Here is a 57487-nt window from a genome sequence, read left to right as displayed (position 1 = left end):
GATCAATGCGGGCGAGCCCCTGTTTGTCGAGGGCCTGGGACTGGACTCCATCGATGCGCTGGAGCTGGGCCTGGCGCTGCAAAAGCGTTTCGGCGTGAGCCTGTCCGGGGACTCGGAACAGACGCGTCAGCATTTCCGCAGCGTCCAGGCGCTTGCTGCCTTCGTGGCAGCCCAGCGCACGCACTGAGTGCGGCCCTCCGCGCAGACCGCAGAAGACATTTTCATGAACAAAGAAACCATCTACGAACGCATCGTCGAAATCCTGACGGAAACCTTCGATATCGAGGCGGAGCGCATCACGCCCGAAGCCCGGCTCCATGACGACTTGGACATCGACAGCATTGATGCCGTGGATCTGATCGTCCAACTGAAGCCTCTGGTCGGCAGGCGGCTCAATGCCGAGGCCTTCAAGTCGGTGCGCACCATCCAGGACGTGGTGGATGCGCTGCATCAGCTGATGCAAGAAGATAGCGCCGTCGCCTGAGGAACACGCCTGCCATGCGCAAAACCGCGACAGGCCTTGTGCTGCTGGCCACGGTGCTCTATCCGCTGGCCGTCTATGCCGCGTTGGGGCGTGTGGCTGCGCACTGGATTGCCGCCGCATTGGTGGTGCTGGCGCTGGCGCGTGCCTGCAGCAGCCGCGAAGGATTTTGGTGGGTGGTCGCTGCGGGGGCGGCGGCGCTGTCTGCCGTCTCGTGGTGGCAGGGCAATGGCCTGGCGCTCAAGTTCTATCCGGTGCTGGTCAATGCCGTGCTGCTGGCCGGCTTTGGTTGGAGCCTGTGGTTTCCGCCGTCGGTGGTGGAGCGCCTGGCCCGGCTGCGGCAGCCTGATCTGCCTGCGCCGGCCGTGCGCTACACCGCCCGGGTGACGGCCGTTTGGTGCGTCTTCTTTGTCTGCAATGGCGCGGTGGCGGCAGGTACGGCCCTGTATGGTAGCGACGAGGCCTGGGCCTTGTACAACGGTTTGATCGCCTATGGGGCCATGGGGCTGCTGATGGCGGTGGAGTGGCTGGTGCGCCAGCGTGTGCGCAGGCGCCATGGACATGTGTGAGGCAAGGATGACGGCCACAAAGAGCGAACAAGGTCTGGCACTGGCATGGGTGGCATTGGCGCAGGTGGCACTGCCGCAGTCCAGGGACGCAGGGCATGTGGTGGCAAGGCCGCAGGATGCGGCGGTCACGCACGCGCAATGGGTCGATGCTGTCCGGGCGTGGTGCGCGGCCTTCCAGCGTGTGCAAGGGGCGGAAGTGGCCTTGTACTGCGGCAATCCGCTGACCTTTGCCGCTGCGCTATGGGGTGCATGGCACGCGGGCAAGACGCCGGTGCTGGCCAGTGACCTGCATGCGCACACGCTGTCGGCGCTGCTGCCCCAGGTGGCGGCCTGCGCGGGCGAGTTGCCCCAGGCCCTGGTTCCTGATGCCGCTGGCGCGGACGGCGTGGTACTGCAGCCCCTGGACATGCACAAGGCGCGCGTCGTGCTGTTCACATCCGGCTCCACGGGTGTGCCCGAGCGCATTGAAAAGCGGCTGTCGCAGCTGGATGCCGAAGTGCAGGCCCTGCAGGCCGTGTTCGGTGTCGGCATGGCGCAGGGGCCGCACGTGCAGGTGCTCTCCACCGTGGCGCACCATCACATCTACGGCCTGCTGTTCCGCATTCTGTGGCCGCTGGCGGCTGGCCGCGCCATGGGCACGCATCTGGCGCACTATCCCGAGGATCTGGTGCAGCCACTGCAGCAGGCGCCGCGCAGCCTGCTGGTATCGAGCCCCGCCATGCTCGGCCGCTTGCCGGCGCACCTGGACTGGTCGCAGGCGATGGAGCGACTGGGCGGCGTGTTTTCCTCCGGCGGCCCACTGGCCGAGAGCGCCTCGCAGCACACGCTGCAACTGCTGGGCCATTCGCCCACAGAAGTCTTCGGCAGCTCTGAAACGGGCGGTATCGCCTGGCGCCGCCGCGCAGAACACGGCGAATCCTGGCAGGCCCTGCCTGGTGTGGAGCTGCGCCTGTCGGACAGCGGGCTTCTTGCCGTGCGCTCGCGCCATCTGCCTGATGCGCAGCTTTGGTGGGAGACGGCCGACCGTGCCTTGCCCGGCATCGACGGCCTGGGCTTCGTGCTGCAGGGGCGTGCAGACCGCATTGTGAAGATTGCCGAAAAAAGGGTGTCTCTGACCGCCATGGAGCGTGTTCTGGAAACCCATGGTGGAGTCCGGCAGGCCAGGGCCGTGGTGCTGGAGCAGCCGTCCGGCGCCAGCGGCATCGCTGGCGGTGCGCCGCAGCGCGTGGGCATGGTGGTGGAGCTGTGCGAAGCGGGCTGGCAGGCGTTGCAGCAGCAGGGCCGTCGCGGCATGGGTCAGGCGCTGCGCTCGCTGCTGCAACCCTGCGTGGACCGCGTGGCCTTGCCGCGCCACTGGCGTTATGTGGAGCGCATGCCCATGAATGCGCAGGGAAAGACTACGCATCACAGCCTGCTGACCTTGTTCAATCCCGTGATTCCCTTGCCGGCATGGCAGGAGCGCAGCGCGCAGCGCGCCACGGCGCAACTGCTGGTGCAGCCCCGGCTGCGCGTGCTGGAGGGGCATTTTCCCGAGGCATCCCTGGTGCCCGGCGTGGCGCAACTTCATTGGGTGGTGAGCCTGGCGACCCAGGCCTTCGGCCTGGAGCACGGATTTGCCGACGCGCAACTGCTCAAATTCCAGCAGCCCATCCTGCCCGGCGATACGGTGCAGATGCAGCTGCAGTGGCAGCCCGAGAAAGGCTGCCTGCAGTTCGAATTGAGTTCCGCGCGGGGCGTGCATGCCAGTGGCCGCCTGCTGGAGCGCAGGCCATGAGGGCGCCGGACTTTCGTCCCACGGCCCTGATCCCCGTCTACAACCACCCCGACACGGTGGGCGTGATGGTCCAGGGCTGCCTGCACGCCGGCCTGCCGTGCCTGCTGGTGGACGATGGCTCGGAGCCGCGCTGCGCCGCCGTGCTGGATGCGCTGGCAGCGCAGCACGCAGGGCAGGTCCAGGTACTGCGCCTGGCAAGCAACCAGGGCAAGGGTGCCGCCGTGATGGCCGGCCTGCGCGCCGCGCTGGCCCAGGGCTGCACGCATGCGCTGCAGATCGATGCCGATGGCCAGCACGCCGTCAGTGACATTCCCGCCTTCCTGGCGCTGGCCCGTGCCCACCCGGGGAGCATGGTCTGCGGGGCACCCGCCTATGACACCAGCGTGCCCAAGGCGCGTCTTTATGGCCGGTACCTCACCCATGTGTGGGTGTGGATCAACACCTTGTCGTTGGACATTCGCGATTCCATGTGCGGCTACCGCGTGTATCCGCTGAAGACCACGGTGGCGGTGCTGGACCGCACCCGCATGGGCCGGCGCATGGAATTCGACACCGAAGTGCTGGTGCACCTGCACTGGCGCGGCGTGGCCTTCGTGACCTTGCCCACGCCCGTGACCTATCCCGCCGATGGGCTGTCGCACTTCAGGGTCTGGAGCGACAACCTTCGGATCTCCGGCATGCACGCGCGCCTGTTCGGCGGCATGCTGCTGCGCAGCCCGCAACTGTTGGCGCGCCGACTGCGAACGCGGGGGGCGTCATGAGCGGGCCTTCCACACGCAGCCCGCACCACTGGGCGCAGATCGGTGAAAGCACCTGCGTGGGCGGCATGTGGCTGCTCTACCAGCTTCACCGATGGCTGGGCCGCTGGCCCTTTTTGCTGTGCCTGTATCCAGTCGTCGGCTACTACTGGCTCACGCGCCCGGTGGCGCGGCGCGCTTCCCTGCAGTACCTGCAGCGCCTGCAACAGGCGCACAGCCTGTGGCCGCGCGGGCCGGGCTGGGTGCACGGCCTGCGGCACTTTGGTGTCTTTGCCCAGGTGATCCTTGACAAGCTGCTTGCCGTAACGAACAGCTACCGCACCGAGCACGTGCGTTTGGAGGGGCAACAGCCCTTGCTGGACCTGATGGCCCGCGGGCAGGGGGCCGTGCTGGTGACCGCGCACATGGGCTGCGTCGAGCTGTGCCAGACCCTGGCCCGGCAATGCCCTGGCCTGCAACTGACCATCCTGGTGCATACCCGGCATGCCGAGCGCTTCAACCGCCTGCTGCGCCGCATGGCGCCGGACAGCGGGGTGCAGTTGCTGCAGGTCTTGGACTTCAACATGGCCACCGCCCTGGCACTGGCCGACCGCGTGGCGCGCGGGGAGTTCATCGCCATTGCTGGTGACCGCGTTCCTGTGCATGAGAGCAAGACCACGCAGGCCCTGTTTCTGGGCCATGAAGCCGCCTTCCCCTGCGGGCCCTACATCCTGTCTGGCCTGCTCAAGTGCCCGCTGTATTTCATGGGCTGCGTGCATGAGGGGCGGGGCTATGCCGTCGAGTTCGTGCCGCTTGCCGCCCAGGTTGAACTGCCGCGTGCGCGGCGCGCGCAGGCGCTGGCCGGCTATGCCCGGCTTTACGCCCAGCAGCTTGAACGCCTGCTGTGCAAGGCGCCTTATGACTGGTTCAACTTCTTCCCGTTCTGGGAGCAGGGCATGCCTGCACCTGCACCCACGCATCCTCTCAACCATGGGTAATTTGCCCTTCACGCGGAGCCTTCATGGCCACTGACCAGGAAATCGCCTCGCGCGAGCGGCTGAGCTACGAGATCGAAGTCACGCCGGCGTTCTACGACATCGACGTGATGGAGATCGTCTACCACGGCCACTACGTGCGCTATCTCGAACTGGCTCGCAGCGCCTTGCTGGCCCACTTCGACTACGACTATCCCCGCATGCGCGACTCCGGCTACGGCTGGCCCGTGGTGGACATGCGTCTCAAATACGTGCGCCCGGCGCTGTTCGGACAAAAGCTCCGGATCAAGGCCACCATCACCGAGTGGGAAAACCGCCTGCGCATCGACTACCTGATCAGCGATGCCGCCACGGGCGAGAAAGTGAACACGGCCCACACCACCCAGGTGGCCGTGGACATGCGCACGCGCGAGATGTGCTTTGTCTGCCCTCCCGTGCTGTGGGAACGGCTGGGGGTGCAGCCATGACTGCCCGAGGGACGCGCCTGGCTGCATGGGGCATGGCCTGCGCCCTGGCTTGCACCTTGTCTCTTCCGGCTGCCTTGCAGGCCGCGCCTACTGCCGGTGTTTCCGGCGTTGGCGACGGTTCCCAGACCCCCCCGGCCTCCCAAGTGTCACAGCAGGCTCTGCTGGCCCAGGTGCGTGAGCGCGTGCAGAGCGCGCCTGTGGTGCGTGGTCAGTTCACGCAGCTCAAGACTGTGCAGGGCTTCAGGCAGCCTCTCAAATCCTCGGGCGACTTCGTCGTGGCACGTGGCAAGGGCATCGCCTGGCAGGTGCGCCAGCCCTTTGCCTCGACGCTGATCGTCAGGCCCGACAGTCTCCTGTCGCGCGGCGCCGATGGCAGCACGGCCGTGCAGATGCGCGCGCAGGACGAGCCCGTGCTGCGCACCATCAATGCCATGCTGTTTGCCGTGGTGTCGGCGGACCTGGCGCAGCTCACCCACTACTTCGATGTCAGCGGCCAGGTGCAGGGTGCCGGCTGGAGGCTCCACCTGGTGCCGCGCGACCCCGTGCTGGCCCTGTGGCTGCAGGCGGTGGACCTGAGCGGCCAGCAGTTTGTGCAGTCCGTGCAATTGCAGGAGGCGCGCGGCGACCGCAGCCAGATCCAGATGGCGAACCCCGTTGCCGAGCAGGCGCTGCGTGCGCAGGATGCCGCACTGTTTGACTGAGCCCGCGCCATGAGCACCTGTCCATCCCCCGCGCACGATACCGGCAGCCAGGACCGTCCCGGCCTTCTGTGGCGTGCAGCCGCATTGGCCTGGCTGCTGGCCGTGCTGGTGGTGGCCGTGCACCAATGGCATTTCTGGCATGGCCAGCGCATGGACACCGATGTGCTGGCACTGCTGCCGGTCAATGAACAGGCGCCCGAGGTGACGCGCGCCACGCAGCAGCTGGCCGACCAGTTGTCGCGCCAGGTCACCGTGCTGCTGGGTACGCCCGACTGGGCCGGCAGCCGACAGGCCGCACAGCAGTTCCGGCAAAGCCTTTCACGTCAGGCGGCCGTGCCGCTGCGCGAGCAGGCGCTGGCGCAGCAGGTTTCCATGCAGGCGGCCCTGGATTTCTACCAGCCCTGGCACCAGTCCCTGCTCACGCCGCAGCAGCGCGACCGGCTGCAGCACACGCCGGGCGAGGTCCTGGTGCAGCAGGTCCTGCAGGACCTGTACCAGCCCGGCCTGCAGGCGCGGTTGACCGACTGGATTCGTGATCCCCTGGGCCTGTGGACCCCCTGGTGGACGGCGCGCGCTGCGCAAAGCCATGCGCGGCCGCGCGACGGTGAGCTGTGGGTGTCCGGGCAGGGGCAGCAATGGGTGCTGCTGCAGTACGCGCTGTCGGGTTCGGCGTTTCGCCTGTCGGGCGAACCCGTGCTGCAGGACGCGCTGCAGCAGGCCCTGGCCGATGTGCGCCGGCAGTGGCCCGATGCGCAACTGCTGATGGCCGGCGTACCGCTGCATGCCGAGGCAGCGGCCACGCAGGCGCATGGCGAGATCAACACCATCGGCTGGGGCTCCCTTGCCGCTGTCCTGCTGCTGGCGTGGCTGGCATTTCGCGCCGTGCGCCCGATGGCCCTGGTGGGCCTGTCCCTGCTGATCGGCACGGCGGTGGCGCTGAGCGTGACGGCGGCCCTTTTCGGCCAGGTGCATTTGCTGACCCTGGTGTTCGGCGCCAGCCTGGTGGGTGTGGCCGAGGACTATGGCATTCACTACTTTGCTGCCCGGCAGGGCGCCCCACGGCGCACGCCGCATGCGCTGATGCGTTCCCTGCTGCCGGCACTGTGGCTGGCGCTGGGCACCAGCGTGATTGCCTACCTGGCATTGGGCGTCGCGGCTTTTCCGGGACTGCGGCAGATGGCCGTTTTCTCCGTGGTGGGACTGGCCGCCGCCATGTTGACCGTGGTCTGCTGGTTCCCCTGGCTGGACCGGGGCCACATGCCCGCCAGCCCCGCTGCACGGCGCATAGGCCTGAGCCTGATGGCCTGGCCGCGATGGCGCGCAGCGCTGCCGGGTTCGGTGGTGCTGGGCGCCGCCATGGCGGCCTGGCTGGCGTGGGGCGGGCGCCTGAACATCCAGGACGATGTGCGCCAGCTGCAAAACGGCGCGCCTGCCCTGGTTGCCCAGCAGCGCCAGGTGGGTGACATGCTGGGCCTGCCCAGCCCGGCCCAGTTCTACCTGCTCGACGGGGCCAGCGACCAGGAGCTGCTGCAGCGCGAGGAGCTGCTCAAGCAGCGGCTTGATGGGCTGGTGCAGCATGGTCAGCTTGCCGGTTACACGGCTGTGTCCGACTGGGTGCCTTCCGCCCGGCGCCAGAGCGAGGATCTGGCCCTGGTGCGCCGTGTCGAGGACCAAGTGCTGCAAGGGATCAATGCCCAATTGGGCGAGTCTTTCAGTGCGCCTGCCGCCGCACCGGTGCAGCTCCTGACAGTGCAGGCCTGGCTGGAGCAGTCCATCTCCGCGGCGGCCGGCCCCCTGTGGCTGGGCGAGCGCGATGGCCGTTGGCGCAGCATGCTCATGCTGCGCGGCGTGGCCGGTCAGGCCGCACTGCCGGGGCTGGCGCAGGCAGCGCAGGGGCTGGAGGGCGTGGTCTGGGTGGACAAGCCCGCCGAGATCTCCGGCCTGCTGCAGCGCTACCGCCTGTCGATGACGCAACTGCTGGTGCTGGGCCACGGCCTCGTGCTGGCCGCTCTGTGGCTGCGCTTTGGCCGCAAGGCCTGGCGAGCCTGGCTGCCCACCGTGCTGGCCAGCCTGGCGGTGGCGGTGGTTCTGTCCGTCTGGGGCCAGCCCTGGCAGCTTTTCAACGTGCTGGCGCTGATGCTGTTGCTGGGCGTGGGCATCGACTACGGCATCTTCCTGCAGGAGCACGAGGACGATCCCCACGCCTGGCTGGCCGTGGTGATCGGCGCGGCCAGCACCTGGCTGTCGTTCGGCCTGCTGGGCCTGTCCCAGACGCCGGCCTTGCGGGCCTTTGGCGTCACGCTGATGCTGGGCCTGCCGCTGGTGCTGGTGCTGGCGCCGCTGTTTCGCGCGCCGCCGCAGGCGCCTGCCGGCACCCCTCTCTGAAAAAGACACCGTACATGCAACGTACCGAACAGACTGAAATCCTGATCATCGGCGCCGGTCCTTCCGGCGCCGTGGCGGCGGGCCTGCTGCGCCGGCAGGGGCGCCGGGTGCTCATCCTGGAGAAGGAAGAGTTCCCGCGCTTTTCCATTGGCGAGAGCCTGCTGCCGCAAAGCATGGCCTACATCGAGCAGGCCGGCATGCTGCAGGACGTGGTGGAGGCGGGCTTCCAGCACAAGAACGGCGCAGCCTTCGCCCGGGGCGATCTGCGCACGGCCTTCGACTTCCGTGACAAGTTCTCTTGCGGATGGGGCACGACGTACCAGGTGCAGCGCGCCCATTTCGACAAGGTGCTTGCCGATGCTGCCCAGAAGGCGGGCGCCGAGATCCGCTATCGCCATACGGTGACCGGCGTGGACGTGGCAGGCGCCCAGCCGCAGGTCACGGCCCGCACGCCGCAAGGCGAGGAATATGTGGTGCAGGCCCGCCATCTGCTGGATGCCAGCGGCTTTGCGCGCATCTTGCCGCGCATGCTGGGGCTGGAGCGGCCCTCCGGTTTTCCCGTGCGCGCGGCCCTGTTCACGCATGTCGAGGATCGCATCGCGGCACAGGACATGGACCGCGACAAGATCCTGATTTCCGTGCATCCCGAGCACCGGCATGTATGGTTCTGGACCATTCCGTTTTCCAATGGCCGCAGCTCGCAGGGCGTTGTCGCCACGCCCGAATTCCTGGAGCGCTATGCGGGCTCCGAGGTCGAGCGCCTGCGCGCCATCATTGCCGAGACGCCCAGCCTCGCGCAGGTGCTGCGCAATGCCCAGTGGGACACGCCGGGTCGTTCGCTCACGGGCTACTCGGCCAATGTGACGGCGCTGTGGGGCCCGGGCTATGCCTTGCTGGGCAATGCGGGCGAGTTTCTGGACCCGGTGTTCTCCAGCGGCGTGACCATTGCCCTGAAGTCGGCCAGTCTGGCCGCCGACTGCATCGCCCGCAACTGGCAGGGCGAGGCGGTGGACTGGCAACAGGACTATGCCCAGCCGCTGCAGGCAGGTGTCGATACCTTTCGTGCGTTCGTGCAGGGCTGGTACGACGGCAGCTTCCAGGATGTGATCTTCCACCCGTCACATGCGCCGGACATCCGCCGCATGATCTCGTCCATCCTCGCCGGCTACGCCTGGGATGGACGCAACCCCTATGTGGCCGAGCCAGAGCGCCGCCTGAACGTGCTGAGCCAGCTTTGCCAGCCTGCGCAGGGGGTGCTGGCATGAGGCGACTGCGTCTTTTCCCGGCCTTTGCGCGCCAGCGTGCGCCAGCCTTGTTCGCGGCGTGCGCTGCCATCATCACGGCCAGCACGCTGGCAGGCTGCTCCACCGCACCAGAGGCGCGTGCACCGCAGGGCGATGCCACGCCGCCGCGGCTGGCATTGCCGCCGGCTGCGCTGGGCTGCGAGCTGGCGCTGCAGCAGCATCTGGTGGTACAGGCGCCTGGCCAGCCCGCGCAGGAACTGGACGCGCTGCTGGAGGTCGATACGCAGACGGTGCGCCTGGCGCTGGTCCACCTGGGGCAGCGCGTGGGCGTGATCGTCTGGGATGGGCAGCAACTGCAGACCGAGCTGTCACGCTGGTGGCCGGCGCAACTGGCGCCGGCGCAGGTGCTCGGCGACATGCAGCTGGCGCTGTGGCCGGTGGACGCCATTGCGCGGGACTTGCCTGCGTCCTGGATGCTGCAAGAGGTCGGAACACCCAGCGGATCGGCCAGACGCCTGTCTCACCAAGGGCAGACGCGCGTCGAGATCCGGCCTGCCGGCAGCGACGGGTTCGAGATCGTGTATGCCGCAGGCGCCTGGCAACTGCGCGTTGCCTCGCCCGGCGGCATGCGTCCCTGTGCCAATGCAGGGGAGGGCGCATGACCGCGATCACCCCGACGGCACAGGCCGTGTTTGTGCAAACCCTTTCAGCCACCAGCTCCCTGGGCGCCGATGCGGCCAGCCTGCGCGCCGCATTGTTCGCCACCCAGGCCCCCGACAGCCTGCAGTGCAGCGACCGCTACAGCCCGGGCCGGCACCTGCCGCTGGGCTGCCTGCCGCCCCACGTGGTGCTTCCCACGCTGGACTGGGCACCGCCGCCGCAGCGATCGCGCAACAACGCCCTGGCATGGCACACCGCCCAGGGCGTGCGCGGCTCGGTGGAGCAGGCCCTGTCGCGCTGGGGCCCGGCGCGTGTGGGCGTGGTGGTGGGCACCAGCACGGCCGGCGTGCAGGAGGGTGAAGCCGCTGCCGCCCATTGGCAGGCACAGGGCCGGTTCCCGCAGGACTTTGACTACGCCTTGCAGGAGATGGGCAATGTGTCGGAGTTCCTGGCCCAGCACCTGGGCATCCAGGGGCCGGCGCACACCCTCTCCACCGCCTGCTCCTCCGGGGCCAAGGCGTTGGCATCGGCCGCGCGCTGGCTGCAGGCCGGCCTGGTCGATGCCGTGCTGGCCGGCGGGGTGGATGCGCTGTGCGCCTTCACCGTGGCCGGCTTCAGCGCGCTGCAGGCCGTGTCGGACAAACGCTGCAACCCGCTGTCTGCCCGGCGCAGCGGCATCAACCTGGGCGAGGGTGCGGCGTTCTTCCTGCTGACGCGTGAGCCGGGTCCCGTGCGCCTGGCCGGTTGGGGCGAGACGCAGGATGCCCACCACATGTCGGCCCCCGACCCATCCGGCCAGGGCGCCATCCAGGCCATGGAGCAGGCGCTGCGGCGTGCGGCCATGCGGCCCGGTGACGTGGACTACATCAACCTGCACGGCACGGCCACGGTGCACAACGACGCCATGGAAAGCCTGGCCATACACAGCGTGTTTGGCGAAGCAACGCCCGTGAGCTCCACCAAGCCGCTGACCGGCCACACCCTGGCGGCGGCCGGGGCGCTGGAAGCGGCCATGGCCTGGCACCTGTTGCACGACAACCCGCAGGGCCGGCTTCCTGCGCACTGGTGGGATGGCGAGCAGGCGCCCGAACTGCCCGCCCTGGCCGTGGTCCGCCCGGGTATGGCGCTGGGGCGTGCGCCCCGGGCCGTGCTCAGCAATTCCTTTGCCTTTGGCGGCAGCAACTGCGCCCTGCTGCTGGCCGCTGCCTGAGGAGCCATCGAGATGAACGCATTTCTACCGATTGAAAACTACGTGCCCCATCGCGGCGTGATGCTGCTGCTGGACTGCCTGCTCGATGCATCTGCCGATAGCGCCCATGCGCAGGTCACCGTGCCGCGTGATGGCCTGTTTCTGCAGGACGCCGGCATGCCCGCCTGGGTGGGGCTGGAGTACATGGCCCAGACCGTGGCTGCCTGGGCTGGCTGGCAGGCGGTGCAGGCCGGGCGGCCCGTCAAGCTGGGCTTTTTGCTGGGCACGCGCAAGTTCCAGGCGGCCTGCACACATTTTTCCCCGGGCAGCGTGCTGCGCGTGAGCGTGCACTGCGAACTGGTGGGCACCAATGGCCTGGGCATGTTCGATTGCCGCATCCAGCCCCAGGGCGAGGACAGCGTGCTCGCCCAGGCCCGCATATCCGTTTACGAACCAGACAATGGCAGCGCATTCATACAGGCGCTGGAGCAAGAAGGAGTTGGACAAGCATGAGTGCAATCGCCCAGCCAGCCACGGTGCTGGTGACAGGGTCGAGCCGGGGCATAGGCCGGGCCATCGCCCTGCGCCTGGCGCGCAATGGTTTCGACATCGTGGTCCATTGCCGCAGCGGCCGCGAGCAGGCCCTGCAGACGGTGGCCGACATTGCCGCGCTGGGCCGCCAGGCCCGCGTGCTGCAGTTCGATGTGGCAGACCGCTCTGCCTGCGCTCAGGCGCTTGAGGCCGACATGGAACAGCACGGCGCCTACTACGGCGTGGTCTGCAATGCCGGCATCGCCCGGGACAACGCCTTCCCTGCCATGACGGGCGAGGAGTGGGATGCCGTGGTGCATACCAACCTGGATGCGTTCTACAACGTGCTGCACCCGGTGGTCATGCCCATGGTGCGCCGCCGCAAGCCGGGACGCATCGTGACGCTTGCCTCGGTCTCCGCCCTGATGGGCAACCGGGGGCAGACCAACTACAGCGCGGCCAAGGCCGGGGTGATCGCTGCGACCAAGTCCCTGGCCGTAGAGCTGGCCAAGCGCGAGATCACGGTCAATTGCGTGGCGCCCGGCCTGATCGACACGGAAATGGTCAGCGAGGAAGTGCTCGAACATGCCTTGGCGCTGATTCCCATGCGCCGCATGGGCACGGTGGACGAGGTGGCGGGTGCGGTCGCCTTCCTCATGGGCGGCGAGGCCTCGTACATCACGCGCCAGGTCATCTCCGTCAATGGAGGGATGGTGGGATGAGCGCAGCAAGCAAACGGCGTGTGGTCGTCACGGGCGTGGGCGCCTTGAGTCCCCTGGGCCACGACTGGTCTGCGGTGCGGAAGCGACTGCGCACCGGGCGAACGGCCATCCGGGTGATGGAGGAATGGGCTGCCTATGAGGGCCTGAGCACCCGGCTGGGCAGCACCGTGCCATCCTTCGATCTGCCGGCGCACTACAACCGCAAGACCATGCGCAGCATGGGCCGCGTTGCCCTGATGGCCACGCGCGCCAGCGAGCTGGCGCTGGCCGATGCCGGCCTGCTGGGCAATGCCTTCGTAAAAAGCGGGCACATGGGCGTGTCCTATGGGTCTTCTGCGGGGACGCCCTCGGCCATCGGCGACTTCGGCCGCATGATGGCCGACAAGAGCACCGAGGGCATCAACGCCAACACCTACATCAAGATGATGTCGCACACGGCGGCGGTGAACATCGGCGTGTTCTTCGGAACCACGGGCCGCGTCATCACGACGTCCAGCGCCTGCACCTCGGGCAGCCAGGGCCTGGGCTATGCCTTCGAGGCCATTCAGAGCGGCAAGCAGCTTGCCATGCTGGCCGGAGGGGCCGAGGAGCTGGATGCCACGCAGGCGGCGGTGTTCGACACCCTGTTTGCGACCAGCGTCAAGAACGACAGCCCCGAGTGCACTCCCCGTCCATTCGACGCCCGGCGCGACGGCCTGGTGCTGGGCGAAGGCGCCTGCACCTTCGTGCTCGAAGAGCTGGAGCATGCACTGGCCCGGGGCGCATGCATCCGGGCCGAGTTGATCGGCTTTGCCAGCAACTCCGATGGCACCCATGTGACGCAGCCCAACGCCGCCACCATGGCCCAGGCCATGCGCATGGCGCTCGAAGACGCGGGGATCGAACCCTGGGAGGTCGGCTACGTCAACGCCCACGGCACGGCCACGGACCAGGGGGACATTGCCGAATCGCAGGCCACCCACGAAGTGCTCGGCAGCCAGGTGCCCATCAGCAGCCTCAAGGGCTACATGGGCCACACGCTGGGCGCCTGCGGCGCGCTGGAAGCCTGGATGAGCATCGAGATGATGCGTGAAGGCTGGTTTGCAGCCAACGCCAATCTGCAGCAACCCGATCCGCGCTGCGCCGATCTGGACTACGTCATGGGCGAGCCGCGTGCCTTGCACACCGATATCGTCATGAGCAACAACTTCGCCTTTGGCGGCATCAACACCTCATTGATTTTTCGACGTTGGAAGCAACAGGAGCCAGTGAAATGAAACAGACGAGAACCGCCGCCATTGTCCTGGTCCTTGCCCTGGCCGCAGGCAGCGCGGTGGCACGAAGCACAGACATCTATGAACCCCCAGCGGTCATGTGGACCGCCTCGCCCGAGACCACGACGCAGCAGTTGCACGATCGCATCGTGGTGGCGGCAAAGTCGCTGGGCTGGATGGTGGTCGGCGACGAGCCGGGCCGCCTGGAGCTGCACTACGACAAGCAAGGCAAGCACCAGGTCAACATCGCGGTGCACTACAACACAGATACCTACCGGATCAGCTATCTGCACAGCGTGAATCTGAATTACTCGGAAGGCGATGGCAAGCGGGAGATCCATCCCAACTACAACCGCTGGGTCCGGAATCTGATGAAGAAAATCAGTACCCCGTAGTCCATCGCTGTCCCTGTTCCAGGCTTTTTTACAGAGAGGGAGTTTCCATGAGAAAGATGATCTTGGCAGCCATGGCGCTGGTGGCCGCAACGGCGGTACATGCCCGCAACGAAGCAGTGATGCTGCCGCTGGCCGACGTGGTGAAGCTCGGCCTGGAGCAGGGCAAGCTCGACGGCAGCGTGAGCTTTCACCTGTCCGGTGCCAGCACGCCTGCCATCTCCGAAAGGCTGGGCGATGACGTGTCCAACAAGAAAACCAACGGCGTGGGCAAGGACGATGCCACGGCCTGCAACTGGGCAGCGCTGTCTGCCCTGATCGCCTTCGAGGCCAAGGCCAAGCAAAAGGGCGCCAACGCCGTGGTGGACCTGCACAGCTTCAACAAGAAGCAATCCACCCGGGATCCAGTCAATTTCGAATGCCGTGCAGGCAATGTGATGGCCGGCGTCACCTTCAAGGGCACCTATGCCCGCGTAGGCCGGTGATTTGAGCGCGCCGGCCGCCTGCGCCTTGCTGGTGGGTGCGCAGGCGCCTTTGTGGGCAAATGCGCAGTCGCTGGCAGCGGGCTGGCTGACGGACTCGGAGCGGGAGCGCCATGCCGGCATGCGCGAGGCGCGCCAGCGCGAATTCATCGCCTGCCGCTATGCCATGCGCCTGCTGCTGGCCGGCGGGCACGATGCCGCATCGACCTGGCGGCTGGCAGCGCCCCGCAATGCTGCACCCCACGTGGAGCAAGGCGGGGAGGGTGGCATTTTTGGAGCGCAGTCCCGTTTGAGCCTCTCGCACAGCGCCGGCTGGCTGGCCTGCGCCGCCGCACAAGGCCCGGTGGGCGTGGACATTGAGCGGCGGGCAGAGCGCCGCCAGCGCGACGTGCATGCCATGGCCGAGATGGTGTGCTCCCCGCCCGAACGCGCATGGCTTCAGGCGCAGGACGGAGCCCGTCTGCAGCACAGCCTGGTGCAGCTGTGGAGCCTGAAGGAGGCCTATTTCAAGAGCCTGGGCCAGGGCCTGGACTTTGTCCGGATGCGGCAGCTTGCGTGGGCACCGGCCTCCGCTGCGCTCGACACGGCCCGGCAGCCCCTGGCCCGCGGCCGCCTGTGGCAAGGCAGGGATTGCGATGCACAGGCCGTGTGCCTGGCGCTTTGCATGCCTGGGCCCCTGCCCGAGGTGGCTATGCACGTGCAGGGCGAGGTGGCCTGGCACGCTGTTTCGGATTGGCGGCTCGTTGAGCTTGCCTGACCTCTGACGGGCAACTGCCGGTGATCTCGCTGGCCTGTGATCTCCGGGTTGATACTTAATGTCTGAACATGTATAGACAACTACAGTCAGCCCTATCAAGGAGATGCATATGGACCGAGGCAGGCTGTTCCGGGGTTGGTACATCGTGGGCGCCGTCCATGTGCTGCTGGCGTTGATTTTTGGTGCCGCCTACTCGTTCGGGGCATTTTTTTTCAGCATCCAGGCACAGTTCGGCGCCAGCAGCTTTTCCACGGCTTCCATCTTTTCATTGACGGCACTGATCTACTACGCCGTCGGCGTGTTCTCGGGCGCCTGGAGCGACAGGACCTCGGTGCGCACCGTCACCTCGGCCGGCATTGTGCTGCTGTCGCTGGGCTTTGCGGCCAGCAGCCTCCTGACATCATCGCTGGCGGCTTTCCTGGGTGCCTTCTGTGCGCTGGTCGGGCTGGGAGTTGGTCTGGTCTATGTGCCTGCTGTCTCCACCATTCAGCGCTGGTTCGTGCTGCGGCGCAGTTCGGCTTCAGGTATCGCGCTTGCCGGCACCGGACTTGGAACCCTGCTCGGGCCCGTGGTGGCCGGCGCACTCATGGAGCATCTGTCCTGGCAACTGACCATGCAGGTCTATGCCGCAGCCATCGCACTGGCCGGCCTGGCTGCCGCAGCCGCCCTGCGAAGCAGGCCCGAGGAACTGGGCCTGCATCCCGATGGCATCCCTCCCGGCCGCGCCAAGTCTGCGGGGCAGACGGGCCACGGCCTGGACGTGGGCCTGGGGCAAGCGGCCCGGCAGGCGCGCTTTTGGTGGTATTTCGCCGCCATCTTCTTCGGCTCCATCGGCCTGTTCCTGGCGCTGATCCACATCAATCCGCTGGCGCGTCAGCAGGGGCTGCCTGCCGCGCAGGCCAATTTGCTGATCGGGCTGATCGGCGTCGGCAGTGTGCTCGGGCGTCTGGTGCTGGGGCGGCTGGGCGACAGGATGGGGCCGCTGCGCTTTCTGTTGGTGCTGACCGCGAGTCTGGCCCTGCTGTGCGGGCTGTGGTCCATGGCGCAAGGCTTCACGGCCCTGGCGGGATTCGCGTTGGCATTCGGTGCGGTCAATGGCGGCTGCATCGCGCTGTACCCGGCCGTGGCTGCCACCTGGTTTGGCACGCGGAGCCAGGGCGCCATCCTGGGTGCGCTCTACGTGTCGGTCGGTATTGCTGCCGTGGCAGGGGGCAGCCTGGCGGGGCTGCTGTTCGATCTGTCGGGCAGCTACACATCGTCCATCCTGCTGGCGGGCGGCAGCGCCGTACTGTCGGCCCTCGCGGTGCGGATGGCGGCGCGCGCAGGAGGCGCGAAGCCACAAGCATGACCCAACGAAAAAGCCCCTGGCTCTTGCGAACCAGGGGCTTCTTGTTTGGTGCCGGAGAAAGGAATCGAACCCTCGACCTTCTCATTACGAATGAGCTGCTCTACCAACTGAGCTACACCGGCGACAGACAAAAATTATAACGGCAAATTTATGCCTCGGAATGGTACTGCGTCACTTTTTCGACTTCGTTCTTGGAGCCGAGGATGACGCTCACACGTTCGTGCAGCTGGGTGGGCTGGATGTCGAGGATGCGCTGCTTGCCGTTGGTGGCGGCGCCGCCGGCCTGTTCGACCAGCCAAGCCATGGGGTTGGCTTCGTACATCAGGCGCAGCTTGCCGGGCTTGTTGGGTTCGCGGCGGTCCCAGGGGTACATGAAGATGCCGCCGCGGGTCATGATGCGGTGCACGTCGGCCACCATGGAGGCGATCCAGCGCATGTTGAAGTCCTTGCCGCGCGGGCCTTCCACGCCGGCCAGGCATTCGTCCACGTAGCGCTTGACGGGCGTATCCCAGTGGCGCATGTTGGACATGTTGATGGCGAATTCCTTGGTGTCCTCGGGGATGCGGATGTTTTCCTGCACCAGCACGAAGGAGCCTTGCTCGCGGTCCAGCGTGAACATGGACACGCCGTCGCCCACGGTCAGCACCAGGGTGGTCTGCGGGCCGTAGATGCAGTAGCCGGCCGCGACCTGCTGGGTGCCGGGCTGCATGAAGTCCTGCTCGGTCACGCCGGGGTGGCCTTCGGGCTTCTTGAGCACGCTGAAGATGGTGCCGATGGAGACGTTGACGTCGATGTTGGACGAGCCGTCCAGCGGGTCGAACATCAGCAGGTATTCGCCGTGCGGGTAGCGGTTGGGCACCAGGTAGATGCCTTCCATTTCCTCGGAGGCCATGGCTGCCAGGTGGCCGCCCCATTCGTTGGCCTCGATCAGCACCTCGTTGGCGATGATGTCCAGCTTCTTCTGGACTTCGCCCTGCACGTTCTCGCTGCCGGCCGTGCCCAGCACGTCGCCGATGGCGCCCTTGTTGACGGATTGGCTGATGCGCTTGCAGGCACGGGCCACGACTTCCAGCAGCAGGCGCAGCTGGCCGGGGATGAGGCCGTCCACGCGTTGCTGCTCGACCAGGTAGCGGGTCAGGCTGACGTTTTTCTTCATGGGTTCAACTCCTAAAAATCCGGGAGGCGCGGCCTGGGCCGCGCCTTGGGTCAATCCGCGAGGGCGCGGGTGACGACTTCACGCACGTCGTTGCTCAGTTCAGCGCGGGCCGCCACGCGGGCGATGGCCTCGCGTGCGGCCGTGCGGTAGGGCTCGGCCAGCTTGCTCCAGCGGTCCAGGGCGCGCGCCAGGCGGGCGGCGACCTGGGGGTTGATGGCGTCCAGCTCGATGACGCGCTCGCTCCAGAACACATAGCCCGCCGCGTCGGCGCGGTGGAAGGCGCCTGGGTTGGCGCTGCAGTAGCTGAAGATCAGGCTGCGCGCGCGGTTGGGGTTCTTGATCTGGAAGTCGGGGTGCTTCATCAGCTGCTTGACGGCCGGCAGCACGTTGCCGCCACGGTCGCAGGCGCCAGCCTGCAGCGCGAACCACTTGTCCAGGACCAGTGCATCGTGCTGGAACAGCTTGTGGAAACGCGCCAGGGCCTGGGCGGCCAGCGGGTGGCCGCTTTGCACAAGTGCCGTCAGGGCGCTCATGCGGTCGGTCATGTTGCCGGCGTCCTTGAAGCGCTGCAGCGCCTTGCCGGGCCAGACGCTGTCGCCCGAGGCGCGTGCGGCCAGGCACAGCATGGACAGTGCCAGGCCTGCCAGCGCACGGCGGCCGGAGCTGACGGGGTCGGGGCGGTAGGCGCCGGTGTCGCTGTGCTCTTGCCATGCCTGCTGCCAGTCGGCCTGCAGCTCGGTCGCCAGTTGCTGGCGCATGGCTTCACGCACGGCGTGCACGCGCTGCGGATCGACCACGGCCAGTTGCTCGGCGATGTAGCTTTCGCCGGGCAGGGCCAGCATCAGCTCCTTGAAGGCCGCATCCAGCTGGGGATGGCGCAGCACGCCGCGCATGGCCTCGATGAAGGAGGCCGGCAGCAGGGCGGCCGTGATCTGGCCGCTGGCATCTGCCGTGATGGAGGTGTCGCCAATGGCCTGCAGCGCGATGCGCAGGCCCAGGCGCTGGCCGGCTTCCCAGCGGTTGAAGGCGTCGCTGTCATGGGCCAGCAGGGTCAGCAAGGCGGCATCGCTGTCGCTGTGCTGCAGCACCACGGGGGCGCTGAAGCCGCGCAGCAGCGAGGGCACGGGCTCCTGGTCCACGTCGGTGAAGACGAAGCTGTGGCTGGGCTCGGACAGCACCAGCAGGCGGCTGTCGCCCGCTGCCGCCTGGTCCTCGCCCTGCAGGCGCAGGGTCAGCGCGCGGCCGTCCTGGCCCAGCAGGCCCATCTGCACGGGGATGACGAAGGGCAGCTTCTCTGCCTGGCCCGGCGTGGGCGCGCAGCTTTGGCTCAGTGTCAGCGTGTAGGTGCGTGCGGCGGCGTCATAGCTGCCTTCGGCGTGCAGCTGGGGCGTGCCGGCCTGGCTGTACCAGCGCTTGAACTGGTCCAGGCGCCGGGCCAGCTCGCTGCCGGGGTTGGCGTCGGCCATGGCCTGGGCGAAGTCGTCGCAGGTGACGGCGTGGCCGTCATGGCGCTCGAAATACAGCTTCATGCCCTTGGCAAAGCCTTCGCGGCCCACCAGGTTGTGCTGCATGCGCACGACCTCGGCACCCTTTTCGTAGATGGTGACGGTGTAGAAGTTGTTGATCTCGATGTAGCTGTCGGGCCGCACCGGGTGGGCCATGGGGCCCGCATCTTCGGGGAACTGGGCGGTGCGCAGCACGCGCACGTCCTCGATGCGCTTGACGGCGCGTGCCGAGGGGCTGCCCGCCATGTCCATGCTGAATTCCTGGTCGCGGAAGACGGTCAGGCCTTCCTTGAGCGACAGCTGGAACCAGTCGCGGCAGGTGACGCGGTTGCCGGTCCAGTTGTGGAAGTACTCGTGGCCGACGACGGACTCGATGTTGGCGTAGTCGGTGTCGGTGGCCGTGGACTGGCTGGCCAGAACGTACTTGGTATTGAAGACGTTCAGGCCCTTGTTCTCCATGGCGCCCATGTTGAAGTCGCTGGTGGCGACGATCATGAAGCGGTCCAGGTCCAGGGACAGGCCGAAGCGGGCCTCGTCCCAGGCCACGCTGGCCATGAGGGAGTTCATGGCGTGCTCGGTCTTCTCCAGGTCGCCGGGGCGCACGAAGACCTGCAGCAGGTGGTCGCGGCCTGCGCGGCTCTTGATCTTTTGCTCGCGCGCAACCAGATTGCCGGCCACCAGGGCGAACAGGTAGCTGGGCTTTCTGTGCGGATCGGCCCACTTGGCGAAGTGGCGGCCGTCTTCCAGCGCGCCTTGCTCGACCAGGTTGCCGTTGGACAGCAGCACCGGGTACGCGGTCTTGTCGGCGCGCAGCGTCACGGTATACATGGCCATCACATCGGGACGGTCCAGGAAATAGGTGATGCGGCGGAAACCCTCGGCCTCGCACTGGGTGAAGAACGTGCCCTGGCTCACATACAGGCCCATGAGCTTGGTGTTCTTGGCGGGCGCGCAGGTGGTGAAGATTTCCAGATCGACGGGGTCGCCGCCCTCGGGCAGGTTCTCCAGCACGAGCTGGTCGCCGTCCATCTTGAACGAGGTGCCGCCGCCGTTGACCAGAACGCGCGCAAGGTTCAGTTCATCGCCGTCCAGGCGCAGCGGCTGCGCCGGCACCTCGGTGTTGCGGCGCACGCGCATCTTGTTGAGCACGCGGGTCTTGGCCGGATCGAGATCGAAGGTCAGGTCCACGGTGTCGATCCACCAAGCAGGAGCCTGGTAGTCGGCGCGGTGGATGGCGGTGGCAGGGGCCTGCCCGTCACGCAGTTGCAGCATACAGATTCCTTCCTATGCCAATATCAGGGGACAGAGTTCAAGCCCCTGTGCGGCCGGTGCCGCCCAGGGGCTTGAAATCAGAGGCCTTGCTTGAGCGAGGCTTCGATGAAAGCGTCGAGGTCGCCGTCCAGCACCTTCTGGGTGGCCGAGATTTCGACGTTGGTGCGCAAATCCTTGATGCGGCTGTTGTCCAGCACGTACGAGCGGATCTGGTGGCCCCAGCCCACATCGGTCTTGGTGTCCTCCAGCTTTTGCTGCTCCACCATGCGCTTTTGCATCTCGTGCTCGTAGAGCTTGGAGCGCAGGCGCTGCCAGGCCACGTCGCGGTTGCTGTGCTGGCTGCGGCCGTCCTGGCATTGCACGACGATGCCGGTGGGCATGTGCGTCAGGCGCACGGCCGAGTCGGTCTTGTTGATGTGCTGGCCGCCGGCGCCCGATGCGCGGTAGGTGTCGGTGCGCACGTCCGAGGGGTTGATCTCGATCTGGATCGAGTCGTCGATCTCGGGGTAGACGAACAGCGAGGCAAAGCTGGTGTGGCGGCCGCCCGAGCTGTCGAAGGGCGACTTGCGCACCAGGCGGTGCACGCCGGTTTCGGTGCGAAGCAGGCCGTAGGCGTACTCGCCCTCGATGTGGATGGTCGCGCTCTTGATGCCGGCGATGTCGCCCGGCGTTTCTTCCTCGACCGTGGCCTTGAAGCCCTTGCGCTCGGCGTACTTCAGGTACTGGCGCAGCAGCATGCCGGCCCAGTCGCAGGCTTCGGTGCCGCCGGCGCCGGCCTGGATGTCCACGAAGCAGTTCAGCGGATCGGCTTCCTTGCCGAACATGCGGCGGAACTCCAGCTCCTCGATCAGCGGCTGCAGCTTGGCGGTCTCGCCCTCGATGGTGAGCAGGCCGGTCTCATCGCCTTCTTCCTTGCTCATCTCGAACAGCTCGGCGTTGTCGGCCAGCTCGGTGGTCAGCTTTTGCAGCGTAAGCACGACGCCGTCGAGCAGCTTCTTTTCCTTGCCCAGTTCCTGGGCCTTCTTGGGGTCGTTCCAGACGCTGGGATCTTCCAGCGAGGCATTTACCGTGCGCAGTCGTTCGTACTTTGCATCGTAGTCAAAGATACCTCCGTAGATCTGCCGCACGCTGCGACAGATCTTCGAGGGTGTTGCCGATGAGGTTGATGCGTTCTGCTTCCATGATGTGTTCCGTTCTTCTGATGAATGTGTTCTTGGCCGAATCGCCGATTTTCTCATGCTGGGGCATCGTGCCGGGGCAAGCGCCCGCCGCGCGGGTCTGGAGGCGCGCTGCCGTGTGACGATGGCTTTCAAAACAAGGGCTTGCAGCGGCCGATCATGGCAGATTTGAAGGGCTTGGCCATGGCAATGCGCAGGTTGCAGCGTGGACCCTGGCGTGATCTGGCTGCAGACCTCCCGGAAAAAAGGCCCGGCCAGCTGGAGCTGGTCGGGCCTTGGCAGGCATGTCCGCCCCTGGCGGGGCGGGCGAAAACCTGGTTCAGAAGGTTTCCCAATCGTCGTCGGAAGCCGTGCTGGCCGCCTTGGCCTTGGCTTTGGCCGATGCCGTCACGGCGGGCCGGGCCGGCTGTGCTGGCTGGGCCGGGCGCGCGGCGCCAGCCGGAGCAGGGGTTGCACCGGCCGCACCGGTCGCACCGGTTGCAGAAGGCAGGGCGGCCGAGGCACGTGCGGGCACCGCGCGTTTGGGAGCGGAAGGCGCCAGATGCGGACGGGGCGCCGTCGGTGCTTGGCGGGGCGCTGCCACGGCAGCGGCGTGGTTGACGCCACGGCTGTTGCCCAGCATGCCGGTGGACGGCGAGAGCTTGAACACGCTGACCACTTCGGCCAGCGCCTTGGCCTGGGCCTGCAGTGCGCCGGTGGCCGCCGCCGATTCCTCGACCAGTGCGGCGTTCTGCTGGGTCATCTGGTCCATCTGCGTGACGGCCTGGTTGACCTGCTCGATACCGGCCGTCTGCTCATGGCTGGCGGCCGAGATCTCGCCCATGATGTCGGTCACGCGGCGCACGCTGGCCACGATCTCCTCCATGGTCTTGCCGGCCGAGTCGACCTGGGCGCTGCCTTCCTCGACCTTGCCCACCGAGTCGTCGATGAGCTGCTTGATCTCCTTGGCGGCGGCGGCCGATCGCTGGGCCAGGGTGCGCACTTCCGAGGCGACGACGGCAAAGCCGCGTCCCTGGTCACCGGCGCGGGCCGCTTCCACGGCCGCATTCAGCGCCAGGATGTTGGTCTGGAAGGCGATGGAGTCGATGACGCCGATGATGTCCACGATCTTGCGCGAGGCATCGTTGATGGCGGACATCGTCTGCACCACCTGGGCGACGGCCGAGCCGCCGCGCACGGCGACCTGGGAGGCGGCGGCGGCCAGCTGGTTGGCCTGCTGGGCGTTGGCGCCGTTTTGCTTGACGGTGGAGGTCAGCTCCTCCATGGAGGCGGCGGTCTGCTCCAGCGAGCTGGCCTGTTCCTCGGTGCGGGCCGACAGGTCCTGGTTGCCCGAGGCGATCTGGCCGCTGGCCGTGGCGATGGAGTCCGTGCCCTGGCGCACCTGGCCGACGATGCGCTGCAGGCTCTCGTTCATGTGCTGCAGGGCCTGCAGCAGCTGGCCGGTCTCGTCCTTGCCATGCACCTCGATGCGGCTGCCCAGATCGCCGGCGGCCACGGCCTGTGCAAGGCTCACGGCCTGCTGCAGGGGGCGTGCCACGCTGCGGGCGATCAGCAGCGCCATGCCCAGGCCGAAGAGGACGGCCCCCGCCAGCAGGGCGATCACCCACCAGCGCGCGGCGGTGAAGATGTCGTCGCCTGCCTGGTTGGCATCCTCGATGCCCTGGGCGTTGATCTTGAGCAGTTCGTCCAGCTTGGTGTTGATGGCACGGCTGGTCTTGACCGAATCGCCGCGCAGCACCTCGGAGGCTTCCTCGGTGCGCAGGGCGTGGGACAGGTCCACGATCTTTGCCGTGTGCTGCGCGTACTGGCCCAGGTCGTCCTTGATGCCGGCCATCAGCTCGCGCTCACGCGCGGTGTTGGCATAGCGCTCGAAGGCCTGATGGTTCTTGAGCAGCTCGGACCACAACGCCGGCATGCTCTTGTCGTAGATGGCCATTTCATCCATCGAGGTGGCCAGCACATGCTGCATGGTCTGCGAGCGGTAGCGCTGCAGCTGGTAGCGCATCTCCATGATCACGCGCTCGGCGGGCATCCAGTGGTGCGCCAGGTCGGTGGCCGTGCGGTTGACACGGTCCAGCTGGACCACGGAGAACAGGCCCAGGCCGGCGGTCAGCAGCAGCAGGGCGATGAAAGAGGCCAGCAGCTTGTGGGCCAGCTTCAGATTGCGGAAAAACATCATGGTGGGGAGTGCCGTACGGCGAGAAGCGAAAGCGGGTGAGCGGCGGTGGCTGCGAATCGAGGGGATGCGGTGGCGATCGGTGGCGATCAGCGGGACCGACACTCGGCCCCGCCATGCCGCAGTTATCGGTCACTTGCCGGCGAGGCTTAGGGAAAAATAGGTCCAGTCCGAATATTTATTGCGGATTGTTACTTTTTCCGGCCAAGGTCTCCGCGCGCACGGCTTGGTCCGTTCACATGCCCGCTCACATGCCCGTTCACACGTCCGCTCACACGTCCGTCGCCACGCCGGCTTGCAGGCTCGATGCCTGCAGCCACCGCTCCAGATCCGCTGCCGGCAGTGGGCGCGAGAACAGATAGCCCTGCGCGACCGGATAGCCCTGTTCGCGCAGAATGGTGTTCTGCGCCGCCGTCTCCACTCCCTCGGCCACCACGGTCAGGTGCAGGCTGCGGCCTATGCCCAGGATGGCGTTGCTCAGGGCCTGGGCGGCTTCGTCGTTTTCCAGGTCGGCCACGAAGCTGCGGTCCAGCTTGAGCTCGCTGACCGGCAGGCGGCGCAGGTAGCTGAGGCTGGAGTAGCCCGTGCCGAAGTCGTCCATGGACAGGCGCACGCCCTGGGAATGCACGGCCTGCAGCGTGCGCATGGTGCCCGGGTTGGTGTCCAGCAGCAGGCTTTCGGTGATCTCCAGCGTGAGGTCCTGCGGCTTGAGCGCGTTGTGCTCCAGCGTGTCGGCAATCATGCGCGGCAGGTCCAGGTTGTGAAAGCTCGTGGGCGAGAGGTTGACCGACATGGCCGGCACGTCAATGCCCCGGCTGCGCCACTCGCCCAGTTGGCGGCAGGCCTCGCGCAGTGCCCAGGTGCCCAGCTCGCCGATCAGGCCGCATTCCTCGGCCAGCGGAATGAAGCGTGCGGGCGAGATCTCGCCGAATTCCGCATGGCTCCAGCGCGCCAGGGCCTCCACGCCGTAGAGGCGCCCGTCCTTCAGGTCGAGCTGGGGCTGGTAGTGCAGGCGCAGGCCGCCGCTGCGCAGGGCGTCGCGCAGCGCCGTCTCCAGCACCAGCCGCTCCTGCGCCAGGCGGTTCATCTCGGGGCTGAAGAAGCTGTAGAGCCCGCGCCCGCCCGATTTGGCCTGGTACATGGCCATGTCGGCGCGGTGCAGCAGGGTCTCCATGTCGCGCCCGTCGGCGGGAAACACGGCAATGCCGCAACTGGCCGTGCTGGCCAGGGACACGTCGTCGATCATGCAGGGCTCGCCAAGTGCCGACTGCAGCCGCTCTATCACCTCGGCCGCCTGCGCACCCCCGCAGTGTGGCAGCACGATGACGAATTCATCGCCCGACAGGCGCCCGGCAATGTCGCCCGTGCGCAGCTCCGCCTGGATGCGCTGGGCCACGCTGCACAGCAGCCTGTCGCCGGCCGGGTGGCCCAGCGAGTCGTTGACCTGCTTGAAGCGGTCCAGGTCGATGAAGACCACGGCCAGCTCGTGGCCCTCGTGCGAAGCCACGGACAGCGCCTGCTCGGCCTGGGCCAGCAGCAGGCTGCGGTTGGGCAGGGTGGTCAGCCCGTCGTAGAAGGCCAACTGCCGGATGCGGCGGCGTGCCTGCTCGCGCTCCAGCGCCAGCGCGCACAGGTCGGTGCAGGCCTCCACCAGCCGCTGGTGGAAGGGATCGGGGCCGGGCCGGTCGAAATGGCGGTAGTAGAAGGCAAAGGTGCCGGCCACGCCGCCCTGCAGCCCGCAGATGGGCGTGGACCAGCAGGCCGTATACCCCAGCGGCAGGATGAGGTGCTTGAAGTCGGCCCACAACGGATCGGTGGCGATGTCGCCCACCAGCACGGGCCGGTTGTGGAAGGCCGCCGCGCCGCAGGAGCCGACATTGGGGCCGATGGGCACGCCGTCCAGCGCCGCCGAATAGGAGGCCGGCAGGCTGGGCGCGGCCAGCGGATGCAGGCGGTTCTGGTCATCGACCTCAAGCACCGACACCGCAATGTCTGGCGCAATGCGCTCGACCTCGCGGCAGACCAGGTCCAGCACCTCGGTCAGCGGCTGGTCGCGGGCCATGGCCTCCAGGGCGCGCCGCTGCAGCACCTCGTGCATCTTGGCCTCGGTGATGTCGGTGATCACGGTCACCGTGGTGTGGAGGCGGCCGTCGGGGCCCATGACGGGATTGGCCTGGGCGCTGACCCAATACCGCTCGCCGTCCTTGCCGACGAGGATCTCCTCGCGGTACACCGGCTTGCCTGCGTCCAGTTCGGCGCGGTAGGCGGCCGTGAATTCGGGCGATGCATGGGGCACCAGCAGGGCGATGGGCGCACGGCCCACGACCTCTTCGCTGCTCCAGCCGAACATGCGGGTGAAGCCTGCGTTGACATAGGAGATGGTCCAGTTGCCGTCGGCGATCACCACGGCCGCGTCGGTGGCATCGGCCACCAGGGACAGGCGCCGCAAATGCTCCTGCCGTCTGCGGTCGGCCTGCACCCGGGCCGTGATGTCGGTGGCAATGCACAGCACATGGCTGAGCGCGCCCTGGGTATCCAGCACGGGGGCATAGGTGGCCTCCAGCCAGCAGGTGCTGCCGTCGCGGCGCCGGTGTTCGCCCACGCGCGAGATCGTCTCGCCCGCGCCCCAGCGCTGGCGCCACCGGCCGTAGGCGTCGGGATCGGCATGTGCCTGGGTGCACAGGTCACTGTGCAGCAGGCCCTCGGCGCCCGAGGTCGGGTAGCCAAGAATGGCTTCGTAATTGGCGTTGGCGCGCATCAGCCGGCCTTCGGGCGTGAACTCCGCCAGCGCCATGGCCTTGTCCAGCGTGCTCCACAGCGCCTGCTGCCCTGCCGTGCCTGCTACCCGCGTTTCGAACATGGTTCGCTCTCCTGATGGATGCTGAGCTGATGATTGATTGTTTCTAAATGATACCGATCCGGCGCAGCAACTGGATGTCAGCCACACCTGATCGCACTTGCTCCCACTGTTCGCCCTTGGATGCTCCGCCTGATGGCACTCTTAGGCAAGTGATTCCGCTGGTTACAATGATTTGAGAATGATTCTTGTTTGATGGCGCATCCCGCCTTCAAACCATCGGGTCCTACCATGCCATCCGCCCCAGTCTCCAGCGCCACCTCCAACGCGGTCTCCAGCCCCTTGCACCGCGAAATCTCCACCCTCTATGCCGGCCACCATGGCTGGCTGCAGGGCTGGCTGCGCCGCCGACTTGGCCACGGTGGCGCGGCGCCTGCTGATCAACCACCTGCGCCGCCAGTCGCTGGAGCAGGCCTGGTTGCAGGCCCTGGCCGCGCTGCCAGCACCGCAGGCGCCGTCGCCTGAGCAGCAATTGCTCATCCTGCAGGCGCTGCAGGAGGTCGATGCCATGCTCGACGGCCTGCCGCCCAAGGTGCGCGCGGTCTTCATCCTGTCCCAGGTCGAGGGGCTGACCTATGCGGCCATTGCCGAGCAACTGGGCATGGGCCTGCGGTCGGTCAAGCGCTACATGGCCCAGGCCATGGCCGAGTGCATTCTGCTGTCGGCATGAACGCCGTGGACTCCCAGGCCGCAGCGCCGCTGTCGCGCGAAATCGCCTTGCAGGCCGCCGAATGGTTTGTGCTGCTGCACTCGGGCGAGGCCAGCGAGGCCGACCACCGCGCCTTAGAGGCCTGGCGCGCCCGTGCCGATGTCCATGAGCAGGCCTGGCTGCGCGCCCTGGCCGTGAGCCAGCGTGCGGGCAGCCTGCCGCCCGCACTGGGGGCACCGGCCCTGGGCCGCAAGCAGCGCCGCCTGGGCGCCGTGGGCCGCCGCGATACCGTGCGCGCGCTGGCCCTGCTGATCACGACCGCCCCCGTGGGCTGGCTGGCCTGGCGCGCCGCGCCCTGGAGGCAGTGGACCTCCACCCATGCCACGGCCACGGGCGAGCGCCGCGAATGGACGCTGGCCGATGGCAGCCGCATCGTGCTCGATACGGGCAGTGCCGTCGATGTGTTGTTTGACGAGGCGCTGCGCCGTGTCCACCTGAGTGAGGGCGCCGTCTTCATAGAGACCGCGCCCGACCCGCAGTCCCCACCCCGGCCCTTCGTGGTCACCACCGGGCAGGGCAGGGTGCGCGCCCTGGGCACGCGCTTTGTCGTGCGCAGTGTTCGGGAGCGCAGCGAGGTGGCCGTGCTGCAGGGCGCCGTGCAGATCACCACCCGTGGCGGCGCCGCGCAGCAGCTGCAGGCAGGCCAGCAACTGTGGTTTGACGCCATGGGCATAGGCCGTGCCGAGCCTGCGGACGCCGGCGCCGCCCAATGGGCGCGCGGCCTGCTGTCCGCAGACAACATGCGGTTGGCCGACTTTGTGGCCGAGCTGTCGCGCTACCGCTCCGGCTGGCTGCACTGCGATCCGTCTGTGGCGGATTTGCGCGTCACCGGCGCCTTTCAGCTGGGCGATGCCGATACCGGCACGGATGCCGTGCTCGCCAACCTCGTGCACCTGCTGCCCGTGCAGGTCCACTACCGCACGCGCTACTGGGTGACGGTGGCGGCGCGCGGTACACCACCGGCTTGAAATTTCTTTCGGAATCTGGCCCCTTTCTGCGGCAGGCCGTGTCCTGTTCGATGGCAACCGATTTCATCGAACGACTTCCGAAGGAAAAACAGACCATGGCTCTCCGGCCCGGCATGCGCAGCGTGGCGCGCACTCCCTCCCCCTTGCTCTTTCCACTGTCCCAGACAGGCCTTGCCGTGCTCATGGCCGCGGGCCTGGTGGCAGGCGCCGCCTTGCCGCGCGCTGCGCTGGCCCAGGCCGGTGCGGCGGCCAGCGCGGTGCAGCGTCCGTTCCAGGTGCCGGCAGGCCCGCTGGCCGCCGCGCTCACGGCGTTTGCCGCTGACGCAGGCGTGAGCATCAGTGCACCGCCCGCCCTGGTGCAGGGCCGGCGCACCCAGGGCGTGCAGGGCCGCCTCACGGTGCGCGAGGCGCTGGACCGGCTGCTGGCCGGCACCGACCTGCAGGCGCAAGCGGCGGGGGAGGGCGGTTTTGTGCTGCGTGCGGTGCCCGAGGCCACCCAGGCATCGACCGTGCTGGGTGAGGTCAGGGTGACCGCCGCGGCCCCGGCAGAAAGCCCCTGGGGCAGCACCAGCGGGTATGTGGCGCGCCGGGCCAGCACGGCCACCAAGACCGATGCGTCGATTCTGGAGGTGGCGCAATCGGTGTCCGTCATCACGCGCGACCGCATGGACGACCAGGGCGTGCGCACGCTCAACGACGCCGTGCAGTACACGGCCGGCGTGCGCACCAACACGGGTGGGGCAAATCCTGCGGACGACAGCCTGTCGGTGCGCGGCTTCAGCCAGTTCTCGGGCAATTTCTACCTGGACGGACTGCGCCTCATGCCGCTGGGCACGCTGGGCTTTTTCGGCATGGAGCCTTACGGGGCCGAGCGCATGGAGGTCCTCAAGGGGCCGGCCTCGGTGCTGTATGGGCAGAACTCGCCGGGCGGCATCGTGAACTTCGTGTCCAAGCGGCCTTCGGCCGATGCGGTGCGCGGCCTGGAGTTGTCCGTGGGCAGCCATGCTCGCCGGCAGGCGGCCTTCGACCTCGGAGGGCCGGTGTGTGACGATGGCACGGTGAGCTACCGCCTGGTGGGGCTGGCCAGGGCGGCCGACCAGCAGATCGACTTCATGCGTGATGACCGCGTCTACCTGGCGCCCAGCCTGACCTGGGCGCCGGACGCGCGCACCAGCGTCACGCTGCGCGGCTTCTACCAGAAGAACCACGCCATGATGTCCACCAACGTGCAGTGGGATGCGCTCAACGGGCGCAACCCCAATGGCCGGCTGCCCCTGAACCGCTTCCTGGGAGAGCCGGGCTTCGACCGCGAAGAGACCGAGGTCGCATCGCTGGGCTATGACGCACGCCATCAATTCGACAGCGGCTGGACGCTGCGGCAGAACTTCCGCTACCTGCACGCACGCAACCACGAGCAGTACATGTTCCGCTACGGGCCGCTGATCGACGGCTCCATCACCAACCGGGAGATCGATTCGCGCGATGGCAAGGGCGGCGTCTACACCGTGGACACCAGCCTGTCGGGCCAATTCGCGGCGGCCGGCCTGCAGCATGAACTCATCGTGGGGCTGGACTACAACCGCAGCCGCTCCAGTTTCGACTCCTATATCGCCGACGGTCCGCAGCTGGACATCTACCGGCCCGTCTATGGCAGCTTCATCGACACCTCGCTGCTGCAGCCCGATGCGCTGCGCGATGAGCGCGCCCGGCAGGTAGGCCTCTACGTGCAGGACCGCATCCGCAAGGACCGCTGGGTGCTGGCCCTGGGCGGGCGCCACGACTGGAGCCGCCTGGAGCAGTCCAGCCGCTTGGCCGACCCCGTGTCCACCAGCGTGCGCAAGCCCAAATCCTTCACCGGCCGCGTGGGCCTGACCTATCTTGCAGACAACGGCGTGGCGCCCTACGTCAGCTACAGCGAGTCGTTTGTCCCTTTGATGGGCGCTGACCGCAACGACCGGCCCTTTGATCCGGAAACCGGCAAACAGGTCGAGGTCGGCGTCAAGTACTCGCCCGACGAGCGCAGCAGCTTCACGCTGGCCGCCTTCGAGCTGCGCCGGCAGAACGTGCTCACCACCGACCCCGAGAACGTCCGCTATTCCATACAGCAGGGCGAAGTGCGTTCTCGCGGCATCGAGTTCGAGGCGGCAGTCCAGCCCACGCGCGGGCTCAAGCTCCTGGCGGCGCTGACCTACAACCCCGTCAAGGTGACCCGGGCCCAGCCAGACCAGTGGGGCGGCAACGTGCAGGGCAAGTCGCCTTACGAAGTGCCCCGCAAGATGGCGTCGGCCTGGGTGGACTATGCCTTTGGGGGCGACCTGCTGGGGCTGGGGGCGGGCGTGGGGGCACGCTACATCGGCTGGAGCTGGGGCGATGCGGACAACAGCTTCCGCGTACCGTCGTTCACCCTGGTGGATGCCTCGCTGCGCTATGACCTGGGAAAGATGCGCAGTGACTGGCGCGGGGCCAGCGTGAGCCTGACGGTGAAGAACCTGTTCGACAAGTACCACACGGCGTCGTGCTTTTCCGCCAATGCCTGCAACTACGGCGAAGCGCGCAACATGGTGGTTCGGTTCGGGTACATCTGGTAGGCCCTGCGGCATCAGGCCGGTCGAAAGCGCGGTTGCAAGCTCCCTGGCATGGATACAATCGAATAAGAATGATTCTTGTTTGATTGCGGGCCCCGCCCCCAAGGGAATCGGGACCTGCCATGCCATCCGCCTCCACCCCCCAGCACCGAGAAGCCGCCTCCCTGTACGCCGCCCACCATGGCTGGCTGCAGGGCTGGCTGCGCCGCAGGCTGGGCAACGGGGCGGATGCGGCGGACCTGGCGCAGGACACCTTCGTGCGCATCCTGGGCGTGCGCGACCTGGCCGGTGTGCAGGAGCCGCGTGCCTACCTGACCACGGTGGCCAAGGGCGTGCTCGTCAACTGGTACAAGCGCCAGGCGCTGGAGCGCGCCTACCTCGAAGCCCTGGCCGCACTGCCCGAGCCCGTGGCGCCGTCGCCCGAGCAGCGCGCCCTGGTGCTGGAGACCCTGCACGAGATAGACGCCATGCTGGACGCGCTGCCGCCCATCGTGCGGCGCACGTTTTTGCTGTCCCAGCTGGACGGCATGAAATACGAGGACATCGCGCAGCAGCTGGAGGTCTCGCTCACCAGCGTCAAGCGCTACATGGCCCAGGCGTTTCGCCAATGCCTGGTGGCAATGGCGTGATGGAGCCGCCCCTGCAAGCGCGCGTGCTCGACGAGGCCGCCGAATGGCTGATGCGCCTGCACGACAGCGGCGCCACCGACGCCGACCGCGCCGCCTGCGAACGCTGGCGCCAGGCCGACCCACAGCATGCCCTGGCCTGGGAGCGTGCCGAGCGGCTGCTGGGCAAGTTGGGCGGCCTGCCTGCAGCGCTGGCCATGCCGGCACTGGACCGGCCCCGAAGCCACCGCGCCCAGCGCCGCGCCACCGTGGCCCGGCTGGCCGCGCTGCTGGCCGTGGCGCCTGCAGGCTGGCTGGTATGGAGTGCGGCGGACCAGCGCGGCTGGGGCGCCGACCTGCGCACCGCCACCGGCGAGCGCCGCACCGAGCATCTGGCCGATGGCAGCCGCCTCCTGCTGGACACGGCCAGCGCGGTGGACATCCGGTTTGATGGCGCACTGCGCCTGCTCACCTTGCGCCAGGGTGCGATTTCCATAGAAACGGCGGCCGATACCGCCACACCGCACCGCCCCTTTGTCGTGGACACCGCCCATGGCCGGCTGCGCGCGCTGGGCACCCGCTTCACCGTGCGGCAAGAGGGCGACAGGGCGGACGGCGGCCCCGTGCGCCTGGCCGTGACCGAGGGAGCCGTGGAAGTGACGCTGCGCGGCGCCGCCAGCCCGGCGCTGGTCGTCCAAGCCGGTCAGCAAACGGTATTGCGAGCGGGGGAGGTGACCGCGCCCCAGCCCCTGCAGCCCGAGGTCACGGCCTGGACCCACGGCATGCTGATGGCCGACGCCATGCCGCTGGCCGCGTTCTGCGCCGAACTGTCGCGCTACCGGCCCGGCCTGCTGCAGTGCGCGCCCGAGGTGCGCGCGCTGCGCGTGTCCGGCTCCTTCCCGCTGGGCGATACGGACCGGACGCTGACCATGCTGGCCTCCACCTATCCCGTCGACGTGCAGACACGCATGCGCGGCTACTGGATCACCGTGGTCGCCAGGAACTAAGAAAAATCAAGGCAGGCTGGTACTTTTTCGGATCTCGGCTGGCAACGGGGAAAGAGCTTCTTTCTTCACCGCCTCCAAGGACCGATTTCCATGCCTGCCGTACCCATGCCGCATCCCGTCTTCCATCCCCTGGCGCATGCCGCCCGCCTGGCCCTGCTGGGCATGGCATTGGCCGCAGGCGCCGTGCAGGCGGCCGAACCGGCCCCCGCTTCCGTACCTGCTCCCGCTCCCGCAGCCCAGGCCTACCAGATCGCGCCCGGGCCGCTGGGCCGCACGCTGGCCGGCGTGGCCACGGCGGCGGGCATTTCGCTGTCCTTCGATCCTGCGCTGACCGAAGGGCTCACCAGCCCGGCCCTGTCCGGCCACTACGCGCCGCAGCAGGCGCTGCAGCGCCTGCTGGCCGGCAGCGGGCTGGACATGGTGGCGCGCAGCGATGGCAGCTACACGCTGCGCAGGCAGGCCGCACCGGCCGGCGCTGCTGCCGGTTCCACCACGGTCCTGAACGAAGTGCAGGTGACGGCCCGCGCCGAGCGCAGCGCCACCAGCGAAGGCACGGGCAGCTACGTGGCCCGCGCGGTCACGGTGGGCAAGGGCGAGCAGGCGATCAAGGACATCCCCCAGTCCATCAGCGTGATCACGCGCCAGCGCATGGACGACCAGAACCTCAACACCGTGGACGACGTGCTGGCCAGCACCACGGGCATCACCATGTACGACAGCCCCATGGGCGGGCGCTATGTCTACTCGCGCGGCTTTCGCGTGGACACCTACCAGTTCGATGGCGTGAACCGCGCCTTCTACTACCCGCAGGCCGACAACTTCACCAGCAACGCCGCCACGCTGGACCGCGTGGAAGTGGTGCGCGGTGCCACGGGGCTGCTGCAGGGGGCGGGCTCTCCCAGCGCGGCCATCAACATGGTGCGCAAGCGCCCCCTGGCAGAGCGCCAGCTGGAGGTATCGGCCAGTGTGGGCTCCTGGAACAACCTGCGTAGCGAGATCGATGCCACGGGCCCGCTCAACGAGGCCGGCACGCTGCGCGGGCGCGTGGTCGCCAGCCTCAACAGCCGCGACTATTTCTACGACGTGGCCAGCAGCCGCACCGGCGTGCTATACGGCGTGCTGGAGTACGACCTCAGCTCCCAGACCCGGCTGACGGTGGGCGCCACCCACGAGCGGCTGCGCTCCACGCCGTTCTTCCAGGGCCTGCCGCGCTATGCCGACGGTGCGGACCTGCGGCTGCCGCGCTCCACCTTCCTGGGCGCGGACTGGAACCGCTGGGACAGCGAGCAGACATCGCTGTTTGCCGAGCTGCAGCACCGCTTCAACGCGGACTGGACCGTCAAGGCCACGGCGGGCTACACCCGGGAAAAGCACGACATGAAGTACGCCTTCGCCCTGGGGGCGATCAATCCCGCCACGCTGGCGGGCAACGAGATGTATGCCGGCCTGTTCGATGTCACCACCGACAACAAGACCCTGGACGTGGCGGTGGACGGCAAATTCGACGCCTTCGGCCGCCGGCATTCGCTGAGCTTTGGCGCCAACACGGGCCGCATGGTCAACGACAGTGACTATTCGCTGATCCGCATGGGCTTGCCCAACAACGTGTTCGACCCGAGCGCCGCCATCCGCGAGCCGTCCCGCGCGGAATTCCTGGCCAACCGCTATCGCGGCGATGAAAGCCGCACCCGCATGACCCAGTCCGGCGCCTATGGCGTGGCGCGGCTGGGCCTCACCGATGCGCTGACCCTGATCGGCGGCGCCCGCGTCACCCGCTTCACGGGCAGCAGCAACTACCGCAACACGGGCGAGGCCTACAACGACCCGTACAAGGAAAGCGGCGTCATCACGCCCTATGGCGGCCTGGTCTATGCGCTCAATGACCAGTGGTCGGCCTATGCCAGCTACTCCGACATCTTCCAGGCCCAGAACGCCGTGACGGCGGCCGGCGACCTGCTGGCCCCCATCAAGGGGCGCAATCTGGAAGTGGGCATGAAGGGCGAATTGCTGGACGGCAGGGTGAATGCGGCCGTGGCCCTGTTCCGCATCGACCAGAAGAACCGCGCCGAAGAGGACCTGGTCAACCCCTGCTCGGCCAGCACCTACTGCTATGTCTCCGTGGGCAAGGTCCGCAGCCAGGGGCTGGATGCGGAGATCAGCGGCGAGGTGGCGCGCGGCTGGCAGCTGTTTGCTGGCTACACCTTCAGCCATTTCAAGTACCTGGACAACACCTCCAATGCCGGCGTCGAGTTCGCCAGCACCTACACGCCCAAGCACATGCTGCGGGTCTGGAGCGACTACCGCCTGCCGGGCGAATGGAGCGCCTGGAACGTGGGCGGCGGCGTCAACTTCCAGACCGCCAGCTCGCGCGCGGTGGGCGCCATCACCGATGTGCAGCCAGCCTATGCCGTGTGGTCTGCCCGCCTGGGCTACCGCATCGACCGCAACTGGTCCGTGGCACTGAGCGTGGCCAACCTGTTCGACAAGACCTACTACCAGACCATAGGCGCGCCAGCCTGGGGCAATGTCTACGGCGCACCGCGCAGCGCGACGCTCACGTTGCGCGGCAAGTTCTGAAACGCGGCCAGGAGGAATGGACTGCAGCAGCAGGCGGCAGAGCAGGGCCGCAAGAGGGTCGCAGTTGCCTATAATTGAGAATTATTCTCAATCTCGGGTCGCCGCGTGTCCAGCCCATCGCCTTCCTTGTCCGCCCATGTCGAATCCCTGTACCTGGCCCACCACGGCTGGCTGCAGGGCTGGCTGCGCAAGAAGGTGGGCAATGCCTTCGACGCGGCCGATCTGGCGCAGAGCACCTTCCTCAAGGTGCTGGGCGCCAAGGGCCTGGACCAGCTCCAGGAGCCGCGCGCCTACCTGACCACCATTGCCCGCAACCTGCTGATCAACCAGGTGCGGCGCCGCGCCATCGAGCAGGCCTATCTCGATGCCCTGGCCGCCATGCCCGAGCCCGTGGCGCCGCCGCCCGAGGTCCGGCTCATGGTGCTGGAGACCCTGGTCGAGATAGACCGCCGCCTGGGCCGCCTGCCCGCGCTGGCCAAGCAGGCCTTCCTGCTGGCCCAGCTCGAAGGACTCAGCCATGGCGAGATCGCGGCCGAGCTGGGGATTTCCATCTCCACGGTCAAGCGGCATCTGGCCAAGGCGGCCATGCGCTGCTTCTTCCCGGAGTAGTCGGCATGCAGGCGTTCCCTTCCGCTTCTTCCCCCATTTCTGCCGAAGTGGCCCGCCAGGCCGTGCAATGGTGGCTGCAACTGAACTCCGGCAAGGCCCAGGCCCGGCAGCACGATGGCCTGCGGCGCTGGCGTGCGGCCAGCCCCGAGCATGAGGCCGCCTGGCAGCGCATCGAATCCATGGGCAGCCAGATGGCCGGCATCCCCATGCCGCTGGCGCGGGCCGCATTGGCCGCGCCCGGCTCGGCCGGCAGGCGCCGTGCGGTGCAGGCGCTGGCCGTGCTGCTGGTCTCGGGCGCAGGCTCCGCAGCCGTCGTGCGCTCGCAGGCCTGGCGCGGCTGGACGGCCGACCAGGTGGCTGCCGTGGGAGAGCAGCGCCGGCTGCCGCTGCCCGACGGCGGCAGCGTGGTGCTCAACACCGGCAGCGCCCTCAACCTGCGCTACGGCGCGGCCGAGCGCGTGCTGGAGCTGGTGCGTGGCGAAATCCTCGTGCAGACCGCGCCGGACAGCCTGCACCGTCCCTTCATCGTGCAGACCGCCATGGGCGCCGTTCAGGCCCTGGGCACGCGCTTCACGGTGCGCGAGCGCGAGTCCGCCGTTGAAGTGGGCGTGCTGCAAGGCGCCGTGCAACTGCGGCCCGCGCATGCCCCGCATGCCGCGCAGCGCGTCGACGCAGGAGAGCAGGGCACGTTCACGGCCCAGCAGGCCGTGCACTCCGGCGCGCTGGACACGGCGGCCAGCGCCTGGGCCGAAGGCATGCTGGTGGCCTCGCGCATGCGGCTGGAGGATTTCCTGGCCGAGCTGGGCCGCTACCGGCGCGGGCGCCTGGGCTGCGACCCGGCCGTGGCCGGCCTGCACGTCTCCGGCGCCTATCCGCTGGCCGACACCGACCGCGTGCTGGCCGCGCTGACCTCGTCGCTGCCCGTGGAAATCCACTCCTTCTCGCGCTACTGGGTGATGGTGCGGCCTGCCGGGGCGGCCAAGGCATGAGCGCCACGGCCTGCATGAAGGCCTTCGCACTTTCCTGAAAAAAATGTGAGCTGATTTGCCGGCGATGGCTGTCAACAGAGACAGGAGCGCACCGCAGCGTGCGCCAACGCTTCTCTACAACCATTGCAACAAGGCCTTTCCATGCGCCCTCAGACCATGCGCCAGAACTCCATGCGGCAGACTGCCGCCTCCACCGTCCGCCCATCCCAGGCGGCCCCGGCGTTACGTCCGGTGGCGCTGGCGCTGCAGGTGCTGTGCGCGGGCACGCTGGCGGGGCTGGCTGCCGCAGGCGCCCTGGCTCCGGCACAGGCCTGGGCGCAGCCCGCTGCCGGTGCTTCGCAGCAACGCCAGTACGACATTGCAGCCGGCCCGCTGGAAAGCGTGCTCAACCAGCTCGGCCGCGAGGCCGGCGTGCTGGTCACCTTCGGCTCGGCCGTCACCGAAGGGCTGCGCAGCGGCGGCGTGAGCGGGCGCTTCACCGTGGAGCAGGCGCTGGACCGCGCCTTGCTGGGCACGCCGCTGGCGGCCGTGCGCTCGGCCGGTGGCGGCTACACCCTGCGCGAGATGCCCGTGGTGCCGGCCGCCTCCGCTGCGGGTGCGGCAGGCGCGCCGTCCTCCCAGACACTCAGGACCGTGCTGGTCACGGCCTCGGCCCAGGCCAGCCCCACCACCGAAGGCTCGGGCTCCTACACCACGCCGGCCACGGCGGCAGCCACGGGCCTGAGCCTGTCGCTGCGCGACACGCCGCAGTCCGTCAGCGTGCTCACGCGCCAGCAGATCGAGGACCAGGGCCTGCTCTCGCTCAACGACGCCATGCGCAGCGTCACCGGCATCCATGTCGTCAGCTCGGACAGCGACCGCTCGGACTTCTACTCGCGCGGCTTCTACGTGGACAACCTGCAGTACGACGGCGTGCCCACCTCCATCGGCCTGTCGTTCTACGGTGATTCGGGCAACGACACCACCATCTATGACCGCGTCGAAGTGGTGCGCGGCGCCACGGGTCTGCTCACGGGCGCGGGCAATCCGTCGGCCTCCATCAACATGGTGCGCAAGCATGCCAACAGCAAGGTGTTCACGGGCTCGGCCTCGGCCAGCGTGGGCTCGTGGAACCACCATCGCGGCACGGTGGACCTGTCCATGCCGCTGACGCAGGACGGCCGCATCCGCGCGCGCGTCGCAGGCATGGCCGAAGAGCGCGACTCCCATGTGGATCTCTACCACGCGCGCAAGCAGGTCTTCTACGGCGTGATCGATGCCGACCTCACGCCCGACACCACGCTCAGCGTGGGCGCCGACTACCAGTCCAACCGGCCCACCGGCTCGACCTGGGGCGGCCTGCCGCTGGTCTTCACGAACGGCATGCCAGCCGACTGGAGCACCTCCAAGACCACGGCCGCGAACTGGACGCGCTGGAACAGCACCAACAAAAACATCTTCGCCAACCTGCAGCACCGCTTCGGCAACGACTGGAAGCTCAAGGCCAACTTCGTGCACCGCGACAGCGCCTACGACGCCAAGCTGCTGTACCTCATGCGCCAGCCCGACATCACCACCGGCCTGGGCATGGCAGCCCTGCCCAACTACTCCGAATACAGCTTCCAGCAAAACAGCGCCGACCTGCAGGTGACGGGCGGCTGGGAACTGGGCGGGCGCCGCCATGAGGCCGTGGTCGGCCTGACCAGCAGCCGTGCCCGCGAACACAAGGCCGGCCATGCGCGCACCAGCCCCCTGCAGGACGTGGGCAACTACTACCAATGGGACGGCTCCTATGCCGAGCCCACCTGGGGGCCGCTGACCACCAGCAGCCTGGACCACACGCGCCAGGACGCGCTGTACGGCGCGCTGCGCCTGTCGCTGGCCGATCCGGTCAAGCTCATCGTGGGCGGGCGCCAGAGCAGCTGGAAGGTGCGCAGCCTGAGCGAGAACCGCTCGCACGATGTCTTCATCCCCTATGCCGGCGTCGTACTGGACCTGAGCGAAGGCTTCTCGGCCTATGCCAGCTACACCGACATCTTCCAGCCCCAGAACTACCGCGACCGTGGCGGCAGCTACCTGGACCCCGTGGCGGGCAAGAGCTTCGAGATCGGCATCAAGGGCGAGCACCTGGACGGCAGGCTCAACAGCTCGCTGTCCGTCTTCCGCATCCAGCAGGACAACGTGGCCCAGCTGGACGAAGGCCAGGTCGTGCCCGGCACCACCGACTTCGCCTACTACGGCGCCAAGGGCGTGACCAGCAAGGGCTTCGAGGCCCAGGTCTCGGGCGAGCTGGCCACGGGCTGGAACCTGTCGGCCGGCATTGCCCACACCGTCGCGCGTGACGCCCAGGGCCTGTCCATCAACGCCTGGGCGCCCAAGACCCAGGCCCAGCTGTTCACTTCCTACCGCCTGCCCGGTGGATGGAATCAGCTCACCGTGGGCGGCGGCCTGCAATGGCAAAGCCGCACCCGCGCCAGCGTCTTCGTGGCGGGCAATGATCTGGTCTTCGAGCAGAAATCCTTCGCCACCGCCAGCCTCATGGCGCGCTATGCCTTCAGCCCCAGGCTCTCGCTGCAGCTGAACCTGAACAACCTCTTCAACAAGAAGTACTACGTCAACATCGACGGCCAGGGCCAGTTCGGCACGCCGCGCCAGGCCATGGCGGTGCTGAACTACAAGTGGTGAAGCTTTCCCTGTGAGGATGGGGTGGAGTTGGCGCGTCAGCAGCCGAGGACGGCGGTGCAGGCCGCTGGCCTCCATTGCGGAGCCAGCAGCCCTTGCAAAGTCATTGCGGGGTAGGCGGCGGATGGGGGCTACACCACGCGCCGGGCCTCCACCTTCACATGGCCGGCCAGCAGGTCGGCGCTGTCGCGGATGGCACGCAGCGCATGGGCCAGGGCCTGCTGGCTGTGGTGCTCCTGCGGTGCATGCACTGCCGCCAGGGCCAGTTGCGCCAGGGCCGAGATCTCGGTGCAGTTTTCCTGCACGCTGCTGTGGATCTCGGTGATGGCGCTGGTCAACTGGTGCAGGCTGGGGGGCTGTGTCCTGGGGGTGTCCTTGTCCATGGCCATGCCTCAGCCCTGCGGGCGCACCGGCTCATGGGTGCGGCAGTCGAGCAGTTGCGCCATGGCTTTGGCGGCGGCCTCAGCCGCTTCGGCGCGGCGCATCTCGGCCGCGTCTTCGAATCCGCAGCCCATGGCCTGGGCCTCGGTGCCGGCGTAGTCGGCCAGCGTCTCGGCACTGTCGCGGATGCTTTGCAGGGCGCGGGCCACCACGTCCATGTGGCGATGGCCCTTGGGGGTCTCCAGCCATGCCAGGGCGAGCTGGGCGATGGAGGAGATCTCTGCACAGCCTTGCTGCACAAGATGGTCCACCTGGGTGAGGGCATTGGACAGCTGCCGGGTGCTGTGGCTGTCCGTGGCGGATTTGGGCTGGTTTGGCTGGGTGGAGGTCATGCCATGTCCCTCCGTGTCTGGCGCTGCGTGGATGGCAAGCGTGAGGGAGGGAGCGCGCAAAGACAGGGCGCGCGGGTCTGCCCGAGAAAAACGGTACTCATGTTTCGATGCTCCATTACGTATCGAATCCACGGGCCATTGCAATCTGCATTGGCTGGTGGATTCGGTGTGCAAGCCTCGCTTTCGGAGAGGCGGTGCCGCTTGCTAATGGGTGTTTTGAAGCACCGGCCCCGGGACAGGGGGCTGGTGCGGATGATAGCGCGTGCGGCGTGCGCAAAGTCGCTTCGCGGCCCGTTGCACCTTGCCATCTCGCCCTTTCAGGGATGGCCCAGGGACCGCTGAAAGAGCCCGGCATGCGTTGCTTTTATTGAGAATGATTCTTCTTTACGCGGTTATGATCCAGCCCCATGGATTTGTCCGCCTCCTTCACCGCACTCCGCGTGCAGGGTGAGCGCCAGCCCCATGCCGGCCTGCGGGCGGGCACAGCAACACCGGGCGTAGGCCGGCAACCACCCAGGCCGCTGTCCATTGCGGCTGGCCTTTTTTTCAATCTCGTTTGTCATGTATCAGGAGGGCCATCACGGCCATTGCTTTCGGCATTTGCATTGCCGCTTTTCTGAACAACCCAATACATGTCCCTTTCCCATTCCGGCCAATCCGGTCATTCCGCCAAACCCACCCATCCGGGCCTGCTTGTGGTTTCCCGCCTGCTGGCCGCCGTCTTTGGCGGCTATGCGCTGGCCAGCGCGCTGGCGGCCTTCCTGGCCGCTGCGCTGCCCGGCGCGCGTGTCGATGCCGTGCTGGCCGGCATGCAGTGGAGCTTTGCGCTGCACGCGCTGGCGGTGATCTGGGCGTTCTCGCCGGTTTCGGCGGGCCGGGTCTGGCTGGGGTTGCTGGTGCCTGCGGCCCTGATGGGCGGCGCCGCGCTGCTGCTGGCACGCAATGGCGGGGGCCTTTGAGATGGCCAAGGCGCAGATCAGCAAGGTCCCCGGCAGCGGCGCTGCCACGGGCGGTTTCCGCCAGGCCCAGGCCTGGCTGCATACCTGGTGCGGGCTGTGGTTTTCGTGGCTGCTGTTCGCGGTGTTCCTCACGGGTTCGCTGGCCGTGTTCCAGGAAGCCATCACGCACTGGATGACGCCCGAGCACCATGCCGAGGAGGCGGCCGAGGCGGCAGCGCGCGCCGCCGCGCCGGCCGGGCAGGGTGCGGACCTGGGCCAGCGCCTGGCCTGGGGCGCGGCCTACATGCAAAAGCACCACCAGGGCGCGCAGATGTGGGAGATCTGGCCGTCCGACGACAAGGGCGGCGGCGACCTGCATGTCTACTGGTTCGACGCCAACCGCCAGTACGCCGATGCCGAGCTGGACACCGCCACGGGCGAGGAAATGGCGGCAGGCCACGGCCATGGCGCCGCGCGCGCCACCATGGGCGGCAACCATTTCGTGGATTTCCACTATGAACTGCATGCAGGGCAGGTGGGGCTGTGGGTGATCGGCATTGCCGCCATGGCCATGCTGGTGGCACTGGTCAGCGGGGTGATCACGCACAAGCGCATCTTCAAGGACTTCTTCACCTTTCGCGCACGCAAGGGCCAGCGCAGCTGGCTGGACGCGCACAACGCCGTGGCGGTGCTGACGCTGCCCTTCCAGTTCATGATTGCCTATACCGGCATCGCCATCTCCAGCCTGAGCTTCATGCCCGTTGGCGTCTGGACGGTCTATGGCACGGACCAGGCCGCCCGCACGGCCTTCATCGCCGACATGACCGAGGCCGGGCCGCCCGCGCCTTCCGGCAAGCCCATGGCCGTGCCGGATCTGGAGCCATTTGCGCGGCGCGGCCAGGAGCTGATGGGCCAGGCGGTGCGCGCGGTGGTCGTCAACCATCCCGGCGATGCATCGGCACGCATCGGCGTCTACGGCTGGAACAGCGATGACCGTGCGCATCAGCGCCTGAGCCCCAATTCGGGCATGGCCATGTTCTCGGCCGCCACGGGCGAGGTGCTGCAGGTACGCCTGCCCGGCGGCGCCGACGGCGGCGCCCCCTCGCTGGCCCAGGCGGTCATGGGCGGGCTGCACATGGTCAAGTTCGGCGGGCTGGCCATGAAGTGGCTGTACTTTCTGTGCGGCCTGGCGGGCGCGGCCATGATGGCCACGGGCGCCATTCTCTTCATGGTCAAGCGCCGCAGCCGCCACCAGGGCGAGTTCGGCAGCGCCACGGCGCGCGTGTACCGGCTCATCGAGGGCCTGAACGTGGCGGCCATCGCCGGGCTGGGCCTGGGCTGCATCGGCTACCTGTGGGCCAACCGCCTGTTGCCCGTGGGCCTGGCGCACCGCGATGACTGGGAGCTGGCCGTGTTCTTCGGGCTGTGGGGCCTGGCGCTGGTGCATGCGCTGGCCTGCGCGCCGGCCACGGCCTGGCGCCAGCAGATGGGCCTGCTGGCCATGCTGTGCCTTCTGCTGCCGCTGCTCAACTGGATCACCGTGGGCGAGCCGCTGTCGGCCCACATGCTGGAGGGCGACTGGGAAAGCGCCGGGGTGGAGCTGTTCTGCCTGGCCACGGGGCTGGCGGCCGCCTGGGCCTGGCGCTGGCTGGCGCGGCGCGGCGCAGGTGCCGCCGCCAAGGCAAAGATGGCCAAGGGGCAGGCCGCCGTGGCAGGCCCCTCGGAGGTGCAGGCATGAGCACGTTGCACGCATCCCTGGCCGCACTGGCCCTAGCCTTTGCGGGCATGGCGGCCCTGGCCTTTGCCATGGACCGCCACTACGAACAATTGACCGGCGCGCGCGAGCTGCCGGCCCGCCGTGGCCCGCAGTTGCGCGGCCTGGGCACGGCGCTGCTGGCGCTGGCCCTTGTGCCCGTTGTCTCGGGCTGGGGCGGTACGGTGGGCACGGTGGCCTGGCTGGGCTTTGTGTCCGCCGGCGCGCTGATGGCCGTGGCCCTGATCAGCGCCCATGCGCGCTGGGCGGCGCGGCTGGCCTGGTTGGCTGGCGTGCTTGCCGTGGCGGATTTGGCGTGGATTGGTTTCAGTTTCGGTACTACGGGGTTTTTCAGATGAGTTTCCTGCTTTCGTTCCAGTTCGGGGTGTGTGTGGTCGGGAGGCAAGCATGACGCGCACGCAGCAACGCTGGAAAGCCATCGCCGTGGCGGTGGTCCTGTTGGCGGCGGCCGGGGGCGCGGCCGCCTGGTGGTCCAGCCGGCCTGCCGTGGCCTACCAGACCGAGACCGTGGCGCGCACCGATATAGAGTCCACCGTCACGGCCATCGGCACGCTGCAGCCACGCCGCTATGTGGACGTGGGCGCCCAGGTGTCGGGCCAGGTCACCCGGCTGCGCGTGGAGCCCGGCGCCCAGGTGGAGAAGGGCGCGCTGCTGGTGGAGATCGACCCCAGCGTGCAGCGCGCCACGGTGGATGCGGGGCGCGCCTCGCTGGCGGGCCTGCGCGCCCAGCTGGCCGAGCAGCAGGCGCTGCGCAAGCTGGCCGAGCAGCAGCTCACGCGCCAGCGCCAGCTGGCCCGCGACGGGGCCACGCGCGAGGAAGACCTGCAGACCGCAGAAGCCAACCTGGCCGCCGCCGGCGCCCGCATGGAGCACCTGAAGGCCCAGATCGACCAGACCCAGGCCACGCTCAAGGCCGACGAGGCGCGCCTGGGCTATACGCGCATCTACGCGCCCATGGCGGGCACCGTGGTGTCGGTGGAAGCGCGCGAGGGCCAGACGCTGAACGCCACCTACCAGACGCCCAACATCCTGCGCATTGCCGACCTGTCGGCCATGACGGTGTGGACCGAAGTGTCCGAGGCCGACGTGCGCCGCGTGCGCGACGACATGCCGGTGTACTTCACCACGCTGGGCGGCGCCGACCAGGCCAGGCCCCGGCGCTGGTCCAGCAAGGTGCGCCAGGTGCTGCCTTCGCCCTCTACCAGCCAGGCGCCGGCCGGCGGCAATGCGGGCCAGGCGCCTGCGCCCGCCACCAAGGCCGTGGCCTATACCGTGCTGTTCGATGTGGACAACGAGGACGCCGAGCTGATGCCCCAGATGACGGCCCAGGTGGTCTTTGTCACCGGCCAGGCCGCGCAGGCACTCACCGTGCCGCTGATGGCCGTGACTGACAAGGGCGGCAGCGCGCACACGGCCCGCGTGCTGGACGCCAAGGGCCAGCCCGGGCAGCGCACCGTGCGCCTGGGCGTGCGCAGCCGCCACCAGGCCGAGGTGCTGGAGGGCCTGCAGGAAGGCGAGCGCGTCATCGTCGGCGAGACGCCTCTGGACCGTGGCCCGCGGTGGCTGCAATGGTGATGGCGCAGGGCATGCAGGCCGGCGCGCCGCTGACCGCACCGCTGACGGCACCCTTGATAGCACTGCGCGGCATCACCAAGCACTACGGCGGCGGCGACAGCGGCCAGCCCGCCGTCACCGTGCTGCACGGCATCGACCTGGAGATACGCGCGGGCGAGTTCGTGGCCGTGGTGGGCAGCTCGGGCTCGGGCAAGTCCACGCTGATGAACATCCTGGGCTGCCTGGACCGGCCCAGCGAGGGCAGCTACCACTTCCAGGGCCAGGACGTGGCCACGCTGGACTCGGACGCGCTGGCCTGGCTGCGGCGCGAGGCCTTCGGCTTCGTCTTCCAGGGCTACCACCTGATAGCCAGCGAAAGCGCCAGCGAGAACGTGGAAATGCCCGCCATCTACGCGGGCCTGCCCAAGGAAGAGCGCGTGCGGCGCGCCCGTGCGCTGCTCGAGCGCCTGGGCCTGGGCTCGCGCCTGGGCAACCGGCCCAACCAGCTGTCGGGCGGGCAGCAGCAGCGCGTGTCGATTGCGCGCGCGCTGATGAACGGCGGCCAGATCATCCTGGCCGACGAGCCCACGGGCGCGCTGGACTCGCACAGCGGCGCCGAAGTCATGGCCCTGCTGCGCGAGCTGGCCGATGCGGGCCACACCATCATTCTCATCACCCACGACCGCACTGTGGCCGCCCAGGCGCGCCGCGTGATCGAGATCAGCGACGGCCGCATCACCAGCGACAGCCAGCGCGACGATGCCGCAAATGGGGTGAAGGCGGGCGCCGCTGCCCTGCCGCTCACGCCGCAGCGCAGCAGCGCCGGCGCGCCCTGGCTGGCCGAGCTGTTCGAGGCCGCGCGCAGCGCCTGGCGCGGCATGCGCATGAACCGCGTGCGCACCAGCCTGACCTTGCTGGGCATCGTCATCGGCGTGGCCTCGGTCATCGTGATGCTGGCCATTGGCGAGGGCGCGCGGCGCAAGGTGGTCGAGCAGATGGGGACCATGGGAACGGCCATCCTCTACATGGGCAGCAAGCCGCCGGCCACGGGCGGGCCGGCCGGGCAGATGACCGAGGAAGACCTGGCCGCCGTGCGCGAACTGCCCGAGATACGGCGCGTGATGCCCGTGATCGGCGACCCCATCACCGTGCGCTACGGCAAGGCCGACAAGCAGATCTACGTGTTCGCGGCCAGCGAGGAGATGCCCCTGGTGCACCACTGGAAGCTGGCCCAGGGCCGCTACTACACCGAGGCCGAGGACCGCGACCTGGCGCCCCTGGTGGTCCTGGGCCACAAGGCGCACCAGCACTTCTTCCCCGGCACGCCCAACCCGCTGGGCCGCCAGCTGATCATCGGCACATCGGCCTTCGAGGTCATCGGCGTGATGAGCGAGCGCGGCGCGGACTCGGGCGCGCAGAACTATGACGACATGGTCTTCATTCCCTACCGCTCGGGCCGGGCGCGCGTCTACCAGTCGCAGACCCAGCCCGACTATGTGGTGATCGAGGCAATGTCCTCCGACGTGGTGCACGAGGCGGAGGAGGCCATGCGCAAGCTGCTGCTGGCGCGCCACGGCGGGCGCGAGGACTTCAGCATCGGCAACGCGGCCGCGCGCATCCAGGCCGAGGCGGCCACGCGCCAGAGCATGGCGGTGATGCTGGGCCTGATTGCCGCCGTCTCCCTGGTGGTGGGCGGCATCGGCGTGATGAACGTGATGCTGATGACGGTGCGCGAGCGCACGCGCGAGATCGGCATCCGCATGGCCACGGGCGCGCGCCAGCGCGACATCCTGCGCCAGTTCCTGACCGAGGCCAGCCTGGTCACCTTCGTGGGCGGCACGGTGGGCCTGCTGGCCGGCCTGGCCGTGGGCGTGGTGCTCATCGTGGCGGGCGTGCCCGTGGTGTTTTCGGTGCGCGCCATGCTGGGCGCCTTTGCCTGCGCCGTGGTGACGGGCCTGGTGTTCGGCTACATGCCGGCCAAGACGGCGGCGCGGCTGGACCCGGTGCGGGCGCTGGCGGGAGAGTGAGATGAAAGACATGAACGACAAGACGCTGGGAAATGCGCGCCTGGGCTGCATCGCCCTGGCCCTGGCTGCGCTGGGCGGCTGCGCCGCGCAGCAGACGATGCCGGACAGGACAGCGCCTGCGCTGGCCGCTTCGTGGAAGCAGCAGGGCGAAGCCGTCCCTGCCTCTGTTTCACCGCAGTGGTGGCAGGCCTTTGGCAGTGCGGAGCTGGGCGGCATGGTGCAGGCCGCCCAGGACCAGAGCCTGGACATGGCTGCCGCCATGGCCCGCGTGCGCCAGGCCGAGGCGGCCACGCGCCAGGCAGGCGCGGCGCTGCTGCCCTCGCTCAATGGCGAGCTGCGCGCCCAGCGCATGAACCATGCACAGGTGGCGGGCGGGCAGGCCAGCGTCTACGGCGCCGCGCTGACGGCCTCGTATGAGGTGGACTTCTGGGGCCGCAACCGCGCCACGCGCGATGCGGCGGCCGCGGCCTGGCAGGCCAGCCGGTTTGACCAGGACACGGTGCGCCTCACGGTCACCGTCCAGGTGGCCCATGGCTGGCTGCAGGCCGTGGCGCTGCGCGAACGCCAGGCCATTGCGGCGCGCAACGTGGCCAATGCCGAGCGGCTGCTGGGCCTGGTGGAGTCCCGCGCGCGCGCGGGTGCCGCCACCCAGCTGGAGTTGGCCCAGCAACGCGGTCTGGTGGCCAGCCAGCGCCAGGCCCTGGCCACGCTGCGCCGCCAGGGCGAGGATGCCGATGCCACGCTGGCCGTGCTGCTGGGCCAGGCCCGGCGCCCCGCGCTGGCCACGGATTCGCTGCAGGCCCTGCAGCTGCCCGAGATCGGCGCAGGCCTGCCCACGCAACTGCTGCAGCGCCGGCCCGACATTGCCAATGCGGAAGCGCAGCTGGCCGCCGCCAGCGCCAACCTGCAGGCCGCCCGCGCAGCGCTGTGGCCCCGGCTGACCCTCACGGGCAGCGCGGGCACCAGCGCGGGCCGCGCCAGCGACTGGCTGCGCGAGCCGGTCTATTCGCTGCTGGCCGGCCTGGCCGGCCCCATCTTCGACGGCGGCCGTCTGGCGGCCGAGCGCGATGGCGCCCAGGCCCGGCGCGAGGAGCTGCTGGCCGGCTATTACAAGTCCATCGTCGCCGCCTATGGCGATGTGGACCTGGCGCTCAACGCCGTCCACGGCCTGAAGGCCCAGGCCGAGGCCCAGGCCGAGGTGCTGGCCCAGGCCCGCCAGGCCGTGTCGCTGGCCGAGCTGCGCTACAAGGCCGGGGCGGAAAGCCTGCTGTCCCTGCTGCAGGCCCAGACCACGCTGTACGCGGCGCAGGACGATGCCGTGCTGCAGCGCCTGCTGCAGCTGCAGGCGCGCGTGGCGCTGTACCGGGCGCTGGGCGGGGGATGGGAGGCGCCTGCCATGGGCACTGAAATGCCGGAAAGGCAGGCACAAAAAAGCCAGGAGGCATTGCCACCTGGCTGAGAGGGGAGGGGCAGGGCCGCCACCCGGCCCTGCCGGGTGCGCGGCCTCAGGCCTCAGGCTTGAAGCCTGCTCAGCTGCCGCGCGTGATGGGAACGCCGGCATCCTTGCCGTAGGCGCCGTACTTGCCCAGCTCCCACTTGGCGATGGCGTTGCGGTGCACCTCGTCCGGGCCGTCGGCAAAGCGCAGCGTGCGCGCGTGGGCGTAGGCGCTGGCCAGCGGGAAGTCGTCGCTCATGCCGCCGCCGCCGTGCACCTGCATGGCCCAGTCGATGACCTGGCAGGCCATGCTGGGAGCCACGACCTTGATCATGGCGATCTCGCTGCGTGCCACCTTGTTGCCCGCAATGTCCATCAGCCAGGCGGCCTTGAGCGTGAGCAGGCGCGCCATGTCGATGCGGCAGCGCGCCTCGGCGATGCGTTCCTGCGTCACGGTCTGCTGGGCCACGCTCTTGCCGAAGGCGATGCGCGAGCTGGCGCGCTTGCACATCAGCTCCAGCGCGCGCTCGGCCAGGCCGATCAGGCGCATGCAGTGGTGGATGCGGCCGGGGCCAAGGCGGCCCTGGGCGATCTCGAAGCCACGGCCCTCGCCCAGCAGGATGTTGCCCACGGGCACGCGCACGTTCTCGAAGTACATCTCCATGTGGCCGTGCGGCGCATCGTCATAGCCCATGACGTTGAGCGGACGCACGATGCGGATGCCGGGCGCGTCGCCGGGCACGATGATCATGCTTTGCTGCGAGTGCTTGGGCGCGTCGGGGTCGGTCTTGCCCATGGTGATGAAGACCTGGCAGCGCGGATCGCCGGCACCCGAGATCCACCACTTGTGGCCGTTGATCACGTACTCGTCGCCCTGGCGCTCGATGCGGGTGCAGATGTTGGTGGCGTCGGAGGAGGCCACCTCGGGCTCGGTCATGGCGAAGGCCGAGCGGATCTTGCCTTCCAGCAGCGGCTTGAGCCAGCGCTCCTTGAGTTCGGTGCTGCCGTAGCGCGCAATGGTTTCCATGTTGCCGGTGTCGGGCGCAGAGCAGTTGAACACCTCGCTGGACCATGGCACGCGGCCCATGATCTCGGCCAGCGGCGCGTATTCCTGGTTGGTCAGGCCGCCGCCCTTGTAGCCAGCGGCCTCGGCGCTGTCCACGGGCAGGAACAGGTTCCACAGGCCTTGCTCCCGGGCCTTGACCTTGAGCTTCTCGATGGTCTGCAGCGGCGTCCAGCGCTTGCCTGCGGCGGTGTTGGCTTCCATCTCGGCGGCATAGTCCTTTTCGCCGGGATAGATGTGCTCGTCCATGAACTTCAGCAGGCGTTCCTGCAGGTCCTTGGTCTTGGGCGAATATTCAAAGTCCATGGATGCGCTCCTTCTCTTGGCTTGTCGCTTGTGGTGGAAACGGGGTGATCGGTGAGTGTTGGGGGCTGGTCTGGATGGCTCAGCTGCGCTGGGCGAAGGACCAGGCCAGCTCGGCCATGGGCCGGGCCGTGTCGCCCGAGGCCTTGGCCTGGGCGCTGGAGGCCGTGCCGGCCTCCACGCGCTTGGCGATGCCCTGCAGGATGGCCGCGATGCGGAACATGTTGTAGGCCATGTAGAAGTTCCAGTCGGCGCGCAGCGTGTCCACGTCCTTGAGGCCCGTGCGCTCGCAGTAGCGGCGGATGTATTCCTCTTCGTCCGGAATGCCCAGGGCCGCCAGGTCCTTGCCTGCGATGCCCCGGCCCAGCGTGGCGGGGATGTGCCAGCTCATGCAGTGGTAGCTGAAGTCGGCCAGCGGGTGGCCCAGGGTGGACAGCTCCCAGTCCAGCACGGCGATGACGCGCGGCTCGGTGGGGTGGAACATCAGGTTGTCCAGGCGGAAGTCGCCGTGCACGATGGACACGCGCGAGGCATCCAGCGCGCTGGCCGGCATGTGGGCGGGCAGCCACTGCATGAGCTGGTCCATCTCGGGGATGGGCTGGGTGACCGAGGCCACGTACTGCTTGCTCCAGCGGCCGATCTGGCGCTCGAAGTAGTTGCCGCTCTTGCCGTAGTCGGCCAGGCCCTGGGCCGCGAAGTCCACGGTGTGCAGGGCCGAGATCACGCGGTTCATCTCGTCGTAGATGGCGGCGCGCTGGGCCGGCTCCATGCCGGGCAAGGACTGGTCCCAGAGCACGCGGCCTTCCATGCACTCCATGATGTAGAAGGCGCGGCCGATGATGGACTCGTCCTCGCACAGCGCATACATGTGGGGCACGGGCACGTCGGTGCCGGCCAGGCCCTTCATCACGCGGAACTCGCGCTCGATGGCATGGGCCGAGGGCAGCAGCTTGGCCACGGGGCCGGGCTTGGAGCGCATCACGTAGCTGCGGCCCGGGGTGATCAGCTTGTAGGTGGGGTTGGACTGGCCGCCCTTGAACATCTCCACCTGCAGCGGGCCGGCAAAGCCCTGCACATGGCCCTGCATCCAGGCGGTGAGCGCGGGCACGTCGAATGCGTGCTGGTCGGAGACGGGGCGCGTGCCTACGAAATGGTCGAAAGTGCTCATGGGGCAGTCAGTCCTGTGATCGGTTCGGAAACCGGTTCTAGAAAGGGGTGCGGCCGCGCGGCACGGGCGCGGCAAGGCACCGGCCGGCGCGAACGTCCGGTCGGTGGAAGGGATGTGGCAGGGAAAAGGCCGCGGCGCTGGCCGCGCAGGTTCAGGCGTCGGGCGCGGCGATGCGCAGCAGCGTGTCGCGGTCGCAGACCACCAGGCCGCCCGGCTCGATGCGGATGGCGTTCTCGCGCTCCATGGCCTTGAGTTCCTGGTTCACGCGCTGGCGCGAGGCGCCCAGCAACTGCGCCAGTTCCTCCTGCGCCAGGTGCAGGCCGATGCGGATCTCGCTGCCATCCGACAGGCTGGTCACGCCGTAGCTGCGCACCAGGTGCAGCAGCTGCTTGGCCAGGCGCGCGCGCAGCGGCAGGGTGTTGAGGTCCTCGACCAGGCCGTAGAGCTGGCGGATGCGCCGTGCATGCAGGCGCAGCATGGCTTCCGAGAACTCCACATGCATGGACAGGATTTTCTTGAAGTCGGTCTTGGACACGCACAGCAGCGTGGTCTCGCCGTGCGCATAGGCATCGTGCGTGCGCTTGTCCCCGTCCAGGATGGCCACGTCGCCGAACCAGATGCCCGGCTCCACGTAGTCCAGCGTGATCTGCTTGCCCGTGATCGAGGTCGAGCTCACGCGCACCGCACCGCGGGCGCAGGCGATCCATTCCTCGGGCGGTTCTCCGCGTGCGCAGATGAGCGTGCCATCTTTGAACCGTTTGACGTAAGCGCATCGAAGAATGTCGTGCCGAAGCGATGGAGAAAGTGATGAAAACCAGCGACCGGAATTGATCGCTTCACGTTCTTCGATGGTAAGAATCGGGTCGTCCATGGCCTGTCTTTTGCGTGACTGATGACGGTCACATTGTCGCGTGTGGGACCGCCGCGGCGCAGCATGCCGCCGGCGGGCCTGTCACTTCGGTGTCTGGGCCTGCCGAAAACGGGGCAGGGCGGCGAAAAAAAGGCGACCCGTTGTGCATCGGGGCGCCGGCTTTGCAGGGCTTATGGCTCCTCGTGCGTGAGGCTCAGCCCCAGCGCGCCACGGCGGCGCAGCCAGGGGCTGGGGCGGTAGCGCGGGTCGCCGTAGACGGTCTGCAGGTTGAACAGGACCTCCAGCATGTTGGTGGGGCCCCAGCGGTCGCCCATGGCCAGCGGGCCCATGGGATAGCCCAGGCCCAGGGTCACGGCCTTTTCCAGATCGGCCGGGCTGCCGATGCCCTGCTGGCAGATGTCGCTGGCGATGTTGACGATGGAGCCCACCACGCGCTGGGTGACGAAGCCGCCGCTGTCGCGGATCACGCTCACGGCCTTGCCGTCGCTCGCAAAGAGCACATGGGCGGCATCGCGCATGTCGGTGCGCGTGGCCGGCGTGGTGGCCAGCACGCGGCGGCGCGTGTCGGCGTCGGCGATCAGCATGTCGATGCCCATGGTGCGCGTGCAGTCCAGCCGCTCCACGGCAGCCACCGTGGTCACGTCCAGGCCCAGCGGAGCCACCAGGATCAGGGCCTGCTCGGTCGGTGCCTGCGCGGTTTCAATGCGTGCGCCCAGGCTCTTGAGCAACTGGTAGATCTCGTTGCGCCGGGCCGCGCGTGCGGACACCCAGACCGGTGGCAGCGTCTGCACCTGCGGCACGGCAGGCTCGGCAGGCTGCTCGGCGCGGCCTTCGGCATAGCGGAAAAAGCCCTGGCCGGTCTTGCGGCCCAGCAGGCCGGCCGCCACGCGCTGCGCGGCAATGGGGCTGGGGCGGTAGCGCGGCTCCTGGTAGTACTGGTGGTAGATGTGCTCCATCACGGCATGGGTGACATCCAGGCCGGTGAGGTCCATCAGCTCGAACGGGCCGAGCTTGAATCCCACCTGCTCGCGCAGGATGCGGTCGATGGTGGCGAAGTCGGCAATGCCTTCCTGCACGATGCGCAGCGCCTCGGTCACATAGCCTCGGCCCAGGTGGTTGACCAGAAAGCCCGGCGTGTCCTGCGCACGCACGGGCGTGTGGCCGAAGCTGCGCGCGAACTGTGCCAGCGTGGCGCAGGTGGCCTCGTCCGTGGCCAGGCCGCGCACGATCTCCACCACCTTCATCAGCGGTGCCGGGTTGAAGAAGTGAAAGCCGGCAAATCGCTGCGGGTGCTTGAGCGCCGTGGCCAGCGTGGTGATGGACAGGGCCGAGGTATTGCTGGCGATGAGGGTCCCGGGCGCAACGATGGCCTCCAGCTCGCGCAGCAGGGCCTGCTTGGCATCCATGCGCTCGACGATGGCCTCTATCACCAGATCGCAGTTCTTGAAGGCATCGAGACCGTCCACCACCGTCAGCCGGGCCTTGCAATCTGCGGCCTGCTCACTTGTTATTTTTTGTTTCTTTTGCAGCGTGTCCCACAGCCCAAGCAGCTGTTGTTGCGCTTGTGCGGCAGCACCGGGACGGGCATCCTGCAACAGCACCCTGGCGCCTGCCTGGGCGGCCAACTGGGCAATGCCTTGCCCCATGATGCCTACGCCTATCAATCCGACGCTCCTGATAGGAGAAATGTTGTTTTGGTTCATATACATAGAGGAGGTGTCCTACAGGTGTCTATGCAAAAATGCAAGCGTTCAAAGAAAGGCTGATGTGAGAATTTGTAGCACCATTCTCGGCGTCGCCCTGTCCTCCATGGCCTGGAACGCGTCCGCATTGTCGTTGGGCAGTCCTCGAGGCAACGTGGTGCTGGGCGCTCCGTTCGACCTGGTGGTGGGCTTGCAGCCCGATAGCGGCAACGATGCCGGCAACTCCTGCGTGCGCGCCGAGCTGCTGGCCGGTGACAGGCCCATCGAATCCTCGCGCGTCAGTGTCAGCCCGACCTCGTCGGGCAAGGCCGTGCGGGTGCAGGCCCGCTATACGGTGGACGAGCCCATCGTGACGCTCAAGCTGTGGGCGGGCTGCGAAGGTGGCGGCATCAGCCGCAGCTATACGCTGCTGGCGCAGCTGCCCGAGTCGGTGGATGCCACGGGCAATCAACCCATCAATGTGCGGGAGCTGGCGGCAGCCCAGCCGGCGCTGGCGGCCGCGGGTGCCGCTGGTGCCGCTTCCGACCCATCTTCGACTTCTTCTTCCCGTCCGGCCGCTGGCCGCAGCGCCCGGGCCGAGTCCAGGCCCGCAGCGGTGCCCGTTGCCAAGGAACCGAAACCCCAGCCCAAGCCAAAGCCCCAGGCCAAGCCCAAGGCGGCGGCCGAGAAATCCAGGCCGCCCGTGGGCGTGACCGCCCAGGCCCAGGCCGGGCAGTTGCAGGCGGGCCTGCGCATCGAACCGCGCCTGCGCATGGAGCCGGTGGAGGAATGGCTGGGCACGGGCGGCACGCCGGGCGCCGCTGGAGCAGCCGGAACACCCGGAACACCCGAAGGCGGCGCCGCATCTGCGGCTCCCATGTTCGATGCCGGCAGCGAGCAGCTGGCCGAGGCCAACAAGCGCGTGCAGGCGCTGGAGGCCGAGATGGCGGCCTTCAAGAAGCGCGACACCGCCGACCGTGGGCAGCTGGCCCAGCTACGGGCCGAACTGGAGGCCATGCGCCAGGAGTCCGGCGGCTCGTCGTGGCTGTTCAATGCGCTGCTGCTGGCGCTGATCGCTGCCGTGGCCGTGATCGCATGGATGGCCTGGAAAATGCGTTCGGGCGCCTCGCTGTTCTCGCGCGAGCCGGATGCCTGGCGGGAATCGGTGGAGCGTTCGTCGCAGGACCCCTTGCCGTCTACCCCGCCGCATGTGCGCGATGACGAGATCCACACCCTGCCGCATTCCCTGGATCCCCATAGGCCCACGCGGCCCATGGCCCCCAGCCTGCGTGAGCACCGGCCTGCGGCACCGCAGCAGGACGACCGCCGGGGACCGGATACCCTGGCTTCGCCCTACGTGCAGCGCGGCGCCCAGATGCGCCCCGGCGTGACCTATGAGCTGCACGAGGATGTGGACCCTGGCGACTTCGGCCCGGCCACCATTCCCGTGCCTGTGTCCGTGCATGCCGAGCTGGAAACCGAGCCTGCGCCGCAGGCCCCGGCACCTGTGCGCACGTCCGGGCCCGAGGCCATCAAGGCCAGGCGCATGGTGCAGCCCGGCGAACTGTTCGACGTGCAGCAACAGGCGGAATTCTTCATCTCGGTGGGCGAGCACCAGCAGGCCATCGAGCTGCTGCGCTCGCATATCGACACGCATGAGGATTCCTCGCCGCTGGCCTATCTGGAGCTGCTGCACCTGTACTACACGCTGAGCCGCCGCGACGATTTCGACCAGCTGCGCGCGCGTTTTGCCAGGCATTTCAACGCCCGTGTGCCGGCCATGCCGGGCTTCACCGACAAGGGCAGCAGCCTGCTGCAGGGCTATCCCGAGCAACTGGCACGCATCGAGGCCCTGTGGCCGGTGGACGAAGTCGAAACTTGCCTGGCGCACTACCTGTTCAAGCAGGACGGTGCACCCGACCCCGATGCGCCGGCTCCCTTCGATCTGGCCGCCTTCGACGACCTGCTGCTGCTGCTGTCCATTGCGCGCACCTCACCTGCCGGAACACGCGGCGAACCCGGCCCGCGCGAGCGCACCACGCCGCGCATGGTGGCGGGCACGGCCGCAGCCGGCGCAGCCACGGCTGGCGCTGCTGCCTTCACAGCGGCGGCAGAAGCCACGCCGGCGCAGGCTCCTGCATCCGCGGCCACGGGCGTGGACTGGATGGCAGAGCTGCAGCCGCCGATAGAACCTGCACAGCCGCAGCCGGCCTCTGTGACGCCGCTGGAGCCTGGCCTGGAGTTCACCCCCATGGACACGCTGCCCCTGTCCACGGGTGCAGTCGGTGGCGGCGACAAGCCTGCGAGCGGCGCACCGGACTCGTTGTCCGCACCGCTGCACTTCGAGCTGCAGCCCCTGAACTTCGATCTGGATCAGGCCGGCCAGCTGCCCGCAGGCCAGGTGCGCGCCGTGCCCCTGGGCGAGGCGCCTTCCTTCATCCACGATGAGTCGGCACCGCTGCTGGACATAGACCTCACGGACCTGGGCGAGAACGAGCTGCCGCATGTCGACGTGCCCTCGCGCTTTCCGCCCGTGACGCTGTCGATGCCCGGTTCGGGTGCCGTGGGTTTCAGCAGCCACAATCTCAAGGCGCCGCTGGACATGGACCTGGCGCTGGACAAGTGGGAGCTGGAGCCGCCCGACACCGTGCGTGAGCACCGTGGCCTGGACGAGCCGCTGAGCCGCTCGGTGGACATGCTGCTGTCGCGCGAGACCGACCCGGCCTTTCGTAGCTCACCACAGGCTCCGTCGCCGCAGGCAGACGACAAGGATCCGCCCAAGGGTTGAGGCAGTGAAAAAAAAGGGAGCATCTGCTCCCTTTTTTGTTGGAGTGCCCAGCAAGAACTCAGTCGGCAGCGTGCATGCTTGCGAGCAACTGCTGCGCTGCCGCTTCCGGATCCTCGGCATTGACCAGTGCCCGCACCACGGCCACCGAGCCTACGCCCGTGGCGCGCACGGCCGGGAACTGGTCGGCCGAGATGCCGCCTATGGCCACCAGCGGATAGCGCTGCATCAGGCGCACATAGGCGTTCAGGCGCGCCAGGCCCTGCGGAGCCGTGGCCATTTTCTTGAGCGTGGTGGGGAAGACGGCGCCCAGCGCGATGTAGCTGGGCTGCACCGCATGGGCACGCACCATTTCGGCATAGCCATGCGTGCTCACGCCCAGGCGCAGGCCCGAGGCGTGGATGGCCTGCAGGTCGGCGCCGGCCAGCGCATCCAGGTCTTCCTGGCCCACATGCACGCCATAGGCGCCGGCATCGATGGCCTCGCGCCAGTGGTCGTTGATGAAGAGCAGGGCGCCCGTGCCTTCCACGGCGGCCACGGCGGCGCGCACTTCGCGGGCGATGGCGTCGCGGTCCTCGGACTTGAAGCGCAATTGCACGGTGGGCACACCGGCGCGGGCCATGCGTCCCACCCATTGCGCATCGGGCAGCACGCCGTACAGGCCCAGGGACCTTGGGCACTCCGGGAAGGCCAGTGCGGGATCGGCCCCCTCCAGGCCGAAGTCGCGCGGATCGTCGGGCCATAGCGTGGCCTCGAAGCGGCCCCTGCGCAGCGTCTGCGCCTGCCAGGCACAGGCCAGCGTCTCGGCGTCGATGGCGATGAAGCCCAGGGCGCTGCAGGCCTGCAGCGCCGCAAGATAGGCCGGCTCCTGGCGCTGTGCCTGCGGCACGGGCTGCGAGGGCAGGGCGGAGCCTTCAGGGGCAAAGGTGGCGCCGTGCAGGCGCACGATGGCATCTGCCCAGGATTGGATGGAGTCGTTGCTCATGGCCGGTCTCCTCAGCCGTGGTGCCAGAACGGCGTGCCCAGCACGGGCGTGCTGGGCTGGGCGGCAGACTGCTCAGCCATGGCGCCGGCGCGGTGGGCGGCGTGGCCGGCATTCACGGCATCGGCAAAGGCGCCGGCCATGGCGACGGGATCTTCGGACAGGGCCACGGCCGTGTTCAGCAGCACGGCGTCATAGCCCCATTCCATGACCTGGCAGGCATGCGAGGGCCGGCCCAGGCCCGCATCCACGATCAGCGGCACCTTCAGGCGTTCGCGCAGCGTCTGCATGGCATAGGGGTTGACGGGGCCGCGGCCCGTGCCGATGGGCGCCGCCCAGGGCATGACGGCCTGGCAGCCCACATCCACCAGGCGCTGGCACAGCACCAGGTCCTCGGTGGTGTAGGGCAGGACCTGGAAGCCGTCCTTGATGAGGATGGAGGCGGCCTCGACCAGGTTCAGCGTGTCGGGCTGCAGGGTGTAGTCGTCGCCGATCAGCTCCAGCTTGATCCAGGGCGTCTCGAAGACTTCGCGTGCCATCTGGGCCGTGGTCACGGCTTCCTGCACGGTCATGCAGCCGGCGGTGTTGGGC

At 68.3% G+C, this 57487-nt stretch carries 47 protein-coding genes, 1 tRNA gene and 1 pseudogene (1 of these 49 cut by a window edge); 35 read left to right on the top strand and 14 right to left on the bottom strand.

What is annotated here, in order from left to right; translation table 11 throughout:
- The 19 genes from JHD82_RS10115 to JHD82_RS10025 all read left to right on the top strand — a co-directional run.
- A protein-coding gene (locus tag JHD82_RS10115) for a phosphopantetheine-binding protein (protein WP_088165059.1) crosses the window boundary here: on the top strand, positions 1–187 show its 3' portion. Its footprint begins 74 nt before the window's first position; only the last 187 of its 261 coding nucleotides appear in the window; its start codon lies off the left edge, out of view; its stop codon occupies positions 185–187.
- Between the two features lie 36 nt (positions 188–223).
- The gene (locus JHD82_RS10110; RefSeq protein WP_017406831.1) at positions 224–484 is read left to right on the top strand and encodes an acyl carrier protein; all 261 of its coding nucleotides are present in this window, start codon (positions 224–226) and stop codon (positions 482–484) included.
- A 14-nt stretch (positions 485–498) separates the two neighbouring features.
- Complete coding sequence (locus JHD82_RS10105; RefSeq protein ID WP_071955332.1) at positions 499–1050, top strand: hypothetical protein; 552 nt, start codon at positions 499–501, stop codon at positions 1048–1050.
- 7 nt (positions 1051–1057) lie between these two features.
- Positions 1058–2824 (top strand): AMP-binding protein, encoded by a 1767-nt coding sequence (locus JHD82_RS10100; protein ID WP_199136305.1) that lies wholly within the window; start codon positions 1058–1060, stop codon positions 2822–2824.
- Complete coding sequence (locus JHD82_RS10095; RefSeq protein ID WP_199136303.1) at positions 2821–3585, top strand: glycosyltransferase family 2 protein; 765 nt, start codon at positions 2821–2823, stop codon at positions 3583–3585. The genes JHD82_RS10100 and JHD82_RS10095 overlap by 4 nt, the downstream gene beginning before the upstream one ends.
- Positions 3582–4559, top strand: a complete 978-nt coding sequence (locus JHD82_RS10090; protein ID WP_199136301.1) for an acyltransferase — start codon at positions 3582–3584, stop codon at positions 4557–4559. The genes JHD82_RS10095 and JHD82_RS10090 overlap by 4 nt, the downstream gene beginning before the upstream one ends.
- A gap of 23 nt (positions 4560–4582) precedes the next feature.
- Positions 4583–5023 carry a thioesterase family protein gene (locus JHD82_RS10085; RefSeq protein ID WP_017406826.1) on the top strand — a complete coding sequence of 147 codons (441 nt, stop codon included), beginning with the start codon at positions 4583–4585 and terminating at the stop codon, positions 5021–5023.
- A 143-nt stretch (positions 5024–5166) separates the two neighbouring features.
- Positions 5167–5724 carry an outer membrane lipoprotein carrier protein LolA gene (locus tag JHD82_RS10080; protein WP_307838089.1) on the top strand — a complete coding sequence of 186 codons (558 nt, stop codon included), beginning with the start codon at positions 5167–5169 and terminating at the stop codon, positions 5722–5724.
- A 9-nt stretch (positions 5725–5733) separates the two neighbouring features.
- Positions 5734–8109 (top strand): MMPL family transporter, encoded by a 2376-nt coding sequence (locus tag JHD82_RS10075; RefSeq protein WP_199136299.1) that lies wholly within the window; start codon positions 5734–5736, stop codon positions 8107–8109.
- Positions 8110–8123: 14 nt separating this feature from the next.
- Entirely contained in the window at positions 8124–9374 is a 1251-nt protein-coding gene (locus JHD82_RS10070) for an NAD(P)/FAD-dependent oxidoreductase (RefSeq protein WP_199136297.1), read from the top strand.
- Entirely contained in the window at positions 9371–10015 is a 645-nt protein-coding gene (locus JHD82_RS10065; RefSeq protein WP_199136295.1) for a DUF3261 domain-containing protein, read from the top strand. The genes JHD82_RS10070 and JHD82_RS10065 overlap by 4 nt, the downstream gene beginning before the upstream one ends.
- Entirely contained in the window at positions 10012–11223 is a 1212-nt protein-coding gene (locus JHD82_RS10060; protein WP_199136293.1) for a beta-ketoacyl-ACP synthase, read from the top strand. The genes JHD82_RS10065 and JHD82_RS10060 overlap by 4 nt, the downstream gene beginning before the upstream one ends.
- Before the next feature lie 12 nt (positions 11224–11235).
- Positions 11236–11715: a hotdog family protein gene (locus JHD82_RS10055; protein WP_199136291.1), complete on the top strand. Its 480-nt coding sequence runs from the start codon at positions 11236–11238 to the stop codon at positions 11713–11715.
- Positions 11712–12455 (top strand): 3-ketoacyl-ACP reductase FabG2, encoded by a 744-nt coding sequence (locus tag JHD82_RS10050; RefSeq protein WP_199136289.1) that lies wholly within the window; start codon positions 11712–11714, stop codon positions 12453–12455. Before JHD82_RS10055 ends, JHD82_RS10050 begins: the two co-directional genes overlap by 4 nt.
- A complete protein-coding gene (locus tag JHD82_RS10045) occupies positions 12452–13711 on the top strand; it encodes a beta-ketoacyl-ACP synthase (RefSeq protein WP_199136287.1) in 1260 nt (419 codons plus the stop codon). Before JHD82_RS10050 ends, JHD82_RS10045 begins: the two co-directional genes overlap by 4 nt.
- Entirely contained in the window at positions 13708–14103 is a 396-nt protein-coding gene (locus JHD82_RS10040) for a hypothetical protein (protein WP_071955351.1), read from the top strand. Before JHD82_RS10045 ends, JHD82_RS10040 begins: the two co-directional genes overlap by 4 nt.
- Positions 14104–14150: 47 nt before the next feature.
- The gene (locus tag JHD82_RS10035) at positions 14151–14585 is read left to right on the top strand and encodes an excinuclease ATPase subunit (RefSeq protein ID WP_307838088.1); all 435 of its coding nucleotides are present in this window, start codon (positions 14151–14153) and stop codon (positions 14583–14585) included.
- A gap of 1 nt (position 14586) precedes the next feature.
- Positions 14587–15339: a 4'-phosphopantetheinyl transferase superfamily protein gene (locus tag JHD82_RS10030; protein WP_199136285.1), complete on the top strand. Its 753-nt coding sequence runs from the start codon at positions 14587–14589 to the stop codon at positions 15337–15339.
- Between the two features lie 109 nt (positions 15340–15448).
- Positions 15449–16687 carry an MFS transporter gene (locus JHD82_RS10025; RefSeq protein WP_199136283.1) on the top strand — a complete coding sequence of 413 codons (1239 nt, stop codon included), beginning with the start codon at positions 15449–15451 and terminating at the stop codon, positions 16685–16687.
- 46 nt (positions 16688–16733) lie between these two features.
- Here the strand turns inward: JHD82_RS10025 and JHD82_RS10020 are convergent.
- From JHD82_RS10020 to JHD82_RS09995, 6 genes are all read right to left on the bottom strand, one after another.
- Positions 16734–16809 (bottom strand) — tRNA-Thr (locus tag JHD82_RS10020).
- Positions 16810–16835: 26 nt separating this feature from the next.
- A complete protein-coding gene (locus JHD82_RS10015; protein WP_012205101.1) occupies positions 16836–17843 on the bottom strand; it encodes a class 1 fructose-bisphosphatase in 1008 nt (335 codons plus the stop codon).
- A gap of 50 nt (positions 17844–17893) precedes the next feature.
- Positions 17894–20620: an aminopeptidase N gene (pepN, locus tag JHD82_RS10010; protein WP_199136281.1), complete on the bottom strand. Its 2727-nt coding sequence runs from the start codon at positions 20618–20620 to the stop codon at positions 17894–17896.
- A gap of 77 nt (positions 20621–20697) precedes the next feature.
- Positions 20698–21802 (bottom strand): peptide chain release factor 2 gene (gene prfB / locus JHD82_RS10005; RefSeq protein WP_013802816.1). Its coding sequence is split into 2 segments (ribosomal slippage): positions 20698–21720 and positions 21722–21802, totalling 1104 coding nucleotides; the frame shifts between segments, so codons are not numbered across the junction.
- A 315-nt stretch (positions 21803–22117) separates the two neighbouring features.
- Positions 22118–23977, bottom strand: a complete 1860-nt coding sequence (locus JHD82_RS10000; RefSeq protein WP_199136279.1) for a methyl-accepting chemotaxis protein — start codon at positions 23975–23977, stop codon at positions 22118–22120.
- Positions 23978–24245: 268 nt separating this feature from the next.
- Complete coding sequence (locus tag JHD82_RS09995) at positions 24246–26834, bottom strand: EAL domain-containing protein (protein ID WP_013802814.1); 2589 nt, start codon at positions 26832–26834, stop codon at positions 24246–24248.
- A gap of 228 nt (positions 26835–27062) precedes the next feature.
- On the opposite strand from JHD82_RS09995, the pseudogene JHD82_RS09990 reads away from it, so the two are divergent.
- From JHD82_RS09990 to fhuE, 9 genes and pseudogenes are all read left to right on the top strand, one after another.
- Positions 27063–27501: pseudogene (locus JHD82_RS09990) on the top strand (sigma-70 family RNA polymerase sigma factor).
- On the top strand, positions 27480–28508 hold the full coding sequence (locus tag JHD82_RS09985; RefSeq protein ID WP_307838087.1) for a FecR domain-containing protein: 1029 nt from the start codon (positions 27480–27482) through the stop codon (positions 28506–28508). Before JHD82_RS09990 ends, JHD82_RS09985 begins: the two are co-directional and overlap by 22 nt.
- Positions 28509–28603: 95 nt before the next feature.
- Positions 28604–31096: a TonB-dependent siderophore receptor gene (locus JHD82_RS09980; protein WP_199136277.1), complete on the top strand. Its 2493-nt coding sequence runs from the start codon at positions 28604–28606 to the stop codon at positions 31094–31096.
- 119 nt (positions 31097–31215) lie between these two features.
- Complete coding sequence (locus JHD82_RS09975) at positions 31216–31722, top strand: sigma-70 family RNA polymerase sigma factor (RefSeq protein WP_013802810.1); 507 nt, start codon at positions 31216–31218, stop codon at positions 31720–31722.
- The gene (locus JHD82_RS09970; protein WP_199136275.1) at positions 31701–32705 is read left to right on the top strand and encodes a FecR domain-containing protein; all 1005 of its coding nucleotides are present in this window, start codon (positions 31701–31703) and stop codon (positions 32703–32705) included. The genes JHD82_RS09975 and JHD82_RS09970 overlap by 22 nt, the downstream gene beginning before the upstream one ends.
- A gap of 90 nt (positions 32706–32795) precedes the next feature.
- Positions 32796–35282 carry a TonB-dependent receptor gene (locus tag JHD82_RS09965; RefSeq protein ID WP_199136273.1) on the top strand — a complete coding sequence of 829 codons (2487 nt, stop codon included), beginning with the start codon at positions 32796–32798 and terminating at the stop codon, positions 35280–35282.
- 126 nt (positions 35283–35408) lie between these two features.
- Positions 35409–35891 (top strand): sigma-70 family RNA polymerase sigma factor, encoded by a 483-nt coding sequence (locus tag JHD82_RS09960; RefSeq protein ID WP_199136271.1) that lies wholly within the window; start codon positions 35409–35411, stop codon positions 35889–35891.
- A gap of 5 nt (positions 35892–35896) precedes the next feature.
- Complete coding sequence (locus JHD82_RS09955) at positions 35897–36880, top strand: FecR domain-containing protein (protein ID WP_199136269.1); 984 nt, start codon at positions 35897–35899, stop codon at positions 36878–36880.
- Between the two features lie 141 nt (positions 36881–37021).
- Positions 37022–39544: a ferric-rhodotorulic acid/ferric-coprogen receptor FhuE gene (gene fhuE / locus JHD82_RS09950; RefSeq protein WP_199136267.1), complete on the top strand. Its 2523-nt coding sequence runs from the start codon at positions 37022–37024 to the stop codon at positions 39542–39544.
- A 128-nt stretch (positions 39545–39672) separates the two neighbouring features.
- Here fhuE and JHD82_RS09945 read toward each other — a convergent pair whose 3' ends face one another.
- A complete protein-coding gene (locus tag JHD82_RS09945) occupies positions 39673–39930 on the bottom strand; it encodes a hypothetical protein (protein WP_012205115.1) in 258 nt (85 codons plus the stop codon).
- A gap of 3 nt (positions 39931–39933) precedes the next feature.
- The gene (locus JHD82_RS09940) at positions 39934–40314 is read right to left on the bottom strand and encodes a hypothetical protein (RefSeq protein ID WP_199136265.1); all 381 of its coding nucleotides are present in this window, start codon (positions 40312–40314) and stop codon (positions 39934–39936) included.
- Between the two features lie 632 nt (positions 40315–40946).
- Between JHD82_RS09940 and JHD82_RS09935 the strand changes: the two genes are divergently transcribed.
- From JHD82_RS09935 to JHD82_RS09910, 6 genes are read left to right on the top strand one after another with little or no spacing between them, the layout of a single operon-like run.
- Entirely contained in the window at positions 40947–41273 is a 327-nt protein-coding gene (locus tag JHD82_RS09935) for a DUF3649 domain-containing protein (protein ID WP_199136262.1), read from the top strand.
- Between the two features lies 1 nt (position 41274).
- Complete coding sequence (locus JHD82_RS09930) at positions 41275–42990, top strand: PepSY domain-containing protein (protein WP_199136329.1); 1716 nt, start codon at positions 41275–41277, stop codon at positions 42988–42990.
- On the top strand, positions 42987–43364 hold the full coding sequence (locus JHD82_RS09925; RefSeq protein WP_199136260.1) for a DUF3325 domain-containing protein: 378 nt from the start codon (positions 42987–42989) through the stop codon (positions 43362–43364). The genes JHD82_RS09930 and JHD82_RS09925 overlap by 4 nt, the downstream gene beginning before the upstream one ends.
- Before the next feature lie 49 nt (positions 43365–43413).
- Positions 43414–44601, top strand: a complete 1188-nt coding sequence (locus tag JHD82_RS09920; protein ID WP_199136259.1) for an efflux RND transporter periplasmic adaptor subunit — start codon at positions 43414–43416, stop codon at positions 44599–44601.
- Complete coding sequence (locus tag JHD82_RS09915) at positions 44601–46607, top strand: ABC transporter permease (protein WP_199136327.1); 2007 nt, start codon at positions 44601–44603, stop codon at positions 46605–46607. Before JHD82_RS09920 ends, JHD82_RS09915 begins: the two co-directional genes overlap by 1 nt.
- A gap of 1 nt (position 46608) precedes the next feature.
- Complete coding sequence (locus JHD82_RS09910; protein WP_199136257.1) at positions 46609–48066, top strand: efflux transporter outer membrane subunit; 1458 nt, start codon at positions 46609–46611, stop codon at positions 48064–48066.
- A gap of 70 nt (positions 48067–48136) precedes the next feature.
- Here JHD82_RS09910 and JHD82_RS09905 read toward each other — a convergent pair whose 3' ends face one another.
- The 4 genes from JHD82_RS09905 to JHD82_RS09890 form a co-directional block, all read right to left on the bottom strand.
- Positions 48137–49411 (bottom strand): acyl-CoA dehydrogenase family protein, encoded by a 1275-nt coding sequence (locus JHD82_RS09905; RefSeq protein WP_012205123.1) that lies wholly within the window; start codon positions 49409–49411, stop codon positions 48137–48139.
- A gap of 79 nt (positions 49412–49490) precedes the next feature.
- Positions 49491–50576, bottom strand: a complete 1086-nt coding sequence (locus JHD82_RS09900; protein ID WP_012205124.1) for a phosphotransferase — start codon at positions 50574–50576, stop codon at positions 49491–49493.
- 151 nt (positions 50577–50727) lie between these two features.
- Positions 50728–51447, bottom strand: coding sequence for a Crp/Fnr family transcriptional regulator (locus JHD82_RS09895; protein ID WP_012205125.1), 720 nt, complete (start codon positions 51445–51447; stop codon positions 50728–50730).
- Between the two features lie 170 nt (positions 51448–51617).
- Positions 51618–53156, bottom strand: coding sequence for a 3-hydroxyacyl-CoA dehydrogenase (locus tag JHD82_RS09890; RefSeq protein WP_199136255.1), 1539 nt, complete (start codon positions 53154–53156; stop codon positions 51618–51620).
- A gap of 127 nt (positions 53157–53283) precedes the next feature.
- Here JHD82_RS09890 and JHD82_RS09885 point away from each other — a divergent pair, with 127 nt between their 5' ends.
- Positions 53284–55917, top strand: coding sequence for a FimV family protein (locus JHD82_RS09885; protein WP_233174684.1), 2634 nt, complete (start codon positions 53284–53286; stop codon positions 55915–55917).
- A 58-nt stretch (positions 55918–55975) separates the two neighbouring features.
- On the opposite strand, the gene thiE is transcribed toward JHD82_RS09885, so the two are convergent.
- Positions 55976–56899: a thiamine phosphate synthase gene (gene thiE / locus JHD82_RS09880; RefSeq protein ID WP_199136253.1), complete on the bottom strand. Its 924-nt coding sequence runs from the start codon at positions 56897–56899 to the stop codon at positions 55976–55978.
- Between the two features lie 11 nt (positions 56900–56910).
- The coding region (locus JHD82_RS09875) for a thiazole synthase (protein ID WP_199136251.1) at positions 56911–57487 on the bottom strand (577 nt) is incomplete at its 5' end.

Origin of the sequence: Delftia sp. ASV31, assembly GCF_016428765.1 — a bacterium.
Classification (GTDB): domain Bacteria; phylum Pseudomonadota; class Gammaproteobacteria; order Burkholderiales; family Burkholderiaceae_C; genus Comamonas; species Comamonas acidovorans.
The sequence above is the reverse complement of the archived record's forward strand: the minus strand, read 5'-3'. Positions and strand labels throughout refer to the sequence as shown.

Excerpts from the sequence above, each read along its gene's own strand:
- JHD82_RS10100 (WP_199136305.1), top strand. The coding sequence starts at position 1,058 with ATGACGGCCACAAAGAGCGAACAAGGTCTGGCACTGGCATGGGTGGCA.
- JHD82_RS10050 (WP_199136289.1), top strand. The coding sequence starts at position 11,712 with ATGAGTGCAATCGCCCAGCCAGCCACGGTGCTGGTGACAGGGTCGAGC.
- JHD82_RS10055 (WP_199136291.1), top strand. The coding sequence starts at position 11,236 with ATGAACGCATTTCTACCGATTGAAAACTACGTGCCCCATCGCGGCGTG.
- JHD82_RS10095 (WP_199136303.1), top strand. The coding sequence starts at position 2,821 with ATGAGGGCGCCGGACTTTCGTCCCACGGCCCTGATCCCCGTCTACAAC.
- JHD82_RS09940 (WP_199136265.1), bottom strand. The coding sequence starts at position 40,314 with ATGACCTCCACCCAGCCAAACCAGCCCAAATCCGCCACGGACAGCCAC.
- JHD82_RS09890 (WP_199136255.1), bottom strand. The coding sequence starts at position 53,156 with ATGTATATGAACCAAAACAACATTTCTCCTATCAGGAGCGTCGGATTG.
- JHD82_RS10060 (WP_199136293.1), top strand. The coding sequence starts at position 10,012 with ATGACCGCGATCACCCCGACGGCACAGGCCGTGTTTGTGCAAACCCTT.
- JHD82_RS09965 (WP_199136273.1), top strand. The coding sequence starts at position 32,796 with ATGCCTGCCGTACCCATGCCGCATCCCGTCTTCCATCCCCTGGCGCAT.
- pepN (WP_199136281.1), bottom strand. The coding sequence starts at position 20,620 with ATGCTGCAACTGCGTGACGGGCAGGCCCCTGCCACCGCCATCCACCGC.
- JHD82_RS10015 (WP_012205101.1), bottom strand. The coding sequence starts at position 17,843 with ATGAAGAAAAACGTCAGCCTGACCCGCTACCTGGTCGAGCAGCAACGC.
- JHD82_RS10110 (WP_017406831.1), top strand. The coding sequence starts at position 224 with ATGAACAAAGAAACCATCTACGAACGCATCGTCGAAATCCTGACGGAA.
- JHD82_RS10025 (WP_199136283.1), top strand. The coding sequence starts at position 15,449 with ATGGACCGAGGCAGGCTGTTCCGGGGTTGGTACATCGTGGGCGCCGTC.
- JHD82_RS09975 (WP_013802810.1), top strand. The coding sequence starts at position 31,216 with ATGCCATCCGCCTCCACCCCCCAGCACCGAGAAGCCGCCTCCCTGTAC.
- JHD82_RS09910 (WP_199136257.1), top strand. The coding sequence starts at position 46,609 with ATGAAAGACATGAACGACAAGACGCTGGGAAATGCGCGCCTGGGCTGC.
- JHD82_RS10045 (WP_199136287.1), top strand. The coding sequence starts at position 12,452 with ATGAGCGCAGCAAGCAAACGGCGTGTGGTCGTCACGGGCGTGGGCGCC.
- JHD82_RS09900 (WP_012205124.1), bottom strand. The coding sequence starts at position 50,576 with ATGAGCACTTTCGACCATTTCGTAGGCACGCGCCCCGTCTCCGACCAG.
- JHD82_RS09895 (WP_012205125.1), bottom strand. The coding sequence starts at position 51,447 with ATGGACGACCCGATTCTTACCATCGAAGAACGTGAAGCGATCAATTCC.
- JHD82_RS10035 (WP_307838088.1), top strand. The coding sequence starts at position 14,151 with ATGAGAAAGATGATCTTGGCAGCCATGGCGCTGGTGGCCGCAACGGCG.
- JHD82_RS09920 (WP_199136259.1), top strand. The coding sequence starts at position 43,414 with ATGACGCGCACGCAGCAACGCTGGAAAGCCATCGCCGTGGCGGTGGTC.
- JHD82_RS10000 (WP_199136279.1), bottom strand. The coding sequence starts at position 23,977 with ATGATGTTTTTCCGCAATCTGAAGCTGGCCCACAAGCTGCTGGCCTCT.
- JHD82_RS09970 (WP_199136275.1), top strand. The coding sequence starts at position 31,701 with ATGCCTGGTGGCAATGGCGTGATGGAGCCGCCCCTGCAAGCGCGCGTG.
- JHD82_RS09925 (WP_199136260.1), top strand. The coding sequence starts at position 42,987 with ATGAGCACGTTGCACGCATCCCTGGCCGCACTGGCCCTAGCCTTTGCG.
- JHD82_RS09995 (WP_013802814.1), bottom strand. The coding sequence starts at position 26,834 with ATGTTCGAAACGCGGGTAGCAGGCACGGCAGGGCAGCAGGCGCTGTGG.
- JHD82_RS09915 (WP_199136327.1), top strand. The coding sequence starts at position 44,601 with ATGGCGCAGGGCATGCAGGCCGGCGCGCCGCTGACCGCACCGCTGACG.
- JHD82_RS10065 (WP_199136295.1), top strand. The coding sequence starts at position 9,371 with ATGAGGCGACTGCGTCTTTTCCCGGCCTTTGCGCGCCAGCGTGCGCCA.
- JHD82_RS09945 (WP_012205115.1), bottom strand. The coding sequence starts at position 39,930 with ATGGCCATGGACAAGGACACCCCCAGGACACAGCCCCCCAGCCTGCAC.
- JHD82_RS09930 (WP_199136329.1), top strand. The coding sequence starts at position 41,275 with ATGGCCAAGGCGCAGATCAGCAAGGTCCCCGGCAGCGGCGCTGCCACG.
- JHD82_RS10040 (WP_071955351.1), top strand. The coding sequence starts at position 13,708 with ATGAAACAGACGAGAACCGCCGCCATTGTCCTGGTCCTTGCCCTGGCC.
- JHD82_RS09980 (WP_199136277.1), top strand. The coding sequence starts at position 28,604 with ATGGCTCTCCGGCCCGGCATGCGCAGCGTGGCGCGCACTCCCTCCCCC.
- JHD82_RS09955 (WP_199136269.1), top strand. The coding sequence starts at position 35,897 with ATGCAGGCGTTCCCTTCCGCTTCTTCCCCCATTTCTGCCGAAGTGGCC.
- JHD82_RS10085 (WP_017406826.1), top strand. The coding sequence starts at position 4,583 with ATGGCCACTGACCAGGAAATCGCCTCGCGCGAGCGGCTGAGCTACGAG.
- JHD82_RS09935 (WP_199136262.1), top strand. The coding sequence starts at position 40,947 with ATGTCCCTTTCCCATTCCGGCCAATCCGGTCATTCCGCCAAACCCACC.
- JHD82_RS10090 (WP_199136301.1), top strand. The coding sequence starts at position 3,582 with ATGAGCGGGCCTTCCACACGCAGCCCGCACCACTGGGCGCAGATCGGT.
- JHD82_RS10105 (WP_071955332.1), top strand. The coding sequence starts at position 499 with ATGCGCAAAACCGCGACAGGCCTTGTGCTGCTGGCCACGGTGCTCTAT.
- fhuE (WP_199136267.1), top strand. The coding sequence starts at position 37,022 with ATGCGCCCTCAGACCATGCGCCAGAACTCCATGCGGCAGACTGCCGCC.
- JHD82_RS10075 (WP_199136299.1), top strand. The coding sequence starts at position 5,734 with ATGAGCACCTGTCCATCCCCCGCGCACGATACCGGCAGCCAGGACCGT.
- JHD82_RS10070 (WP_199136297.1), top strand. The coding sequence starts at position 8,124 with ATGCAACGTACCGAACAGACTGAAATCCTGATCATCGGCGCCGGTCCT.
- JHD82_RS09905 (WP_012205123.1), bottom strand. The coding sequence starts at position 49,411 with ATGGACTTTGAATATTCGCCCAAGACCAAGGACCTGCAGGAACGCCTG.
- thiE (WP_199136253.1), bottom strand. The coding sequence starts at position 56,899 with ATGAGCAACGACTCCATCCAATCCTGGGCAGATGCCATCGTGCGCCTG.